Genomic DNA, 43,541 nt, shown 5'->3' on the forward strand with positions numbered 1-43,541 from the left:
TCTTGTTTGCAACCGGTAAAGCGTGGTTGCAAACAAGACCCAAGCGCGGTTGGGCTGCGCCCAGGCCGTACGGGGAACGAACCGAGGCCCTTCCTGTGGCTGATAGCCAATTGAAGAGCGCGCGCCTTCGGCGCGTGGAAGAGCTCGGCCCGCACCCCCTCCCCGAGGGTGCGGGCCGGGGCTGCTTGTCGGGTTACTGGCCGGCGGCGGCCAGTTCGGTGGCCACGGGGGCGGTGTCGGTTGTCGCGTCGAAGACGACCTCGCCGTCCACCCACACCTTGCGTGGCTTGAGGTCGTCGTCCCACCACACCAGGTCGGCTACCGCGCCCGGGGCCAGGCGGCCCAGGGTGGGTTCGCCGATGACGTCCGCCGGGACGATCGTGGCCGACGCCAGCGCGTCCGCCAGGTCCACGCCCACCGACACGATGTTGCGGACGGCCCGGTCCAGGGTCAGCGCGCTGCCGGCGATGGTGCCCTCCGGCGAGCGCGGCACGCCGTCTTCGGTCAGGACCACGTCCGCGCCGCCGAGCTGGTAGCGGCCCGGGGGCATGCCGGCCGCCGCGACCGCGTCGGTCACCAGGGCGACCCGCGGGCCGGCGGCGTTGAAGACCAGCCGGCACACGTCCGGGCCCACGTGGGCCAGGTCGGCGATCAGGCCCAGCGTGAAGCGGTCGTCCACCAGGGCCACGCCCGGCACGCCGGGTTCGCGGTGGCCGAGCGGGCGTTGGGCGTTGAACAGGTGCGTCACCATGCGCGCGCCCGCCGCGGCCGCCGCGCGGGTCTGCTCGCCGGTGGCGTCGCTGTGGCCGACGGCGACCAGGACGCCCGCCTCGGACAGCCGCCGCACGGCCTCCAGGCCGCCGGGCTGCTCCGGCGCGAGGGTCACCATGCGCAGGTGTCCGCGCAGGTCCTCGGCCAGCAGCAGGTCGATCTCGCCCGGTCCCGGCTCCACCATCAGCGCCGGGTCGTGCACGCCCGCGCGCTTGGGTGACAGGAACGGCCCCTCCAGGTGCACGCCGAGCGGCACCGCGCCGGCTCCCGGGGGCAGCGTGGCCGACGCCGCCACCACGGCGCGTGCCTGGCGCAACGCCTCGGCCACCGGGGCCGTGATCAGCGTGGGCACGAAGCGGGTCACGCCGGTCTGCGGGAAGGCCGCGGCGACGAGGCGCATGCCCTCGGCGTCGACCTCGGCGAAGTCGACGCCGACCGCCCCGTTGACCTGCACGTCCACCAGGCCCGGGGTGAGCAGCCCGTCGGCCAGCACCTCGGCGTCGGCGGGCGGTTCGCCCGTGACGACCTCGACCACCCGTCCCGCCCTGATGCGCACGCTGGCGGGACCGGTGATGGTGCGACCGAGCAGTGCTCGCGGAGCTGCGACAACCGTGTCCAAGGTCCCTCCTCAAATGGTCCAGACCATTATGGCCGGAAGCGGTGGGCGGCGTCACGTGTGGTTAGAAGATAACCGAATATACGTCCTAAAAGTTACTAAGTCTCGTGAAGCGGGTCCGCAAGCCGGTCCGTCACCCGTTGGCTCATACTTGGGGCCAGACATCCGAGGTCTACGGAGGTTCCGGCGTGGCGGTCACCGACGACGCGATCCTGCGCGTGAAGGAAATGATCACGTCCGGTGAGCTCAAGCCGGGCGACCGACTGCCGCGCGAGGCGGACCTCGCCGAGCGCCTGGGTCTGTCCCGGAACTCCCTGCGCGAGGCCGTGAAGGCGTTGTCCCTGGTCAGGGTCCTGGACGTGCGGCAGGGCGACGGGACGTACGTCTCCAGCCTGCGCGCGGACGACCTGCTCGGCGCGCTCTCGTTCGTCCTGGACCTGCACCGCGGCGAGGACTCGGTGCTGGAGGTGCTGCAAGTCCGGCGCATCCTCGAACCGGCCGCCGCCGCGATGGCCGCCCAACGGGTCGGACCGGAGGAGATCGCCTCCCTGCGCACGCTGTGCGACGCCGCCGAGCACGCGCGGTCGGTGGAGGAGCTGGTGGAGCACGACCTGGAGTTCCACCGGGCCATCGCCCAGTGCTCGGGCAACGCCTACCTGGCCCAACTGCTGGACACCCTGGCCGGGCCGACGGTGCGGGTGCGCATCTGGCGGGGCATCACGCAGGCCGGCGCGGTGGACCGCACAGTGGCGGAACACCGCGCCATCGTCGACGCCCTGGCGGCGCACCAGACCGAACTGGCCCGTTCGTGGTCCACGGTCCACGTGGCCGGTGTCGAGCAGTGGCTGTCCGACCTGGCCTGAGCGTCCCGGTCAGCCGAACGCGGCCCCGATGATCCGCAACGCGGTCGGGGACAGTTCGCCGCCCATGCGGAGGGTGTTGACCGAGTAGACCAGGGTGCGCGACCCGTCGAGGGTCCCGGCGACGCCGTTGTTGTAACCCGGTCGGTCACCGGTCTTGCCCCACACCACGCGGCCGTTGCCCAGGTCGATGCGGGTGATGCCGAGCGCGTGCGACGCGCCTTCGACCGGCACGGTCATCAGCTCGGCGCGGGCGCGGTCGGTCAGGAACGGGCCGCGCAGGAGGGCGTTGAGCACACGGTCCAGGTCGCGGGCGCTGGAGATGATCTCCGCCGCCGCCCACTGGAGGGTCGGGTTGACCTCGGTGACGTCCACGTACCCGTCCGCCGTCGCCTCGTAGCCGCGCGCGTGGACACCGCGGATCCGGGGGTCGGCGCCGGGCAGGTACGTGTCGTGCAGGCGCAACGGCCGCAGGACCAGCTCGCGGACCGCGTCCCCGTACGGGCGGCCGGTCGCCGCCTCGATCACGAGACCCGCCACCAGGTAGCCCATGTTCCCGTACTCCTGGCGCTCACCGGGCGCGAACCGCGGTCCCTCCGCCGCGCCCATGCGCACCAGCGCGACCGGGTCGAACGTGTCGTACCGGTGCTCGAAGAACCACGCCGGGTCCTTGTGCGGCAGCCCGTGGCCGGCGATGCCGTGCGTGTGGTTGAGCAGCTGCCGCACGGTGATCGGGTGCTTGAACGTGTCCGGCAACAGGCCCGGCAGGTAGTGCTGCACGGTCTGGTCCAGGTCGAGCGCCCCGCGCTCCTGGAGCTGGAGCGCCGCCGCCGCGGTGAACAGCTTGGTGATGCTGCCGACCCGGAACCGGCCGTCCGGGTGGACCGGCGCGGACGTGCCGATCCGCGCAACCCCGCCGCTGCCCCGCCACGACCCGGCCGAGCCCGACACCCGGACGAGCGCGCCGGAGGCGTCCGGACCGGGGCGCACGGCGGCGGCGAGCGCTTCGGGGTTGGGCGGCGGCACGGTCGCCGCCTGGGCCGGCACGGCGGTGAAAGCCAGTGCCGCCAGGGGGATCAGCAGGAGTTTTCGCATGGGGGAAGCCTGCCGCCGGGCCCGACCATGATCCATCCGGGAAGCCCCCGGTACCGCGGTGGGGATGTCCCTAGGCCAACCCGTAGACCGCGGTGGCGGTGGCGGTGAAGAGGTGGTCGCGTTCCGCCGGGCTCAGTTGCGCCGCCAGGTCCCGCGCCGCGTCCAGCACCTCGGCGTACGACGCCGCCAGCAGGCACACGGGCCAGTCGGAGCCGAACATCAGGCGCTCCGGACCGAAGGCGTCCAGGACGACCTCGAACCACGGCCGCAGGTCGGCGACCGTCCACGTCCGCCAGACCGCCTCGGTGACCAGCCCGGACACCTTGCACGTCACGTTCTCGTGGGCCGCGAGCGACCGGATGCCCTCCGCCCACCCGCCGAACGACCCGCCACCGGCGACGGGTGGCTTGGCGCAGTGGTCCAGCACGAACCCCAGGTCGGGCAGGGCCGCCGCCGTCCGCCGGGCCGCGGGGAGCTGGTGCGGCCGGATCAGCAGGTCGTGCACCAGGCCGCGCCGGCCCAGCTCGGTCAGGCCGCGACGCACGTCCGCCCGGCACAGCCACTCCGGGTCCGGCTCGTCCTGGACCTGGTGCCGGACACCGCGCAGCCACCCGCCGCCGACCCCGCCCGCCAGCGCGTCCAGCTCGTCCCCGACGGCCGGGGAGGTCAGGTCGGTCCACCCGACGACCGCGCCGACGACCTCGTGCTCCTCGGCCAACGCCAGGAGCTCGGGCGTCTCCTCCGCCACGGGCACCGTCTGCACCAGCACGGTCCGCGTCACCTCGGGAGCGACCGCCGCCAGGTCCGCCACCCCGAACGACCGCCGGATCGCGCCCATCGGCGGGTCGGTGATCCAGTCCTGGTCGCGCACGGACAGGTCCCACACGTGGTGGTGGGCGTCCACGATCACAGCAGGCCCTCCGAGCGCAGGTCGTCCCACAGGTCGTCCGGGACCGGCGCGTGCGCCGCGTTGGCCCGCACCTCCTCCGCCGACCGCGCCCCCACCAGCACCGACACGACCGCCGGGTGCCGGAACGGGAACGCCAGCGCCGCCCGCGGCAGGGTCACGCCGTGCCGCGCGCACACCCCGGCGATCCGCCGGGCCCGCCGGACCAGCTCGTCCGGCGCGGTCGCGTAGTCGTAGGTCGCGTCGTCGGGGACCTCCGGCCGGGCCAGCACCCCGGAGTTGAACACGCCCGCCGCGACCACCGCGACACCGCGCTCCACGCACAGGTCCAGGAAACCCGCCGACGACTGGTCCAGCAGCGTGTACCGCCCGGCCAGCAGCACCACGTCCACCCCGGTCTCCCGGACGAACCACTCGGCCGTCTCCCAGTGGTTCAGCCCGACCCCGACCGCGCGCACGACGCCCTGGTCGCGCAGCGCCGCCAGCGCCGGGAACGCCTCCCGCGCCGCCTGCTCGGTGAACTCGGGCCGCAGGTCCACGTCGTGCAGCAGCACGACATCGACCCGTTCCAGCCCCATCCGGTCCACAGAGGACTCCAGCGAGCGCCGCACGCCGTCGGCGCTGAAGTCCCACACCCGGCGGTGGGTCGCGGGCACGGCGAACCCGTTGGCCAGGTCGTCCCCGCCGCCCTCGACGGGTTCCAGCAGCCGCCCGACCTTGGTGGACACCACGTACTCGTCACGCGGCCGCACGGCCAGCGCCGCGCCCAGCCGCCGTTCCGACAGGCCCAACCCGTAGTGCGGGGCGGTGTCGAAGAAGCGGATGCCGGTCTCCCAGGCCGCGTCCACGGCCGCGAGGGCGTCCTCCGGGGACACCTCCGAGTACAGGTTGCCGATCGGCGCGGCGCCGAATCCGAAGCGGGACAACGAGATCACGGCAGCTCCGTCACTCCTGCACCTTGCCGGTGGCGAACCGGGTCACGACCAGCGCGAGGATGATCACCGCGCCGTAGGAGGCGTTGATGTAGAACCCGCTGACGCTGAGCAGCCGCAGGATGTTCTCCACCAACCCGAGCATCAGCACGCCGGACAACGCGCCGAACAGCGTGCCCCGGCCGCCCTGCAACGAGATCCCGCCGATCACGGCCGCCGCGAACACCTTGAAGATCATGCCGGACCCCTGCGTCACCGCCACCGTGCCCAGCCTCCCGGTCATCAGGATGCCCGCCACCGCCGCCAGCAAACCGCCGATGACCAGCACGGCCCACACCACCCGGTCCACCCGGATGCCCGCGGCCCGCGCGGCCTCCCTGTTGCCGCCCACCGCGTACAGCGACCGCCCCTGCCGCAGGTAGGTCAACGCGAAGATCCCGGCGGCGAACAGCAGGACGCACACCCACACCGCCGCCGGCAGCCCGAGCCACGTCGTCGCGCCCAGGTACAGGAACGACTCCGGCACGTCGAACAGGGTCTGCCCCTTGGTCAGCGCCTCCTGCAACCCGCGCAGCATGGTGAGCATCCCGAGCGTGACCATGAACCCGGACAGCCCCAGCTTGAGGACCAGGAACCCGTTGAGCCCGCCGACCGCCGCGCCCACCAGCAAGCACACCGGGATCGCCGTCCACGCGGGCAGCTCGACGCCCAGGCCGTTGGACGCCGCCGGGATGACCAGGGCGATCGCCAGCGCCGGCGCGATGCCGATGGTGGATTCCAGGGACAGGTCCATCTTGCCCGCGATGAGGATCAACGCCTGCCCGAGCACCAGCAACGACAGCTCGCTCTGCTGCTGGAGCACCGCCACCAGGTTGCCCGTGGTCGCGAAGACCGGGCTGACCAGCGCCCCGACCACGAACAGGACGACGATCGCGGGCACCAGCGCCAGGTCCTGGTAGCGGCCCAGGCGGAACTTCGGCGGGTCGGCCGCGGTGCTCGACGGCCGGGTGAGTGCTCCCGTCATGACATCCCTTCGATCGCCGCGATCAGCTCGCCGTCGCGCCAGCCCCGGTCGAACCCCGCCACCACGCGGCCGTGGAACAGCACCAGGACCCGGTCGCACACGCGGAGGTCGTCCAGCTCGTCGGACACCACCACCGCCGCCCGGCCCGCGCGGGCCTGCGCGTCCACCACGCCCAGCAAGGCCTCCTTGGACTTCACGTCCACGCCCGCGGTCGGGTTGATCAGCACCAGCACCGCCGGGTCGGCGGCCAGCGCCCGCGCCATGACGACCTTCTGCTGGTTGCCGCCGGACAGGTCGGACACCGGCTGGTCCGGCCCGGCCGCCTTGATGGCGTACTCCGCGATCGCCGCCCGGCCCGCCGAACGCAGCGCCGAGCGCCGCACGAACGACGACAGCACGGTCATCGACGCGTTCTCCGCGATGCCGAGGTCCGCCACCAGGCCCTGGTGGTGGCGGTCGCGGGGCACGCAGCCGATGCCCGCGCGCAGGGCCGCCGGCACGTCACCGCCGCGGACCCGCGCGCCCCCGACCGACACCGAACCGGCCGAGGGCGAGCGCAGCCCGTACACGGTCTCGGCCAGCTCGTGCTTGCCGCTGGACGCGCTGCCCGCCAGCCCGACGACCTCGCCCGCCGCCACGGTCAGCGAGACGTCGGTGAAGGCGTCGCCGGACAGCCCGGCGAGCTCCAGCACCGGTTCCGCCGACCGGGTCCGGTCCGCCCCGTCGGGGACGTCGAGCCCGCCCGCCTCGCCGGTCATGGCCTCGATCAGCTCCGCCTTGGCCAGCCCGGCCACCGGCGCGGTGAGGACGTGCCGGGCGTCGCGGTACACCGTGACCGTCCGGCACACCTCGTAGATCTCCTGGAGGTGGTGCGAGATGAACAGGAACGACACGCCGGCCGCGCGCAGCGCCCGCATCCGGTCGAACAGCCGCTCGATCGCCGGGCCGTCCAGCTGCGCGGTCGGTTCGTCGAGGACGATGAACCGCGCGCCGGTGGACAGCGCCCGCGCGATCTCCACCAGTTGCCGCTGCTCCACGGTCAGGTCGGCGACCCGGGCGTCCGGGTGCACCGCCACGTCGTACTGCTCCAGCAGGTCGGCGGCCCGGCGGCGCAGCGCCTTCCAGCGGACCAGCCGGCCCTGCCGGTTGAGGAACAGGTTCTCGGCCACGGACAGCTCGGGCACGGCGGTGGACTTCTGGTAGACGCACGCGACCCTCTCCCGCCACGCCGCGCGGTCGGCGACGCCCGGCGCGGCCACGCCGGAGAACCGCACCGACCCGGCGTCCGGGGCGCGCATCCCGGTCAGCACCGACACCAGCGTGGACTTGCCCGCGCCGTTGCGGCCGACCAGGGCGTGCGTGTCGCCCTCCGCGACGGAGATGTGCACGTCGTCCAAGGCCACCGTGCGGCCGAACCGCACGGTCACCCCGGTCGCCTCGACGGCGTTCACTTGCCGATCTGGTTGCCCCAGAAGGCCTTGTCGTCCACGTTGTCCTTGGTGATCAGCGGTGCGGGCAACTGGTCTTCGAGCCGGCCACCACCGACGTCCACGATCTCGCTGCCGTGGTCGGTCTTGCCGGGCTTGAACGTCTTGCCCTCGATCGCGGCCTTGGCGTAGAACAGCGCCCACTCCGCGTACAGGTCCGCCGGCTGCGACACGGTCGCGTCGATCTCGCCCTTGCGGATGGCTTCCAGCTCCTGCGGGATGCCGTCGTTGGACACGATGAACACGTGCTTCGGGTCGGTCGGCGGGACCAGCATGTTCTTCTGCCGCAGCACTTGCAGCGTCGGCGCGAGGAACACGCCGCCGGCCTGCATGTAGATGCCGTTGATGTCCGGGTGCTGGTTCAGGCGGGTCTGGAGGGCCGCGGACGCCTTGGTGCCCTCCCAGTCCGTCGGCTCCTCGAACACGGTGATGCCGGGGAAGTTCGCCTTCATGCACTGGGCGAACGCCTCGGACCGGTCGCGGCCGTTGACCGAGGACAGCGAGCCCTGGAACTCGACGACCTTGCCCTTGCCGCCCAGCTTCTCGCCGAGGAACCGGCACGCCTTCTCGCCGTAGGCCTTGTTGTCCGCCCGCACGACCATGTACGCCTTGCCCCGGTCGGGGCGGGTGTCCACGGTGACGACCGGGATCCCGGCCTTCTCCAGCCGGTCCAGGGTGGAGGCGATGGCCCCGGTGTCCTGCGGCGCCATCACGATCGCCTTGGCGCCCTGGCTCTGCAACGACTGCGCGTTGGCGACCAGGTTCTCCACCTTGTTCTGGGAGTTGGTCGGGGCCATCAGGTCGATGCCCAGCGCCTTCGCCTTCTCCGGCGTGTACTTGATGTAGGAGTTCCAGAAGTCGGAGTCGGCCCGCGGGTGGTCCACGCCGATCGGCCCGACGCCGGAGGCGGTGCCGCCGGTGGTGGCCGCGGTGCCGCAGGCCGCGGTGGTGAGCGCGAGGCACACCGCTGCGACGAGGATGCTGCGACGCTTCATCGTTCCCTCGATCTCAGGGGGGTGGTTTCCTAGGACTTCGGGCGCAACCGCAGCCCGTGCATGCCACCGTCGACGGCGAGGACGGTGCCCGCGGTCGAACCGGACAGCGGGCTCGCCAGGTAGGCGATCGCGCCCGCGACCTCGTCGGCCGAGACCAGGCGCCCGTGCGGCTGCCTGGCCTCCAGCGCGGCCCGCTCGGCGTCGGGGTCGGGCGCCGAGTCGAGCAGGCGGCCCACCCAGGGGGTGTCCGCCGTGCCGGGGGCCACCGCGTTGACGCGGACGGCCTCCCGCACGTGGTCCGCGGCCATCGCCAGGGTCAGCGCGTGCACCGCGCCCTTGGTGGCCGAGTAGAGCGCCCGCTGCGGCAGGCCGGCCCACGCGGCGATCGAGCCGGTGTTGACCACCGCCGCCGCGGGCGAGCGGCGCAGGTGCGGGAGGGCGGCGCGGGTGACCCGCACGATCCCGCCCACGTTGACCTCCCACACCCGCCGCCACTCGTCGTCGGGGTTGGCGGCGACGTCCCCCTGCGCGCCGATCCCCGCGTTGTTGACCACGACGTCCAGCCGCCCGAACCGGTCGACCACCGCCGCGACGGCCGCGCGCACGCTGTCGTCGTCGGACACGTCGGTCCGCAGGCCCACCAGCGGCTCGGGTACCCGCGGGTCCAGGTCCAGGCACGCCACCTGCGCGCCCCGGGAGGACAGCAGCCCGGCGGTGGCCAGGCCGATGCCCGACGCGCCGCCGGTGACGATCGCGACCAGCCCGGCGAAGTCGTTCACGACGCCTCCGTCCACACCGGACCGTCGGGGTAGCGGTAGGCGGCCAGGGTGTCGTCCTTGAGCCGCGCGGAGAACCCGGGCTCGGTGGGGGCGAGGTACCGGCCGCGGCGCACCACGGCGGGGTCGGTGAAGTGCTCGTGCAGGTGGTCCACCCACTCGACGACCCGGTCCTCCAGCGACCCGGACACCGCGACGTAGTCGAACAGGGACAGGTGCCGGACCAGCTCGCACAGCCCGACGCCGCCCGCGTGCGGGCACACCGGGACGCCGAACTTGCGCGCCAGCAACAGGATCGCGACGTTCTCGTTGACCCCGCCGACCCGGCACGCGTCGAGCTGCACCACGTCCACCGCGCGGGCTTGGAGCAGCTGCTTGAAGATCACCCGGTTCTGCACGTGCTCGCCGGTCGCCACCTTGATCGGCCCGAGCGCGGCGGCGATGGCCCGGTGCGCCAGGACGTCGTCCGGCGAGGTCGGCTCCTCGATCCAGTACGGGCCGAAGGGGGCCAGCTCGCGCATCCACCGCACGGCGGTGCCGACGTCCCAGCGCTGGTTGGCGTCCACGGCGATGCGCACGTCCGGCCCGACCACCTCGCGGGCGAGCTTCATCCGCCGCACGTCGTCGTCCAGGTCGCCGCCGACCTTGAGCTTGATCATGTCGAACCCGTCGGCGACGGCCTGGCGGGACAGGGCGGCGAGCTTGTCGTCGGAGTAGCCGAGCCAGCCCGGCGAGGTCGTGTAGGCCGGGTAGCCGGCGTCCTGGATGAACGCCGCCCGCCCGGCGCGGCCCGGTTCGGCGGCGCGCAGGATCTCCAGCGCCTCCGCCGGGGTGAGCGCGTCGGACAGGTACCGGAAGTCGACCAGGCCGACGACCTCCTCCGGCGTCAACGCCGACAGGAACCGCCACAGCGGCACGCCCGCGCGCCGCGCCGCCAGGTCCCACGCGGCGTTGACCACCGCGCCCAGCGCCATGTGCGCGACGCCCTTCTCCGGGCCGAGCCAGCGCAGCTGCGAGTCGCCGACCAGCTCGAAGTACAGCGCTCCGAGGTCCGCCGCGGTCTCGGGGACGGCCCGGCCGACCAGGTGGGGCGCCAGCGACCGGATCGCCGCGGCCTGCACGTCGTTGCCCCGCCCGATGGTGAACGCCAGGCCGTACCCGTCCGGGCCCTCGTCGGTGCGCAGCACCACGTAGGCGGCGGAGTAGTCGGGGTCGGGGTTCATCGCGTCGGAGCCGTCCAGCTCCCGCGAGGTGGGGAACCGGATGTCGTGGACGTCCAGGGCGACGACGCGGGCCATCACGCCTGCCCGAACGTCTGGCGCTGCGTGCCCAGCCCGTCGATGGACAGCTCGACCACGTCCCCGGCCCGCAGGTACGGCTTGGGCTCGGGCTGCCCGAGGGCGACGCCCGCGGGCGTGCCGGTGTTGACCAGGTCACCGGGTCGGAGGACGAGGAACCAGCTCAGGTAGCGGATCACCTCGGCCACCGGGAAGATCATGTGCTTGGTGGAGGAGTCCTGGCGCGTGGTGCCGTTGACCGACAGCCGCAGGGCCAGCGCCTGCGGGTCGGGGACGTCCGCGGCGGGGACCAGGAAGGGGCCCAGGGGGTTGAACGTCTCGCAGTTCTTGCCCTTGTCCCACTGCCCGCCGCGCTCGATCTGGAACTCCCGCTCGGACACGTCGTGCGACACGGTGTACCCGGCGACGCAGTCCAGCGCCTCCTCGGCGGTTTCCAGGTACCGGGCGGTGCGGCCGATGACGACGCCGAGCTCGACCTCCCAGTCCGTCTTGACCGAGTTGCGCGGCACCAGGACCTCGTCGTACGGGCCGACGATGGTGTCCGGGGTCTTGAGGAACACCACCGGTTCGGCCGGGATCGCCGCGCCGGTCTCCTCCGCGTGGTCGCGGTAGTTGAGGCCGATGCAGACGATCTTGCCGACGCCCGCGACGGGCGGTCCGACGCGCAGGCCGTCGGGGTCGAGCACGGGGAGCGTCCCGGCGGCCAGCGCGGCCCGTGCGCGGGCGATGCCGTCGGCGGCCAGGAACGGCCCGTCGACGTCGGCGGTCACCGGGCTCAGGTCGTACGTGGTCCCGTCCTCGGTCCGGACGGCGGGGCGTTCGGAGCCCGGCGCTCCGAGGCGCAGAAGCTGCACGGCTGGTCCTCCTCGACGGCACGAAATACATCGGATGTATATCCGGACAGAGACACTGCCGTCTAGAGCGTGACGCAGATTGCTCCGATGATTCGCCCGCTTGCCACCCTGCGCGACGATGTCCGCGCATTCCGTGTCCGACTGGAAGGTTCCGATGAGACACCACCTCGCGGTGTTGGCCTCGACCGCCGCACTGATCGCCTCGCTCGCCACCGCGGGCGTCGCCCACGCCGACGAGCCGCTCGCCGAACCGCTGTCGCCCGCGGCCGGGAAGACCGACCGGACCGGGTCCTCGGAACGCGTGGGCGCGGCCCTCGCGAAGGCGACCGGCACCGTCACGGCGTTCGTCGAGCTGACCGGGACGCCCGCCGCCGAGGCCTACGGCGCCGAGAAGCGGCGCGGCGGCGCGGACGCGCGGGCCGTCGACGCGGCCAAGCGGTCCCGGCAGCGCACCGACGACAAGGCCGCCCGCGTCGTGGACGCGTTGCGCGACAAGGACTCCGCCACCCGCGAGGTCGCCCGCACCGCCAACGCCGTGGCCGGCGTCGTGGTCAGCGCCGACGCCGCGAAGGTGCGCGAACTGGCCGCGTTGCCCGAGGTGCGGTCGCTGCGCCTGTCGGTGCCCAAGGTCGTGCAGAACGCCAGTTCCGTGCAGCTGACGAAGGCCGCGCAGGTGTGGCGGCAGACCGGCCGGTACGGCGAGGGCGTGCGGGTGGGCATCATCGACACCGGCATCGACTACACCCACGCCGACTTCGGCGGCCCCGGCACGCCCGAGGCGTACCGGGCCGTCGACCGGACCGCGCCGTGGACGCCGACCGCCAAGGTCGTCGGCGGCTACGACTTCGCGGGCGACGACTACGACGCCGGCGTGCCCGAGAAGGCCACGCCCACGCCCGACCCGAACCCGATGGACTGCCAGAGCCACGGCACGCACGTCGCGGGCACGGCCGGCGGGTTCGGCGAGAACGCCGACGGCTCGACGTTCACCGGCGACTACAGGACGTTGACCGACGAGCAGCTCGACGCCATGCGGATCGGCCCCGGCACCGCGCCCAAAGCGCTGCTGTACGCGCTCAAGGTGTTCGGCTGCGAGGGGTCCACCAGCCTCACCGCGCAGGCGCTGGACTGGGCGCTGGACCCCGACGGCGACGGCGACCCCGGCGACCACCTCGACGTGGTCAACATGTCCCTGGGCTCGGACTTCGGTGGCCAGGACGACCCGGACTCGCTGTTCGTGCGCAAGCTCGTCGAGCACGGCGTGCTGGTCGTGGCGTCGGCGGGCAACGGCGGCGACTTCTACGACGTCGGCGGCTCGCCCGCCAACACGCCGGAGGCGCTGGCCGTGGCCAACACGCGGGACGCGTTCGCGCTGCTGGACGGCGTGACCGCGGGCGGGACCGACCAGCCGGGCCAGTACAGCCAGAGCTACACCGGCTACGACGGCCTGGACCTGACCCGTCCGGTGGTCGCGGTCACGGCCGAGGGCAACGAGGACGGCTGCGACCCCATCGCCGAGGACCTCAAGGGCAAGTTCGTCTGGCTGGAGTGGGACGACAACGACACCACCCGCCGCTGCGGCTCGGCCGGGCGCACCACCAACGCCCAGGACGCCGGCGCGGACGGCGTGCTGCTGACGTCCACGCGGGACAACTTCCTGGCCGCCATCGCGGGCAACGCGGGCATCCCGGCGTTCCAGCTCACCGGCACGGCGACCGCGGCCGTCCGGCCCGCGCTGACCGCCGGCACGCTGGAGGTCCGGATGCGCGGCGCGTTGCGCAACTCGGTGCCGACCACGACGCCGAAGCTCGCCGACACCATCACGCCGTCGTCCTCGCGCGGGTCGCGCGGCGCGGTGGCCGCGAAGCCGGACGTGGCCGCGCCCGGCGACACGATCGTGTCCGCGAACGTCGGCACCGGGAACGGCGCGGTGAGCAAGGGCGGCACGTCGATGGCCGCGCCGCACGTCGCCGGGATCGGCGCGCTGGTGCGGGAGGCGCACCCGGACTGGACCGTCGAAGAGGTCAAGGCCGCCGTCGTGAACACCGCCGGCAACGACGTGAAGTCCGGTGACGACAACACCACCGGCCTGACCGAGGCCCCGATGCGGGTCGGCGCGGGCCGGGTGGACGCGGCGTCGGCGGTGGGCGTGGACCTGCTCGCGATGGTCGCCGACAACCCCGGTTCGGTGGGTGTCTCGTTCGGCCCGGTCGAGGTCGCGCGGTCGGTGTGGCGGACCAAGACGGTGAACATCGTCAACAAGGGCACCGAGCGGCGCACGGTCACCGCGACCTACCAGGAGGCCACGGCCGTCCCGGGCGTGGAGTACGAGGTCTGGCCGCGCTCGGTGTCGGTGGCGCCGGGCAAGACGGCCCAAGTGCGGGTGTCGCTGCGGGCGGAGCCCGAGCAGCTCCGCAAGGTCGCGGACCCGACGGTGGCCAAGCAGCAGGTCGGCGTGGCCCGGCAGTTCCTGGCCGAGGCGTCCGGGCGGCTGGTGCTGGCCTCCGGCGCGACGACGCTGCGGGTGCCGGTGTACGCCGCGCCCAAGCCGGCGGCGGACATCTCGGCGGGCGGGGTGAGCTTCCGCGGCGACGTGGCGTCCGTGCGGCTGCGGGGGCGGGAGCTGGCGCAGGGCGAGGGCGACCAGGCGTACCGGTCGCTGATCAGCGCGTTCGAGTTGCAGGGTTCGTCCGAGCGGCTGCCCGACTGCACCGACGAGGTGAAGACGGGGTGCGCGGTCAACGAGTCGGCCAAGGGCGGCGACCTGCGCTACGTCGGCGCGGCCTCCACCGCGCCGGTGGACAGGTCCGAAGGCGCGTTGCTGGCGTTCGGCATCGTGACGTGGGAGAACTGGGTCACGTTGGGGGCGGGCAACTCCCCCGAGATCCGGATCGACACCGACGGCGACGGGGCGCACGACTTCCGCGTGCACGCGGCGAAGCCGACCGACGCCAACGGCAACGTGACGGCGGACGTGTGGCTGGCGCGGACCGTGCGGGTGGCCGACGACGAGGTGGTCGACGAGCAGCCGCTGAACGCGCTGCACGGCGAGGTGGACACGAACCTGATGGACAGCAACGTGGTCGTGCTGCCGGTGGCGTTGAAGGCGCTGGGCATCGACCCGGCGGGGGCGTCGTTCCGGCTGTCGTACACGGCGGGCACGACCGGCCAGTACGTGGCGGCGGGCAGCGAGGAGGGTTTCGTGGACCGCATCGGCACGCCGATGTCGTTCGACCCGCTCAAGCCGGGCCTGTCCGTGCGGCAGGGGACGACGCCGGCGCTGTCGTTCGTGGCCCGATCCGGCGCGCGGCTGGAGGTGCACCGTGACGCCGCGGCTCTGGCGGCGGACGGCGCCGAGAACCTCTTGCTCCTGCACCACCACAACACCACGGAGGAACGGGCCCAGGTCGTGAAGATGCGCGGCTGATCACTTGCCGCTACGGCCCGGCACAACCCGTCTGGGTGGTGCCGGGCCGTCGGTGCGTTCGACCATACTCGGGCGAATGGGCTTCGTGGTCGGCTTGGACGCGGGCGGCACCTCGACGAGAGCGCTGGTGCTGGACCTGGACGGCACCCGCCTGGGCGCGGGTGTGGCGGGTGGCGCCAACCCCAATTCCCACCCGCCGGAGCTGGCGGCGGCGCACATCGCGCAGGCCTTGGTCGCGGCGCTGGACGGGTTGGACGCGGCGAAGGTCCAGTCCGGGGTGCTCGGGATGGCGGGGTCGAGCAAGGTGCTCAGCGACCCGTCGGTGACGGCCCTGTTCGAGGCCGCGTGGACCGGTGCGGGGCTGCGCTGCCCGATGCGCGTGATCACCGACTGCGAGGCGGCCTTCGCCACCGGTTCGTCGGCGCCGAACGGCACGGTCCTGGTGGCCGGGACGGGTTCGATCGCGGCGCGCATCACCGACCACCGCCTGGCCGGGACCGTCGGCGGCTACGGCTGGCTGCTGGGCGACGAGGGTTCGGCGTTCTGGCTGGGCCGGGAGGCGGTCCGGGCGACGTTGCGCGCCCTGGAGTCCGACGCTCCGCTGGACCCGCTGGCCGAGGCCGTGCTGACCATGGCGGACTTGCGCGTGACCGACTCAAGACGAGACGTGTGGCGGCGCTTGATCACCAGGTCGAACCAGAACCCGCCCATCCACCTGTCCCACTACGCCCCTCTGGTGACGGCGCACTTCGAGGCGCCGTCGGCGAACCGGATCATCTCCGACGCGGTGGACGCGCTGGCGACCCTGGCGATGTCGTGCCGCGAGGAGGGCGAGGACACGCCGATCGTCCTGGTGGGCAGCCTGATCCACGCCCACCCGCTGGGCGCCCGCCTGCGGGCCGAACTGACGGCCCGCACGCGCGCGACGGTCCGCATCGCGACCGAGGGCGCGGCCGGCGCGGCCTGGCTGGCGGCGGTGGAGGTCCTGGGCGCCGCCGCCCCGCGCCCCTGCTGACGCCGGTCAGGCGGCTTCCCCGGGAACCCGCGGGTGCCGCAGCCCGGGGTGGTCCTTCGGGAGGGTGCGGCGCAGGAGCCACCAGCTCACCGCGATGCACACCGCCTGCAACGGCCAGGTCAGCGCCGCCCGCATGAACCCCAGCACGACGACCTGCCCGGCCAACCACAACGCCCCGAACACGACCACCCGCAGCACGTACTGGCCCACCCACGGCCACGACGCCACCCGGTACGCCCGCACCAGGTCCGGGTCGCGCCGCCACCGGAACCTCTGCCCCGTCACCAGCCCGACCACGACCCCCAGCAACGGCCACCGCACCACGATGCTCGCCGCCCACACCAGCGCGCTGGCCGCGTTCAAGAAGATCTGGAGCAGGAAGAAGTCCTCCGCTCGCCCCGTCTGCAAGGCGATGTACGCCGCCAGCACCACGAGCGCCACCGACACGACCACCGCCCGCGGTCGGTCGCCGCGCGCCACGCGGACCACCGCGATGAGCACCCCGCACAGCACGGCCGCCAGCGCCCCGACCTCGACGGACCGCCCCGCCAGCACCCACCCCAGGGCGAACGCCAGCGGCGGCAGGGAGGCGTCCACGGCGCCGCCCCGGCCGCCCAGCAACTGGCCCAGGGTCTCCTGACGGGTGTCGGTCATGCCTCCAGGGTGCCTTAGGGCAGCCTTACCCAGGTAACGGACCCGCATCGGAGCATTGACCCCGCATGACGCGCGTCACTACCGTGGCCCGAAATCGTCTGGAAAGTTAACAGACAGGAGAGCCGATGCGAGCCGGTAGCCCCCGACTGCTGCGCGAGATCAACGACCGCGCCGCGATCGAGGCCTTGCTGCGCAACGGGCCCCTCACGCGCTCGGAGCTGGAGGGCATCATCGGGCTCTCCAAGCCCGCCACCGCCCAGTTGCTGACCCGCCTGGAGACCGAGGGCACGGTCCTGCGCAACGGCCTGCGCGGCGGCGGTCGCGGACCCCGCGCCCAGCTCTGGACGGTCAACGGCGCGCTGGCCCACGTCGCCGCCATCGACCTCACCCCGGACACCGTGGACGTGGCGATCGCCGACATCTCCGGCACGCTGCTCACCGAGCACTCCGCGCCCATGCCCCGCACGGACGTGCTGGAGGCGTTCCACGGCGCGGTGACCAAGGCCGCGAACCAGGCCGGGCTCTCGCCCGAAGCGCTGCACCACGTCGTCGTCGGGTCACCCGGTGCGGTCGATCCGACCACCGGTCGGCTGAACTACGCGCCGCACATGCCCGGGTGGGAGGGCTTCGACATCCCGGGCACGCTCCAGGAGCTGCTCGGCACCAACGTCACCGTCGAGAACGACGTCAACCTGGTGGCGCTGGAGGAGATGATCGCCGGCCGCGCGAGCGGCGTGAAGGACTTCGTGCTGCTCTGGCCCGCCGACGCGGTCGGCGCGGCGGTCGTGGTCAACGGCGTGCTGCTGCGCGGCGCCACCGGCGGCGCGGGCGAGATCGACGCCATGCAGGTCCCCGACCACGCCACCGCCGAGACCGGCACGGACCGGACCGGCGGCCGCTACGGCGACCTGCTCGACAGCGCCGCCATCGTCAAGCTCGCCCGCGCGCACGGCGTGTCCGCGCGCACCGGGCACGCCGCCGTCCGCAAGGCCCTGAGCGAGGGCACGGCCGGCCGTGAGTTCCTGGTGGACCTCGCCCGCCGGATCGCGACCGGCGTGGCCAACGTGATCGCCGTGCTCGACCCCGAACTGGTGCTGCTCTCCGGCGACATCGCGCACGCGGGCGGCACGACGCTCGCCGACCTCGTCGCCGCCGAGCTGCGCACCCTGGTGGTGCCCCGCACCCCCGTCCAACTCGCCCTGGTGACCGGGAAACCGGTGCGTTCCGGCGCACTGCATTCCGCGCTGTCGGTCGTCAGGGAACAGGTGTTCGGCCTACCCGCCGCCACGACCGAACCCTTCCGCGGCCCGCGCCCGTAGCGGGCGGACCGCACAACGTCCCCGACCGCACGTTGAAGAAGGAGAGCACATGCGCAAGGTCCCCCGCGCAGCGTTGCTTTGCGTGGCCGCCGCGGTGTCCCTGACCGCCTGCGCCGCCGGTGCCGGCAAGTCCGACCAGGCCGGTGGCCCCGCCGCCGCGCCCGGCACGGACGACAAGTTCACCCTGACCGTCTGGAGCAACTACTCCGGGCGCGAGCAGGACGAGGTCACCAAGGCGTTGGAGAGCTTCAAGAAGAAGTACCCCAACGCCGAGATCAAGCACGAGGGCAGCCAGGACGACGACAAGATCACCGCGGGCATCCGCAGCGGCAACCCGCCGGACGTCGCGCTGTCGTTCACCACCGACAACATCGGGCAGTTCTGCTCGTCGGGCTCGTTCCAGGAGCTCAAGCCCTACGTCGAGCGCGACAAGGTGGACCTCTCGCAGATCCCCGACGCCGTGCGGTCCTACACCGAGTACAAGGGCAACCGGTGCGCGATGCCGATGCTCTCCGACGTCTACGGGCTGTACTACAACAAGGACATGCTCGCCGCGGCCGGCATCACCACGCCGCCCAAGACCACGGCCGAGCTGCTCGACTTCGCCAAGCGCACGACCAGGAAGGCCCCGGACGGCTCGATCGAGGTCGCGGGCTTCCTGCCCACGATGATGTTCTACAACAACCGCCCGCCGATCTGGGCGCCGAACTTCGGCGCGAAGTGGGCCGGCCCGGACGGCAAGTCCGCGCTGGCCACGCCCGAGTGGGCGGAGATGCTGAAGTTCCAGAAGGAACTGGTCGACTTCTACGGCTACGAGAACCTGGAGCGGTTCCGCGCGGGCCTGGGCCAGGAGTTCTCCGCGGACCACGCGTTCCACCAGCAGAAGATCGCCATGATGATCGACGGCGAGTACCGCACGGCGTTCCTCAAGGACCAGGCGCCGCAGGTCAAGTTCGGCACCGCGCCGTTCCCGACGATCAAGCCCGAGCTGTACGGGGCCGGCTTCACCGCGGGCACCATCATGGGCATCCCCAAGGGCGCGAAGAACCCCGGCGCCGCGTGGGAGCTGATCAAGCACATGTCGTTCGACACCGAGACGATCGTCACCCTGGCCAACGGGATCAAGAACATCCCGAGCACCAAGGCCGCGCTGGCCGACCCGCGGCTGGAGGTGGACGAGAACTTCAAGACGTTCATCGACCTGGCCACCAGCGGCAAGCTCCAGGGCAACCCGGTGACGCCGATCGGCGACGCGCACATCAAGGCCATCGGCGACTTCGCCACCTCCTGGCAGGCGGGCAAGGTGCCGGACCTGATGGCGGGGTTGGAGGAAGTCGACAAGCAGATCGACGACCAGATCGCCAAGAGCGGCAAGTAGCCATGACCGCCACGCTCGAACGCGTGGAGGAGGTCCGGACCGCCCCCGCGAAGGGGCGGTCCCGGGCCCGCGCGCGTCACCGGTGGACCGTCCTGGCCTTCCTGGCCCCCGCGATCCTGGGTTTCCTGCTGTTCTTCGGCTACCCGCTGGTCGCGACGGTCGGCTTCTCGTTCACCAAGTACGACCTGATCAACCCGCCCGAGTGGACCGGGCTGGAGAACTACTCGTACATGTTCGGGGACAAGCTGTTCCGGACCGCGGTCTACAACACGATGTGGTTCGTCGTGGTGCTGACCGTCGCGCGGGTGGTGTTCGCGCTGGGGGTCGCGTCGGTGATCGCCCGGCTGAAGTCGGGCGTGGGCCTGGTGCGGACGCTGTGCTACCTGCCCTCGCTCGCGCCGCCGGTCGCCGCGACCCTGGTGTTCTTCCTGGTCATGCGGCCCAACGACGGTCCGCTGGACACGCTGCTGGGCTGGTTCGGCGTCGAGGGGCCGCTGTGGTTCGCCGACCCGGCGTGGGCCAAGCCGGGCATCACGGCCGTGATGCTGTGGGTCTCCGGCGACCTGATGATCATCATCCTGGCCGCGATCCTGGACGTGCCGCAGGAGCAGTACGAGGCGGCCGAGCTGGACGGCGCGGGGCCGTTGCGGCGGTGGTGGCACATCACGCTGCCGTCCATCTCGCCGGTGCTGGTGTTCGGCGTCGTGAACTCGATCATCCTGGCGCTGCAGCTGTTCACGCAGGCGGTGGTGGCGGGGTCGGCGGCCAGCGGGTCGGCCGACGTCACCGGCAACACGAAGATCCTGGGCTTCCCGGAGAACTCGACGCTGACGTTCCCGGTGTGGCTCTACACGCAGGGCTTCCGGTACTTCGACATGGGTTACGCGGCGGCGATGGCGACCGTGCTGTTCGTCGTGTCGTTCGCGGCGACGGCGGCGCTGGTGCAGCGCATGCGCAAGGCCACCCACCAGGAAGAGGGAGGGGGAGGCGCATGACCGCCGTGCTCGACGCCCCGCCGCGGCGGCCGGCGAACTGGAAGGGCGCGTTGGACTGGGTCGCGGTGCACAGCCTCGGCCTGGCGCTGGGCCTGATGTTCGCGCTGCCCATCGTGTTCGTCTTCCTGACCGCCGTGATGTCGGACAACCAGGCGTTCACCAAGGACCTGTGGCCGCGCGAGTGGCACTGGGGCAACTTCCTGGAGGTCTTCGACAAGGCCCCGCTGCTGAAGTACCTGGGCAACAGCCTGCTGTACTCGCTGCTGGCGACCGCGGGGATGCTGCTGTCGTCGATCCCGGCGGCCTACGCGCTGGCCAAGCTGCGCTGGCGGGGCCGCGACGCGGTGTTCCTGCTGGTGGTGGGCGCGATGATGCTCCCGCCGCAGGTGGTCGCCGTGCCGCTGTACGACACGTGGTCGAGCCTGGGCCTGACCGGCACGCTGTGGCCGTTGATCGTGCCGTACTTCTTGTTCGACGCGTTCAGCATCTTCCTGCTGCGCCAGTTCATCCTGACGATCCCGCAGTCCTACGTGGACGCGGCGCGGGTGGACGGGTGCACGGAGTTCCAGGCGCTGCTGCGGATCATCGTGCCGATGGCGCGGCCGGGCATCGCCGCCACCGCCCTGTTCTGCTTCCTGTTCACGTGGAACGACTACTTCGGCCCGCTGCTCTACACCGGCGAGCGGCCGGACGAGTGGACCCTGTCGCTGGCGCTGTCGTCGTTCAAGGGCCTGCACCACGTGCAGTGGAACCTGGCGATGGCGGTGACGCTGCTGATCATGGTGCCCGCGGTGGTGCTGTTCGCCTTCGCCCAGCGCTCGTTCGTCAAGGGCATCACATTCACTGGAGTCAAAGGATGAAGCTCACCGTTGTGGGCGGCGGGTCGACGTACACGCCGGAACTGGTCGACGGCATCGCGGGACGCCGGACCAGCCTGGCCGTGGACGAGATCGTGCTCGTGGACCCGGACGCCGAGCGGTTGGCCGTCGTCGGCGCGTTCTCGCGGCGGCTGCTCGCGCACGCCGGGCACCCGGCGCGGGTCACCACCACGACCGACCTGGACCGGGGGGTCGAGGGCGCGTCGGCGGTGCTGCTGCAGCTGCGCGTCGGCGGGCAGGCGGCGCGGGCGCAGGACGAGACGTTCCCGCTGGTGTGCGACTGCGTGGGGCAGGAGACGACCGGCGCGGGCGGGCTGGCCAAGGCGCTGCGGACCGTGCCGGTGGTGCTGGACATCGCCGAGCGGGTGCGGGCGCTGGCCGGTGAGGACACGTGGATCGTCAACTTCACCAACCCGGTCGGGATCGTGACGCGGGCGTTGTTGCGGGCCGGCCACCGCGCGGTGGGCCTGTGCAACGTCGCCATCACGTTCCAGCGGTGGACGTCGGCGCTGCTGGGCGTGCGACCCGACGCGGTCACCCTCGGCCACGTCGGACTGAACCACCTGACCTGGGAACGGCAAGTCCTCGTAGACGGCGTCGATCGCCTACCGGAACTGCTGGAGCACCACGGGGAAGCGCTTGCCTCACACATCGGACTGCCCGCGTCGCTCATGCGCCGCATGGGCGTCGTCCCGTCCTACTACCTGAAGTACTTCTACGAGCACGACGACGTTGTCAGGAAGCAGAAGACCGACCCGCCGCGCGCGGAAGTAGTTGCCGGGGTGGAAAAGGAACTGCTCGGCCTCTACGGCGATGTCAACGTCGTCACCAAGCCGGATCAGCTTTCGCAGCGCGGCGGCGCGTACTACTCCGAGGCCGCGGTGGAGTTGGTGCACGCGCTGACCGGTGGAGCGGGTGCCGAGCGGCACGTGGTGAACGTGCGCAACGGCGGCACGCTGCCGTTCCTGCCGGACGACGCGGTGATCGAGGTGCCGGCCACGGTGACCGCGGACGGCGCGACGCCGCTGCCGGTGGACCCGGTCGAACCCGCGATCGCCGGCCTGGTCGCGCACGTCACCGCGTACGAGCAGCTGGCGCTGGAGGCCGCGGTGCACGGCGGGCGGGACCGGGTGGCCGACGCGCTGCTCGCGCACCCGCTGGTCGGGCAGCACGCGGTCGCGGACCGGTTGGCCGACGAGCTGGTGGCGCGCAACAGCGACTTCCTGCCGTGGGCGAAGGGGGCTTGATGGTCGACCGGGTGCTCGCCATCGACGGCGGCAACAGCAAGACCGCCGTGGCGCTGGTCGACGTGGAGGGGCGGGTCCTCGCGCAGGTGCGCGGGCCGGGGGCCTCGCCGCAGAACGTCGGCCTGCCGCGCAGCCTGGAGGTGTTCGGGGAGCTGGTCGCCGAGGCGGCCCGGCGCGCCGGGCTGCCCCCGACCGAGCGGGTCGCCACGCACACCGCCGCCTACCTCGCGGGCGCCGACCTGCCCCGGGAGGAGGAGGACCTGCGGACCGCCATCGAGGGGCTCGGGTGGTCGGACACGACCGTCGTCGGCAACGACACGTTCGCGCTGCTGCGGGCGGGCACGTCCGACGGCATCGGCGTGGCCGTGGTGTGCGGGGCGGGGATCAACTGCGTCGCCGTGGCGCGGGACGGCCGGACCCACCGGTTCCCCGCGCTGGGCCGGATCTCCGGGGACTGGGGCGGCGGCGGGCACATCGGCGGCGAGGCGCTGTGGCTGGCCGTGCGGGCGGAGGACGGGCGCGGCGAGCCGACCGCGCTGCTGCCCGCCGTGATCGCCCACTACGGGACGCGGACGGTGGCGGAGGCGGTCGCGCGGCTGCACTTCGGGGAGGTCGAGTTCGACCCGCACGCCCTGTGCCCGCTGTTGTTCGAGGTCGCGGCGGCGGGTGACGCGGTGGCCCGCGCGGTCGTGGACCGGCTGGTCGAGGAGGTCGCGCTGCTGGCGTCGGTGTCGCTGCGCCGGTTGGGGCTGCTGGCCGAGCCGGTGGACGTGGTGCTCGGCGGCGGCGTGCTGACCGGGACGAACGGCGTGGTCGTGGACGCGGTCCGCGACCGGCTGCGCGCCGTGGCCCCGTTGGCCGGGGTGCGGGTCGTGGACGTGCCCCCGGTGGTCGGCGCGGCCCTGCTCGGCCTGGACGCGCTGGGCGCCCCGCCGGGCGCGGAACTGCGGCTGCGCACGGCGTACGAGTCGCAGGTGCCCGTCGAGGTGACGGGCTAGCGGACCCCGGTGCGCGCGGGAGGTGTCAGGCGGCGGCCCTCCCCGCGCACCGGACCCACCCCCGCTGCCAGGGGGTTGATCGGCGGCGGCTCCTCCTGGCGGCGGGCCCCCACGGCGGTGTCATGCGCCCGACACCGTCGTGGGGATCTCGAACGACGACGTGCTCACCGGCACGCTGACCGTCAGTTCGGGAACGGTCACGGACGGCTCCGGCGCGGCCGTCGAGGCGGACGTGATCTCCGTTGCAGTCGGCTGTGTTCCGACCGTAGTCGTCGTGGTGGTCGCCTTCCGGCGCGCGGTGGTGGTGACCGACACCTCGACCCCTTCGAAGTCCATCGGCGGCCCGTCCCCGCCCGCCCGTTGCGTGGGCACGGGAGAGGTGCCGACGCGCTGCTCGCGCGGCGGTTCGGGCTCGGCCCGGGTGAGGGCGACAGCGGTCACGACGCCGGCCAGCACGGCCAGCGCGCCGAACGAGAGGACCGGGAAGGGCGGACGCGGCACGGACGGCAGGGTAGGCCCACCGACGTGACGAACCGCCCAATGCAGACACCGAGTCCCACCATCGAGTGACCCGGGGAGCGCGACCCGCCCAACCGACGCTGGCGTAGGTCGGACGCGCGGAGGCATCCTGTTCAGCGCGCGCGGATCACGGGGGTGCCCGCGTCGCAGCACCGAGGGAGGGGCGCTGGTGGACGGGATGGACAGCTTCGTCGCGTTGGGGGACAGCTTCACGGAGGGCATGGACGACCCGGGCCCGAACGGCACGTACATGGGGTGGGCGGACCGCCTGGCGGGTCTGCTGTCCCTGCAGCGGCCGGGGTTGCGGTACGCGAACTTCGCCGTGCGCGGCAAGATGCTGCAGGAGATCGTGGACGAGCAGATCCCGCTGGCGGTGTCGTTGAAGCCGAAGCTCGCGACGTTCTGCGGCGGCGGCAACGACATCCTGGTGCCGGGGTCCGACCCGGACGCGTTGGCGGAGGTCTACGAGATCGCGGTGGCGGACCTGCGGGCGGCCGGGGCGGAGGTCCTGATCTTCACGGGCTTCGACCCGAAGCACACGCCGTTCCTGCGCTCGCTGCGCGGCAAGATCGCGATCTACAACAGCCACCTGTGGTCGGTGGCCGAGCGCTACCACTGCCGAGTGGTGGACCTGTGGTCGATGACCGTCCTGCACGACCGGAGGGCGTGGAGCGAGGACCGCCTCCACCTGTCCACGGAGGGCCACCGCAGGGTCGCCCTGCGCGCGGCGGAAGTGCTCGGCTTCAAGCAGCCGGAGGACTGGAGCACGCCGTGGCCCCCGCTGGAGGACGAGGACTGGATGACCCAACGCCGCCACGACCTCAAGTGGGCCCGCGAACACGTGGTGCCGTGGATCGGCCGCCAACTGCGCGGGGAATCGATGGGCGACGGCGTGGCGCCCAAGCGCCCGGAACTGCTCCCGGTCTGCTCGGACTGACACGCACTCCGGAGGGCCTGGCGGAGTCGCTCCTGTTTTCGCTTTGCGCTTCCGAATCCACAACGCGCAGTTCAGGCAGCCGACGCGGCGAGGGAAGCCGGCGAGAAAAGGGCTGACCAGGCCGGCACTCTCCCCCGAATGCCGGCCCGGTCAGCGGTTCGGGTGGCTTCCCCCCTGGCATCCCCCTCCAAGAGCCACCCGTGCACGCTCATCCGCTTGTGCGTTGATCAGCGCGCGCGTCCAAGTTCCCACGACTTCGCATTGGCGAGCTAAACATCCGCTAAACCTCGGTGGTCAAGCCCCGGCCAACCCTTCAAGGGCCGTTCGGACCAACATGGCCCGCGGCGAGCCCAGCCGTTCGAACAACCGGAGGGACTCGGCCAGCTCCGCTTGGGCCGCGACCCGTTCCCCCCGCTTCGCCAGCACCTCGCCGAGCACCTGCCGCCCGAAGGCCTCCTCGAACTGCATGGAGCCGCCCCGCGCCAGCTCGACGCCCTGCCGCGCGTGCTCCTCCGCCTCGGCCGGCAGGCCCAGCTCGGCGTACATCTCGGCCAGGTTGTTCACGGCCAGCACGTACGCCCGCTCGTCGCCGTTGCGGTGGTGCACCTCCATGGCCTGGAACTGGTGCTGCGCCGCCGTCTCCAGCTGCCCGAGGCGTTGTTCCACCTGGGCCAGGTTGTTCAGCACGGTGGCCTCGCCCAGGGCGTCGCCGTCGCGGCGCGCCAGTTCCACGGCCTCCCGGTAGTAGGCCAGCGCCTCCTCCAACCGGCCCTCCGCGGACAGCGCGCCGGCCAGCTGGTCCAGCGTCATGACCAGGTACCTGGGCTCGCCGATCTCCTTCGCGATCCGGTACGCGCGCTCGGCGTCCGGCAGGGTCCCCCGCACCGCGCCCGCCCGCCAGTTGATCTTGAACATCGCGTTCAGGACCAGCATCTCGCCGCGCCGGTCGCCGCTGACCCGGGCCGCCGCCAACCCGAACTCCGCGATCCCGTGCCAGTCCCGGCTGACCACCCGGGCCACGCAGTACGTGTGCACGAGCCGGACGAGCTGCCAGACCTGTTGGTGCAGACCGGCTTCCGCGCCGGCGTGCACCAGGGCGATCAGGTTGGGCCACTCCTTGTCGTACCAGGACAGGGCTTGCGCCGCGGTCGCCGGGCGGGGCGCGGTCGGGTCGACCGACGCCAGGTCCAGCCCGTCACCGGACGGGCGGATCAGCCGACGGGCGTGGTCGCACGCCGCGAGGTAGTGGTCCATCAGCCGGCGCAACGCGGCCGTGCGCCGGCCGGCGTCCTGGTCGCCCAGCACCTCCCGGGCGTACAGGCGCACCAGGTCGTGCAGGACGAACCCGCCGCGCCACTGCTCGACCAGCAGGTGCGCGTCCGCGAGATCGGCTAATCGCGCCGCGGCCGTCCCGAGGTCCGTCCGGCAGAGGGCGGCGATGGCGTGCGGGCTGACCCACCGGCCGGGGACGAGTCCCGCGGCCCGAAACGTCTCCGCCAGTTCCGGCGGCAGGTTGCGGTAGGACACGGCGAGCGCCCGCGCCACGCCCACGCCGGTGTCCGCCAGGTCCAGCGCCCGCAGCCGCACGTCGTCGTCGGACAGTTGCGCCACCAGCGACTCGACCGTCCACTCGGGACTGAACACGAGCTTGGCGGCGGCGATCCGCAGCGCCAGCGGCAGGTTCCCGCACAGCTCCGCGAGCATCCGCATGGCCACGGGTTCCTGTTCGGACAACGGCTTGCCGACGACCTCGTCGACCAGCCGCACCGACTCGTCCTCCGACAGGGTGTCCAGCGTGAGCATCCGCGCCCCGTTGGACACCACCAGCGACTCCAGCCGCCGCCGGGACGTCACCAGCACCACCGACCCCGCGCCGGGCGGCAGCAGCAGCCGCACCTGCTCCGGGTCCCACGCGTCGTCCAGGACCACCAGCACCCGCCGCTTGGCCAGCACCGACCGGTACAGCCCCACCCGGTCGTCCAGGTCCCGCGGCACGCCGTCCGCGGGCACCCCCAGCGCCAGCAGGAACCGCCCCAGCACCTCGGCGGGCGCGACGGGCTCCCGGTCCGGCGCGAAGCCGTTCAGCGCGGCGAACAGCAGCCCGTCGGGGAACTGCTCGGCGCGCCGGTGGCCCCACGTGACGGCCAGCTCGCTCTTGCCGATGCCGGGCGCGCCGTTGACCACGGCGATGGTCGTCGCGCCGGTGTCGCGGCCGTCGCACAGCCGGTCCAGCCAGGCCAGCTCCTCGTCCCGCCCGATGAACCCGCTGGCCGCCGCCGGCAGCTGCGCCGGCACCACCACCCCCGGCCGGGGCGGCAGCGTCGCCGGCTCGGCCGGCCCGCCGGCCCGCAGCGCCGGGTCGTCCCGCAGCACCTGCTCGTGCAGCACGCGCAGCTCGGGGCCGGGGTCGATGCCCAGCTCGTCCACGACCCGGCGGTGGAAGCGCTGGTAGGCCTCCAACGCGTCGGCCCGCTGCCCCGACCGGTACAGGGCGCGCATGATCTGCCCGACGAACCGCTCCCGGAACGGGAACTCCCCCACCAACTGCCGCAGCTCGCCCACCAGCTCCAGGTGCCGCCCCAGTTCCAGCTCGGCCTCGATGCGCTCTTCCAGTGCGGCAAGCCGAAGCTCGTCGAGGTCGGTGGTGATCGGCTCGCCCGGCACGTCGGCCAGCACCGGCCCCCGCCACAGCCCCAGCGACTCGCGCAGCAGCTGCGCCCGGATCGCCGCCGGCTTGCCCCGCGCCCCGGCCACGAGCCGGCGCGCCCGGTGGAAGTCCAGCCGCCACGGGTCCACGGCGAGCTGGTAGCCCGGCGGGGTGGTCAGGATGCGCGCGGACCCGGCCGGGTCGGCCTGCTCCAGCATGCGCCGCAGCCGGGACACGTACCCGTGCACGATGGTCCGGGCCGTGGCGGGCGGCTCGTCCTCCCACAGGCAGTCCACGATCTCGTCGATGGGGACGACCCGGTTGGCCTCCAGCACCAGCATCGCGAGCAGCCCCCGCATGCCCTTGCGGCCGATGACGAGCTGCCGGCCGTCCGCGAGCACCTGCAAGGGCCCGAGGACACCGAACTCCAGCCCGCTCCTGCTCCGGTCAGCCATGCCCCTCCCCCGCCTCCAGCTACTGCCCAGTCACTCACATCAGGTGCGCCGGGCGGCGTGTTGGATACCTGTCAGTAGATGTTGTTTGCTCAACTAGTCGCCGCTCCCATGACCGGACGACCCCGCGACGGCTAGGGTTTTGACCCCGGACGACGCAGGTGCAGGAGGGCAAGTTGCCGCGCGAGCCGATGAGCGTGGTCGACCGTGGCGCCGCCTGCTTGCTGGGCGGCGCCCTGGGTGATGCGCTGGGCGCGCCCGTCCAGTACCTCGGGTGGACGGACATCCAACGAGACCACGGGCCCGAGGGTGTTCTGGAACCGCCGCGTCCCGCTCTGGTGACCGACGACACGCAGCTCACGCTGTTCACCGCGGACGGCTACCTGCGGGCGTGGGTGCGCGGGCACACCACCGGCGAGTGGGAGCCGGTGGAGGTGGTGTGGCAGAGCTACCGGCGCTGGCTGACCACCCAGCAGGTGGCCGCGCCGGAGCCGGGCGCGACCGGGTTGGTGGGCGACGAGCGGCTGTACTCCAGCCGGTCGCCGGGCCTGACGTGCCTGCGCGCGCTGGCCGCCGACAGCCCGCCGACGCCCGAGGAGCCGCACAACGAGTCCTCCGGGTGCAACGGCGTGACCCGGACCGCGCCGGCGGGCTTCGCGCCGACCGCCGAGATCGCCTACGACCTGGGCTGCCGGTTCGCGGCGCTGACCCACGGCGGCACCGGCGGCTGGGTGGCGGGTGGCGCGTTCGCGTTGCTGATCCACCTGTTGGCGGTGAAGGCGCGGCCGTTGCGGGAGGCGGTGGACCAGGTCATCGGGCGGGTGCTGCGCGACGACCCGTACACGGCGAACACGTTGAACCGGGCCGTGCTGTTCGCCGACGAGCACCGGGCGCTGGGCTTCGAGTCGGTGCGGGTGGACCGGTTGGGCAGCGGGTGGACCGGGCCGGAGGCGCTGGCCATCGCCGTGCACACGGTGCTGGTGTACCCGCGGCGGTCGGAGTTCGTGGACGCGCTGCGGGCGGCGGCGAACCACTCGGGCGGCAGCGACGCGACGGCGGCGTTGACCGGCAACATCCTGGGCGCGCTGCACGGGACGGCGGCGTTGCCGAGGGATTGGCTGGCGGGCTTGGAGCTGGTGGACCTGCTGACGCGCCTGGGCTCCGACCTGGGCCACTCGGTGGTGGGCGCGGACTTCGACCACTCGCGCTACGTGTGAGTTACCGCCGGCTCCGGCCACCCGCTCCCGAATGCGGGTGACCGAAGCCGACCCTCCGCGCGATCGAACGCCGGGGCACGCCCCGAGCGCGAAACCCGGCTGACCTGCGCGGAGAAGGGAAAACCCGTGCCGGAGACCGTAGCAGAGCGCGTGCGCGCCATCACGCCCGGCCCACCTCCTTAACGTCGTGAAGGAGTAGGGCACCATCGTTCGCCGTGGGTCTGGGACGGGACGCGATCGTGCGCGCGGCACTGGCACTGCTCAACGAGGTCGGCTTGGAAGGCCTGACCCTGCGCCGCCTGGCCGACGAGCTGGACGTCCAGGCCCCGGCGCTCTACTGGCACGTGAAGAACAAGGCCGAGCTGCTGGACGGCATGGCGGCGACGATCATCGAGGACGCGCTGCGCGACGTGGAGGCGCCCAGGCGCGGCGAGTCGTGGGTGGACTGGACCGCCGACTGCGCCCACCGCCTGCGCGACACGGTGCTGGCGTACCGGGACGGCCCCCGGGTCCTGTCCGGCACCTACCTGACCCACACCACCGGCCGCCCGCTGGAACTGACCCTGCGGACGCTGTGCGACGCGGGTTTCCCACCGCGCGACGCGGCCCGCGGCATCAGCACGGTGTGGGCGTACGTGCAGGGCTTCACCATCGAGGAACAGTCCCTCCCTCCCCGCGACCCGGACGCCACCCGCCACCCGTTGGCCGCACACGCCGTGGCGGAACTGACCAAAGAAGCCGACGACCGCTTCGAACACGGCCTGCGCCTACTCCTGTCGGGCCTACGCCTATCCCGCTTCGGCAACTGAGCATGCCCCCTCGCACACCCGAGGCCACCCCACCGCGCAGACCGTCTCCCGCCAACGGCGCCGGTCGCAGCCCGCACCCGCGAACAGCCAGCGACCATGCCCGCGCCCACGCGCACTCAGCCCACCTCACCGCCCAACGACAGCCGACCGGACACCCCGACCCCAGACACCCCGACCCCGGACACCCCGACCCCGGACACCCCGACCCCGAACACCCCGACCACAGCCACCCCGACCGCCCGCGCAAACCCTCCCCGCTCACACCCCAGCCCGGTTCCCGACTCCCCCGACCCGGCATCTGACCATGCCCGCAGGCGTACGCGCCCTCACCGCGCTGCTCATCACCCTCGACGGCCGCCCCGACACCACCAACCTGGGCGACCTCGCCATCCAAGCCGTCCGAACCGCCCCGCGCGACGACCCCGCCGCACTCGCCGAACTGGCCGAGGTCGCGGGCTGGATCCTGTTCGAGGAAGAACGCCAAGCCGAAGCCCACGCCCACAACACGCTCGCCCTGACTCTTTCACGCCACTCAAACATCCACGAGACTGAAATACTTACTTTGCTGAACAGTACTTTTCAGCGGTTGCGGGTGGGAGAGCTGAAAGAAGCGCTGGGACTGGCGGAGCTGGGGCTGGAGCGGACCCGATCGCCGAAAGTGAGAGCGATGTTCGCGTTGCGCCAAGCGCGAGTCTTCTCGCGCATGAAAGACGAGCGTGCCGCGTTCCAAGCACTCGCCCGAGCCCAGCAAGTACTCGAAGACGACCCCACCGCCCCGCCCTGGGCCTGGTGGATCGACGAGACCGAGCTCAACGGGCACCGCGCCGCCGTCCTGGCCAACCTCGGGCACCTCGAAGAAGCCGCCCTCCTCTTCCCGCCCGACGACGGCCTGCGCTTCCGCGAAGTCCTGCAAGCCATGCGCTACCGGACCCTGGACGCCCTGGGCGAGTGGCACCGGGAACCGCCCACCTTCACCAGTCCGCGAGCCCGTCACACGGCTACCGGCATCCCCGGAGTCCGGCACACGCGTTCCGACGCATCCACCGCATAAACCTCACACCCCTCCTGCGCGGCCGCCCACGGAATGCCGTCCAACCCCATCGCAAAGGCGGCAGTAGCAGTCGCATCGGCGACGGTCAGCGTCGGCGCGTAAATGGTCACGCTCAACAAATCCGTCACCGGCCGACCGGTGCGCCCATCGACAATGTGATCGCCGCGCTCATACCGGCCCGACGTCGCCACGGCACCCGACTCGACCTCCAGGACCGTGCACAACCGATCGGCAGCCAACGGGTGGCGCACACCGACGCGCCAAGGCGCACCAGGACGACCACCGACCACGACGTCACCCCCGGCGTTCACCACGAACCGGTCCGCCTCCAGCAGGTCGGCGGCCCCCTGCACGGCCCAGCCCTTCACCACCGCGCACGGGTCCAGCCCGCGGCCGGGAAGCCGCACGTCGAACGCGCCCCCGGTCGCCACCCGGTAGTGCTCGCACAAAGCGAGCACGTGCGCCAGGTCCGCACTCACCTCGGCTTCCGCCACCTCGGCGCGCCCCAGCCGGGACACCTCGCTCCCGGGCTTGAACGGGCTGAACCGCTCGTCCACCTCCCGCAACCACGCGAACGCCCGGTCCACCCCGTCCGCCGCGCCCTCCACCCGCACGGACACCGGCAGGCCCATCACGTGCTCGACGCGTCGCACGGCCTCAGTCCTTCGCGTCGATCGCGGCCTGCAACGACCGCACGTACGCCTCGCTGGTCGTCGTCGCCCCCGACACGGTGTCCACCTCGGCGCTCTGCGCGGACAGGGTCTCCTCGATCAGCACGGGCACCGCCTGCCGGGTCGGCGCGCTGCTCGGCTGCTTGAGCATCTTCACGGCGGTGATCCGGTCGCCTTCGAAGGTGACCTGCACCTGCACGTCACCGTGGCTCGTCCGCACCAGCGACCCGGACACGGTCTGACCGCGCGGCGGGGCGGCCTCCTCGACGGCGACGGTCTCCGGGGCCGCCTCGTAACGCCACAGCGGGACCAGACCGGCGGCGGTCAGCACCAGGACCGGAACGGCTCTCTTCACGACTCGACTCCCCTCAACTCGCCAGGCTGAAGCGCTCGGCGTGGACCTGCGGTTTCGGCACGCCCAGGTCGCGCAGGCCCCGCAGCACCGCCCCGGTCATGCCGGGCGGGCCGCAGACGAACACGTCCCGGTCGCGGATGTCGGGCACCGCGTGCGCGAGGGCGTGCGGGCCCAGGGGCGCGCGGTCGGACGGGCCGGTCACGACGTGCAGCACCGCGCCCCGCGCCTGCGCCAGGCCGCGCACCTCGTGCAGCAGCACGGCGTCCTGCGGCCGGCTGACCCGGTAGATCACGACGACGTGCCCGCGCAGCTCCTCCAGCAGCGCCCGGATCGGCGTGATCCCGACCCCGCCCGCGACCAGCAGGGTGTTCGGGCGCGTCCGGTGCAGCGTGGTGAACGCCCCGTACGGTCCTTCGGCGAACACCCGCGTCCCGGGTCGGACAGCTCGCAGGGAAGCGCTGCCCGGCCCCAAGGCCTTGGCGGTCAGCCGCAGGTACTTGCCGTCCGGCGCGGCGGACAGCGAGAACGGGTTGGCCTGCCACCAGCGGTCGCGGGTGAGGAAGCGCCACAGGAAGAACTGGCCCGCCCGGGCGGGCAGCCGGTCCAGGTGGCGGCCGGTGATGTAGATCGACACCACGTCGTGCGACTCGGGGACCACGGCCGCGACGCGCAGCCGGTGCCGGACGTTGCGCCACAGCGGCAGCACGAGCCGTCCGACGACGACCGAGCCGAGCGCGCAGCCCCACAGGCCCCACCAGTAGGCGGTGGCGGCGGGCGAGGCGGTGAAGGTCGTTCCGGTGCCGATCTGGTGCGAGAACGCCAGCACGACCGCGATGTAGGTGTAGAGGTGGATGAAGTGCCAGGTCTCGTACGCCATGCGCCGCCGCGCCCAGCGCGCCGACACCCCGCCCACCGCCATGATCACCAGCAGCGCCACGACGGCCCGCAGCACGCCGTCCACGGTGGTGGCCAGCGACACGAACTCGTCCACCGGCGGCAGGGACGCGAGTTGCGCGTACCCGAGGGTGATGAACACGGCGTGCGCGACGAGCAGCCACAGCAGCGTGAACCCGACCCAGCGGTGCCACGAGGTGAGCCGGTCCATGCCCAGGCGGCGGTCCAGCCACGGCAGGCGGGCCACCAGCACGAGCTGGAACGCCATGAGCAGCGCGCCGTAGAGGCCGGTCAGGCGGCCGAGGAGGACCAGCGCGTTGGCCGACGCGCCGGAGGAGGCGAACAACGCGGCGACCACGGCCACGTTGGCGGCCAGCACGGCGTACAGGCCGGTGCGGGCCACGGCCTTCGGGCGCACCGCTTTGGGGCGCACGGCCGGCGCCGGGAGCTGGACGGTCGTCACGATCGGCACTCCTGTTCGACGGGCTGACCTCATCGAGCCTGCGGGCGGGAGCTGTGCCGGTCCTGTCGCCGACCTGTCGGCTCCCTGTCGATCCGCGCGGGGGTTCGCCCGCCGCGCGGGGGTGGCGCACCATGAGCACGTGGACAAGGGCAACGCGGTTCGACTGCTCGTCGTGGACGACGAGCCGCACATCGCCGACCTGGTCGCGACCGTCGCGCGCTACGAGGGGTGGCAGGCGGCCACGGCGGGCAGCGGCGAGGCCGCGCTGACGACGGCCGCCGACTTCCACCCCGACATCGTGGTGCTCGACCTGATGCTGCCCGACCTGGACGGGTTCACCGTGCTGGACCGGCTGCGGGCGTCCGGCGCGATGGTCCCGGTGGTGTTCCTGACCGCGCGGGACGGCACGGCGGACCGCGTCGCGGGCCTGACCCGGGGCGGCGACGACTACCTGGTGAAGCCGTTCTCGGTGGAGGAGCTGATGGCGCGGCTGCGGGCCGTGCTGCGGCGCAGCACCGGGCCGCAGTGGAAGCGGTCGGTGCTGAAGGTGGCGGACCTGGCGCTGGACGAGGACACCCGCGAGGTGCGGCGGGGCGCGAAGCTGGTGACGCTCACCCCGACCGAGTACGAGCTCCTGCGGTACCTGATGCGCCGGTCGCCGGCCGTGCTGACCAAGGCGCAGATCCTCGACCACGTGTGGGAGTACGACTTCGGCGGCCGGTCCAACGTGGTCGAGCTGGTCATCTCGCACCTGCGGCGCAAGCTGGACGCAGGCCGCGAGCCGCTGATCCACACCGTGCGCGGCGTCGGGTACGTGCTGCGCAAGGCGCCCGACTGATGCGGTTCACGGGGTACCGGCGGCTGGCGCTGGGCACGCGGCTGGCGCTCGGGCTGGGCGTGCTGGCCCTGGTCGTGTTCGCCGTGGTCGGCACGGTGATGGCGGGCCGCATGGAGGCCTACCTGGCGGCGAAGCTGGACGAGCAGGTGGGGCGGTCGCAGCAGGACCTGGAGAAGGAGATCCATCGGACGGGCAAGCTGACCAAGAACGTCTACGGCTGGTTCGCGGCGGTGTACCGGGTCGAGGGCGGTCGGGCGACGCTGGAGCCGCCGTCGGTGCAGCCCAGCCCGGAGCTGCCGGCCGACCCGACCGAGCTGGCGGAGGTCGCGGCGGCGACGACGGGGTCCGAGCCGGTGTTCCGCACCGAGTACCTCAAGGGCCACGGCACGTACCGCCTGCGCGGCTGCCCGCTGGGCAACGGCCAGGTGCTGGTCAGCGCCGCGCCGATGAACGACATCACCACGACCGTCCGGCAGTTGGTGCTGGTCGAGGTGGCGACGTTCCTGTTGGCGCTGGTCGCGCTGGTGGTGGCCGGGCGGGCGGTCCTGCGCCGGGGACTGCAGCCGTTGAGCGACATGGCGAAGACCGCGCGCGCCATCACGTCCCACGACCTGACCGACTCGGCCCGGCTGCCGGTGCGGGCGGCGGGCGGCAACGGGGGCGTCGAGGTCGAGGAGCTGCGGACGGCGTTCAACACGATGCTGGAGCACATCGACACGTCCCTGGCCGCCCGGACGGCCGCCGAGCAGCGCCTGCGCCGGTTCGTGGCGGACGCGTCGCACGAGCTGCGGACGCCGCTGACGTCGATCCGGGGGTACGCGGACCTGTTCCGCTACGCGGCGGCGAACGCGCCGGAGGAGCGCGAGGCCCACCTGGAGAAGCTGCGCTCGGAGGCGGCGCGGATGAGCGTCCTCCTCGACGACCTGCTCCTGCTGGCCCGCCTGGACTCGGCGGAGGCCGAAACCCCGGTCCGCCCGGAGGACGACGACCTGGCGCGGTTGGTCCGCGACTCCGCCGACGCCTTCGAAGCCGCCCGCCCGGACCACCCGCTGACCGTGACCGCGCCGGAGTCCCTGCCGCTGCGCTTCGACCCGATGCGCCTGCGCCAGGTCGTGGACAACCTGCTGACCAACGCGGCCACCCACACGCCGGCGGGCACGGCGGTGTCGGTGTCGGTGGGCGTGGAGGGCCGGTTCGCGGTGATCCGGGTGGCGGACTCGGGTCCGGGCATCCCGGCGGAGGACCAGGCCCGGATCTTCGACCGGTTCTACCGCGTGGACGACTCGCGGACGCGGGGCAGCGGCGGCAGCGGCCTGGGCTTGGCGGTCGTGCACTCCCTGGTCGCGGCGCACGGCGGGACGATCACCGTGGACAGCCACCCGGGCTCGACCACGTTCACCATCCGGATCCCGAGGTGAGGGCCGCCGCCCCGACCCGCGAGGCCGCGTCGGCTTGTCGCGTCGCCTTTCGCTCCGATCACGCTTTCCGATCGGAGCGAAACGCGGCGCGACGAGCCGACTTCCCGGCGGCCGAGCCCGCCGCGACGAAGTCGCGGCCATCGAACACTGAGCCGGTGAGGGGACTTGAACCCCTAACCTTTCGCTTACAAGGCGAGTGCTCTGCCAATTGAGCTACACCGGCGCGGCGGATGCGCCGGGGACATCGTAAGCGCCCGCACCAGGTGCTACCTGCGGCGAACGGTCTGCTCAGGGTGTCCCGGCGTTGGTCCGTCCGGAGGTCCGCAGCCCGTCCGAGTGGCCCAGGGAACACCCAAAACCGCTGGCCAGCGGCATCAACAGAGCTGGACGCTGCGTGATCGACTCACCCGCACCGGGGACCCCGCCCGGGGGTGGCGCATCACACAGCGGCGGATGTGACACCGTCGGGCGTGGCTAAACCGTGATCCGCGAGGAGGACCACCCCCAGTGAGGCTGCGGCGCAAGCGGTACCGCGACCCCAGGACCGTGCCCGACCTGTGGCAACCCGTCGAGGGGCCGGCGTTGCCGGACGACTCGACCGTCCACCTGGTGCTCGACCTCGCCCTGAGAGTCGGCGAGGTGCAGTTGGCCAGCGGTGCGGGGGCCGCCGACGCCACCGCGACCGTCATGGCCGTCGCCGACGCCTACGGGCTGCCGCGCACCGAGGTGGACGTGACGTTCACCTCGATCACCGTCTCCTGCCACCGCGGCACCGAGGCCGCCCCGGTCACGTCGCTGCGCGTCGTCCGCAGCCGGGGCCTGGACTACACCCGCCTGGCTGCCCTGGAGAACCTCATCCGGCGGATCACGGACGGGGGCATCAGGGCCGCCGACGCCTACGCCGAGCTGGACCGGATCACCAAGCAGCCGCACCCCTACCCGCGCTGGGTCGCGACGCTGGCCTGGGCGGGCATGGCGGGCGCGGTCGCGTTCCTGGTGGGTGGCGGGCCGCTGCTCGCCCTCGCCGCCGCGCTGGTCACGGCCGTGATCGACCGGGTCGGGCGGCTGCTCAACCGGCGCGCGCTGCCGTTTTTCTTCCAACAGGTCGTCGGCGGGGCGCTGGCCACCGCGGCGGCCGCGGTCATGTACGCGACGGACGCGTTGCCGGAGGTTCGGCCGTCGCTGCTGGTCGCCACCGGCATCGTGGTGCTGTTGTCCGGGTTGTCGCTGGTCGGCGCGGTGCAGGACGCGATCACCGGGTACAACGTCACCGCCGCGGGCCGCCTGATGGAGATCGCGCTGCTCACCGCGGGCCTGATCACCGGCATCGCCCTCACGCTGCGCGCCGCCGTGCAGTTCGGGGTCCGGACGTCCATCGCCGACCCGTTGCCACCGTTGATCTCCGACGTGCCGGTCCAGTTCGCCGCGGGCGCGGTCACCTCGGCGTTCTTCGCGCTCGCCGCCTACGCGCCGCTGCAGGCGCTGCCGATCGCCGCGGCGGCCGGCGCCGTCGGCACCGGCACGTACGGGCTGCTCGTGCTCACCGGCACGAACGTGATCACCTGCTCGGCGGTCGCCGCGACGGTGGTCGGGTTCGGCGGCGCGGTGGTCTCGCGCCGGCTGCGGACGCCGCCACTGGTCGTGGCGGTGGCGGGCATGGTGCCGCTGCTGCCGGGCTGGACCACCTACCGCGGTCTTTACCAGCTGACCGTCGAGGCCGACGCGGACGGCCTGTCCACCCTCGTGCTGGCCGCCGGCACGGCGTTGGCGCTGGCCAGCGGGGTGGTGCTGGGCGAGTTCCTGGGCCGGCCGGTGCGCACGGGCCTGAGCCGGCTGGAGCGGAAGCTCGCCGGGCCCCGGTTGTCCGGCCCACTGCGTCCCGCCAAGCGCCGGGTCGAGTGACCACCCACTCGGGGGTGACGTTGCTCCTACCTCCGTGAACACCGTGTGACGGAGACCGCTGCCGGGCATTCCGGAACCACCCCAGCCACTACCCTCGGTGGCGGGCGCACCAACCGTGGATGTCGCGACAACACGCGGCGGTTCGACACAGGAGGCGTTACCAAGGTGGGCATTGGCGAGAACGGCGCGGATTTCCTGGTCGTGGCTAACCGCTTGCCGGTGGACCTGGAGCGCCTGGAGGACGGCACCCAGCGCTGGAAGCACAGCCCCGGTGGCCTGGTCAGCGCCCTGGAGCCGTTCCTGCGCTCGCACAGCGGCGCGTGGGTCGGCTGGCCCGGCGTCGCGGACGCCGAGGTCGAGGCGTTCGAGGAGGACGGCCTCCAACTGCACCCGGTCGCGCTCAGCTCCGCCGAGGTCCGCGACTACTACGAAGGCTTCTCCAACGGCACCCTCTGGCCGCTCTACCACGACGTCGTGGCGCCGCCGGCGTTCCACCGGCGGTGGTGGAACGCCTACGTCCGGGTGAACCAGCGGTTCGCCGACGTGACGGCGAAGGTGGCCGCGCAGGGCGCCACCGTGTGGGTGCAGGACTACCAGCTCCAGCTCGTCCCGGCGATGCTGCGCGAGCTGCGCCCGGACCTGCGGATCGGGTTCTTCCTGCACATCCCGTTCCCGCCGGTGGAGCTGTTCATGCAGCTCCCGTGGCGCACCGAGATCATCCGCGGCCTGCTCGGCGCGGACCTGGTCGGCTTCCACCGGCCCGGCGGCGCGCAGAACTTCCTGTGGCTGGCCCGCCGCCTGGTCGGCCTGGAGCCCAGCCGCGGCGCGGTCGGCGTGCGCACCCGGCCGGGTGTCGTGCAGGTCGGCGACCGCACGGTGCGGGTCGGCGCGTTCCCCATCTCCATCGACTCGGCGGGACTGGACGCGCTGGCGCGCAGCAAGGAGGTCCAGGCGCACGCGAAGCAGATCCGCGAGGACCTGGGCCGGCCGAAGAAGATCCTGCTCGGCGTGGACCGGCTGGACTACACCAAGGGCATCGACGTGCGGCTGCGCGCGCTGCACGAGCTGCTCGCCGACGGCCGGGTGGACCCGCGCGACGTCACCATGATCCAGCTCGCCACCCCCAGCCGGGAGCGGGTCGAGCACTACAAGCAGATGCGCAGCGAGATCGAGCAGGCGGTGGGCCGGATCAACGGCGAGTTCTCCACCGTGGGCCACACGGTCGTCCACTATTTGCACCAATCCGTAGATCGGCGGGAATTGACCGCTTTCATGACCGCCGCGGACGTCATGGTCGTGACGCCCGTCCGAGACGGCATGAATCTGGTCTGCAAGGAGTACGTGGCCTGCCGCTACGACCTGGGCGGCGCGCTCGTGCTGTCCGAGTTCGCCGGGGCCGCCGCCGAGCTGACCAGCGCTTTCCTGGTGAACCCGCACGACCTCGACGGTGTGAAGAACGCTCTGGAAGCGGCCCTAACGCTGGATCCGGCGGAGGGTCGCCGTAGGATGCGCGCGCTGCGCCGCCAAGTCCTCACGCACGACGTCGACCGCTGGGCTCGCTCGTTCCTTGACGCCTTGGGTACGCAGAGCGCAATCTGAATCAGTTCAGCCTATCTGAATCAGTTCAGACCCTGCAACCGACCTGTCCCACCGAGTCTTGAGGAGGGGCGTTGACCGCCGAAGCCCTCCCCGCCGATCTTCGCCGTGCGATCGTGCAGCTGGCCCGCACACCGCGCCTGCTGGTCGCCTGCGACTACGACGGGACACTGGCTCCGATCGTGGCCAACCCCGAGGACGCCCGCCCGCTGACCGAATCGGTGGGCGCGCTGCGCTCCCTGGCCGGTCTGCACGAGACCACGACGGCGGTGATCTCCGGACGGGCGCTGCGCGACCTCGCCACGCTGTCGCGCCTCCCGTCCGAGGTGCACCTCGTGGGCTCGCACGGGTCGGAGTTCGACGTGGGCTTCGTCCACGCCCTGGACGCCGACGCGAAAGCCCTGCACCGGCGCCTGGAAACCGCGCTTGAAACGATTGTGGACGGCCACGAGGGCGTCAGCCTGGAGGTCAAGCCCGCGAGCATCGCGGTGCACGTCCGGCGCGCCGAGCAGGCCGTCGGGGACCGGGTGCTCGACGCCGTGCGCGGCGGCCCGAGCACGTGGGACGGCGTGCAGGTCACGGAGGGCAAGGCCGTGATCGAGCTGGCCGTCGTGCAGACCGACAAGGGCCACGCCCTGGACGTGCTGCGGCACCGGGTGTCCGCGACCGCGTCGATCTTCGTGGGCGACGACGTCACCGACGAGAAGGCGTTCGCCCGGCTGTCCGGGCCCGACGTCGGCATCAAGGTCGGCGACGGCGAGTCGCTGGCCGAGTACCGCATCGACGACACCGTTGACGTCGCCACGGTGCTGGCGTTCCTGTTCGAGGAGCGCAAGAACTGGCTGCACGGCGACCAGGCCGTGCCGATCGAGCGGTTGACCATGCTCGCCAACGAGCGGTCGGTCGCCCTGCTCACCCCCGACGCCCGGCTGAACTGGCTGTGCCACCCGGAGCCGGACTCGGCGGCGGTGTTCGCCGACCTGCTCGGCGGCCCGGCGGCGGGCCACTTCTCGATCAAGCCGGAGCACGGGTCGCTGCCCCTGGGCCAGCGGTACGTGCCGGGCACGATGATCGTGGAGACCCGCTGGTCGCGGCTGCTGGTCACCGACTACCTCGACCACGACCTGGCCTCGCACCGCACCGACCTGGTGCGGCGCATCTCCGGCTCGACCAACGCGGTGATCACCTTCGCGCCGCGCCCGGAGTTCGGGCAGGTGCCGGTGCGGCTGCTGCGCGAGCGCGACGGCCTGCGCGTGGTCGGCACGTCCGACCCGATGGTGCTGCGCTCGCCGGGCGTGGACTGGCAGATCACCTCCGACGGCATCCAGGAGACGGCCACGGCCGTCGTGCGGCCCCGCGAGGGCGCGCCGGTGCTGCTGGAGCTGCGGTGCGGCACGGACGACCTGTCCGAGGCCACGCTGGGCGAGGCGGAGCGGCGGGCGCGGGCCGGGTCGTTCTGGTCGGACTGGGCGGCCACGCTCAAGCTGCCGCCGGTCGAGACGGACCTGGTGCTGCGCTCCGCGCTGACCCTCAAGGGCCTGGTGCACCACGACACCGGCGCGATCATGGCCGCCGCGACCACGTCGCTGCCCGAGGAGCTGGGCGGCATCCGCAACTGGGACTACCGGTACTGCTGGCTGCGCGACGCCGCGCTGACCGCGCAGGCCCTGGTGTCGCTGGGGTCGCTGGGCGAGGCGGAGGCGTTCCTGGGCTGGGTGCACGGCGTGCTGGCCACGCTGCCCGGCCCCGAGCGCCTGCACCCGCTCTACACGCTGCAGGGCACCATGCTGGGCGCCGAGGCGGTCATCGACACCCTGCCCGGCTACGCGGGCTCCCGGCCCGTGCGCGTGGGCAACCTGGCCAACCAGCAGGTCCAGCTCGACGTGTTCGGCCCGGTCGTGGACCTGGTCGTGCAGCTGGCCGCCGCGCGCGGCTCGCTGACCGACCAGGACTGGAAGATGGTGCAGGCGATGGCCGAGGCCGTCGCCCGCCGCTGGCACGAGCCCGACCACGGCATCTGGGAAGAGCGCCACGCGCCCCGCCACCACGTGTACTCCAAGGTCATGTGCTGGGTGACCCTGGACCGCGCGGTGTCGCTGGGCGAGACCTACGGGCGCGAGATCGACCCGTCCTGGCCGGTGCTGCGCGACACCATCGCCAACGACGTGCTCAAGCACGGGTGGAGCGACGAGGCCCAGTCGTTCACCACGGCCTACGACGGCGACGACCTCGACGCGGCGTCCCTGCACGTCGGCCTGACCGGCCTGATCGACCCGACCGACGACCGCTTCCAGGCCACCGTCACCGCCATCGAGGCGGAGCTGCGGTCCGGTTCCACGGTCTACCGGTACCGGCGCGACGACGGCCTGCCCGGCGACGAGGGCGGCTTCCACCTGTGCGCGGCGTGGATGATCGAGGCCTACCTGCTCACCGGGCGGCGCACGGAGGCCGAGGAGCTGTTCGCGCAGATGGTCGACGCGGCCGGCCCCACCGGCCTGCTGCCCGAGGAGTACGACCCGATCGCGGAGCGCTCCCTGGGCAACCACCCGCAGGCCTACAGCCACCTGGGCCTGATCCGCTGCGCCCAGCTGCTGGCGGCCCTGCCGTAGGCGCCTTCCGCCGAACGCCCCCGGCCGCTCGGTCCGGGGGCGTTCGTCATTTCTTGAGCTTGAGCAGTTGGAGGGCTTCGAACAGGTCGTGGGCGACCAGCGCCCGGGTCTCGCCGGGCAGGGGGCCCGCGTCCGGCGGGACCAGGGCCTTGGTGTAGCCGAGGCGGGCGGCCTCGGTGAGGCGGCGGCCGACGCCGTTGACCCGGCGCAGCTCGCCGGACAGGCCGACCTCGCCGACCACGACCAGGTCGTGCGGCAGGGGCTGGTCGGTGGCCGCGGAGGCGACGGCCAGCGCCACCGCGAGGTCCACGGCGGGTTCGACCAGCTTCATGCCGCCGACGGTCGCGGTGAAGACGTCCTTGTTGTGCAGGGCCATCCGGCCGCGCTTCTCCAGCACGGCGAGGGCCATGGCGACGCGGGCCGAGTCCAGCCCGCTGACCGCGCGGCGCGGGGACGGCAGGTTCGTCGGCGTGACCAGGGCCTGGACCTCGCCCAGCATCGGGCGCTTGCCCTCCACGACGACGGTGACGGCGGTGCCGGTGACGTCCTGGTCGCGGCGGTTGAGGAACAGGCCGGACGGGTCGGGGACGCCCACGATGCCGTCGTCGCGCAGCTCGAAGCAGCCCACCTCGTCGGCCGCGCCGAACCGGTTCTTGATGCCGCGGACCAGGCGCAGGCTGGAGTGCCGGTCGCCCTCGAACTGCAGGACCACGTCCACCAGGTGCTCCAGGACGCGGGGGCCCGCGACCGAGCCGTCCTTGGTGACGTGCCCGACCAGCACGATCGGCAGGCCGCGTTCCTTGGCCAGCGCCACCAGGCCCGCCGTGACGGCGCGGACCTGGGTGACGCCGCCGGGCGTGCCGTCCACCTCGGGGGAGGACATGGTCTGGACGGAGTCGACGATCAGCACGCCGGGGTTGACCGCCTCGACCTGCCCGAGCACGGCGCTCAGGTCGCTCTCGGCGGCGAGGTACATCTGGGGGTGGATGTTGCCGGTGCGCTCGGCCCGCAACCGGACCTGCCCGGCCGACTCCTCACCGGTGATGTAGAGCGAGGGCACCGCGCCCTTCACGGCCCACTGGTAGGCGACCTCCAGCAGCAGCGTGGACTTGCCCACCCCGGGCTCCCCCGCCAGCAGCACGACCGCGCCGGGCACCAGCCCGCCGCCGAGCACGCGGTCCAGCTCGGCCACCCCGGTCTTGCGGGCGCGGGCGGACTCGATGTCCACCTCCCCGATCGGCCGCGCGGGCGCGCTGGGCGCGCCGGCCACGACGCGGGCGAGCGCGGACCGGCTCACGCCACGCTCCTCGACGGTCCCCCAGGCCTGGCACTCGGGACACCGCCCCACCCACTTCGCCACCTCGTGCCCGCACTCGGCACACCGGTAGGAAGCTTTCACCGCACGCCCGTTCTTGACCACGCCCGCAGGCTAACGACCACCCCCGACACTCCCGCGAGCACGCCACGCCAAGCCACGCCGCGACGGGGTGGGCAGGGCGGCGGACAGCGCGCCGACGACGGCAGGGCGGGGCCGGGAGGGCCGAGCCGGGCCGCCGAACCGGGCCGCCGAACCGGGCCGCCGAACCGGGCCGCCGAACCGGGCCGCCGAACCGGGCCGCCGAACCGGGCCGCCAAAC

Annotated in this window: 36 protein-coding genes and 1 tRNA gene; 18 read left to right on the forward strand and 19 right to left on the reverse strand. The window is 72.8% G+C overall.

Features of this window, described 5'->3' with window-relative positions; genetic code table 11:
- Positions 1-193: 193 nt before the first annotated feature.
- Complete coding sequence (gene nagA, locus AB0A74_RS30700) at positions 194-1,390, reverse strand: N-acetylglucosamine-6-phosphate deacetylase (protein WP_358254894.1); 1,197 nt, start codon at positions 1,388-1,390, stop codon at positions 194-196.
- A gap of 185 nt (positions 1,391-1,575) precedes the next feature.
- Between nagA and AB0A74_RS30705 the strand changes: the two genes are divergently transcribed.
- The gene (locus AB0A74_RS30705) at positions 1,576-2,250 is read left to right on the forward strand and encodes a FadR/GntR family transcriptional regulator (protein ID WP_358254896.1); all 675 of its coding nucleotides are present in this window, start codon (positions 1,576-1,578) and stop codon (positions 2,248-2,250) included.
- A gap of 9 nt (positions 2,251-2,259) precedes the next feature.
- On the opposite strand, the gene AB0A74_RS30710 is transcribed toward AB0A74_RS30705, so the two are convergent.
- From AB0A74_RS30710 to AB0A74_RS30750, 9 genes are all read right to left on the reverse strand, one after another.
- Positions 2,260-3,342, reverse strand: coding sequence for a serine hydrolase domain-containing protein (locus tag AB0A74_RS30710; protein WP_358254898.1), 1,083 nt, complete (start codon positions 3,340-3,342; stop codon positions 2,260-2,262).
- A 70-nt stretch (positions 3,343-3,412) separates the two neighbouring features.
- Positions 3,413-4,252, reverse strand: coding sequence for an amidohydrolase family protein (locus AB0A74_RS30715; protein WP_358254900.1), 840 nt, complete (start codon positions 4,250-4,252; stop codon positions 3,413-3,415).
- Entirely contained in the window at positions 4,249-5,184 is a 936-nt protein-coding gene (locus AB0A74_RS30720; RefSeq protein ID WP_358254902.1) for an aldo/keto reductase, read from the reverse strand. Before AB0A74_RS30720 ends, AB0A74_RS30715 begins: the two co-directional genes overlap by 4 nt.
- A 10-nt stretch (positions 5,185-5,194) precedes the next feature.
- The gene (locus tag AB0A74_RS30725) at positions 5,195-6,205 is read right to left on the reverse strand and encodes an ABC transporter permease (protein WP_358254904.1); all 1,011 of its coding nucleotides are present in this window, start codon (positions 6,203-6,205) and stop codon (positions 5,195-5,197) included.
- Complete coding sequence (locus AB0A74_RS30730; RefSeq protein ID WP_358254906.1) at positions 6,202-7,656, reverse strand: sugar ABC transporter ATP-binding protein; 1,455 nt, start codon at positions 7,654-7,656, stop codon at positions 6,202-6,204. The genes AB0A74_RS30725 and AB0A74_RS30730 overlap by 4 nt, the downstream gene beginning before the upstream one ends.
- Positions 7,653-8,687: a sugar ABC transporter substrate-binding protein gene (locus AB0A74_RS30735; protein ID WP_358254908.1), complete on the reverse strand. Its 1,035-nt coding sequence runs from the start codon at positions 8,685-8,687 to the stop codon at positions 7,653-7,655. Before AB0A74_RS30735 ends, AB0A74_RS30730 begins: the two co-directional genes overlap by 4 nt.
- A 29-nt stretch (positions 8,688-8,716) precedes the next feature.
- Positions 8,717-9,466 carry an SDR family oxidoreductase gene (locus AB0A74_RS30740; RefSeq protein ID WP_358254910.1) on the reverse strand — a complete coding sequence of 250 codons (750 nt, stop codon included), beginning with the start codon at positions 9,464-9,466 and terminating at the stop codon, positions 8,717-8,719.
- Positions 9,463-10,761: an enolase C-terminal domain-like protein gene (locus AB0A74_RS30745; protein ID WP_358254912.1), complete on the reverse strand. Its 1,299-nt coding sequence runs from the start codon at positions 10,759-10,761 to the stop codon at positions 9,463-9,465. The genes AB0A74_RS30740 and AB0A74_RS30745 overlap by 4 nt, the downstream gene beginning before the upstream one ends.
- A complete protein-coding gene (locus AB0A74_RS30750; RefSeq protein WP_358254914.1) occupies positions 10,761-11,615 on the reverse strand; it encodes a fumarylacetoacetate hydrolase family protein in 855 nt (284 codons plus the stop codon). The genes AB0A74_RS30745 and AB0A74_RS30750 overlap by 1 nt, the downstream gene beginning before the upstream one ends.
- A 154-nt stretch (positions 11,616-11,769) precedes the next feature.
- Between AB0A74_RS30750 and AB0A74_RS30755 the strand changes: the two genes are divergently transcribed.
- Positions 11,770-15,042 (forward strand): S8 family serine peptidase, encoded by a 3,273-nt coding sequence (locus AB0A74_RS30755; RefSeq protein WP_358254916.1) that lies wholly within the window; start codon positions 11,770-11,772, stop codon positions 15,040-15,042.
- Between the two features lie 76 nt (positions 15,043-15,118).
- A complete protein-coding gene (locus tag AB0A74_RS30760; protein WP_358254918.1) occupies positions 15,119-16,057 on the forward strand; it encodes a BadF/BadG/BcrA/BcrD ATPase family protein in 939 nt (312 codons plus the stop codon).
- Between the two features lie 6 nt (positions 16,058-16,063).
- On the opposite strand, the gene AB0A74_RS30765 is transcribed toward AB0A74_RS30760, so the two are convergent.
- Positions 16,064-16,711: a DUF3159 domain-containing protein gene (locus AB0A74_RS30765; RefSeq protein WP_358254920.1), complete on the reverse strand. Its 648-nt coding sequence runs from the start codon at positions 16,709-16,711 to the stop codon at positions 16,064-16,066.
- Positions 16,712-16,836: 125 nt separating this feature from the next.
- Here AB0A74_RS30765 and AB0A74_RS30770 point away from each other — a divergent pair, with 125 nt between their 5' ends.
- The 6 genes from AB0A74_RS30770 to AB0A74_RS30795 are packed head-to-tail and all read left to right on the forward strand — an operon-like array spanning position 16,837 to position 23,526.
- Complete coding sequence (locus AB0A74_RS30770; protein ID WP_358254922.1) at positions 16,837-18,030, forward strand: ROK family transcriptional regulator; 1,194 nt, start codon at positions 16,837-16,839, stop codon at positions 18,028-18,030.
- A 49-nt stretch (positions 18,031-18,079) separates the two neighbouring features.
- Positions 18,080-19,408: an ABC transporter substrate-binding protein gene (locus tag AB0A74_RS30775; protein WP_358254924.1), complete on the forward strand. Its 1,329-nt coding sequence runs from the start codon at positions 18,080-18,082 to the stop codon at positions 19,406-19,408.
- A gap of 2 nt (positions 19,409-19,410) precedes the next feature.
- Positions 19,411-20,403, forward strand: a complete 993-nt coding sequence (locus AB0A74_RS30780) for a sugar ABC transporter permease (protein WP_358254926.1) — start codon at positions 19,411-19,413, stop codon at positions 20,401-20,403.
- Positions 20,400-21,263 (forward strand): carbohydrate ABC transporter permease, encoded by an 864-nt coding sequence (locus AB0A74_RS30785; RefSeq protein ID WP_358254928.1) that lies wholly within the window; start codon positions 20,400-20,402, stop codon positions 21,261-21,263. The genes AB0A74_RS30780 and AB0A74_RS30785 overlap by 4 nt, the downstream gene beginning before the upstream one ends.
- Entirely contained in the window at positions 21,260-22,528 is a 1,269-nt protein-coding gene (locus AB0A74_RS30790; RefSeq protein ID WP_358254930.1) for a 6-phospho-beta-glucosidase, read from the forward strand. Before AB0A74_RS30785 ends, AB0A74_RS30790 begins: the two co-directional genes overlap by 4 nt.
- Positions 22,528-23,526, forward strand: coding sequence for a BadF/BadG/BcrA/BcrD ATPase family protein (locus AB0A74_RS30795; RefSeq protein ID WP_358254932.1), 999 nt, complete (start codon positions 22,528-22,530; stop codon positions 23,524-23,526). The genes AB0A74_RS30790 and AB0A74_RS30795 overlap by 1 nt, the downstream gene beginning before the upstream one ends.
- A 120-nt stretch (positions 23,527-23,646) precedes the next feature.
- On the opposite strand, the gene AB0A74_RS30800 is transcribed toward AB0A74_RS30795, so the two are convergent.
- On the reverse strand, positions 23,647-24,027 hold the full coding sequence (locus AB0A74_RS30800) for a hypothetical protein (protein WP_358254934.1): 381 nt from the start codon (positions 24,025-24,027) through the stop codon (positions 23,647-23,649).
- A 196-nt stretch (positions 24,028-24,223) separates the two neighbouring features.
- Here AB0A74_RS30800 and AB0A74_RS30805 point away from each other — a divergent pair, with 196 nt between their 5' ends.
- The gene (locus AB0A74_RS30805) at positions 24,224-24,982 is read left to right on the forward strand and encodes an SGNH/GDSL hydrolase family protein (protein WP_358254964.1); all 759 of its coding nucleotides are present in this window, start codon (positions 24,224-24,226) and stop codon (positions 24,980-24,982) included.
- Positions 24,983-25,276: 294 nt separating this feature from the next.
- Here the strand turns inward: AB0A74_RS30805 and AB0A74_RS30810 are convergent, their stop codons facing one another.
- Complete coding sequence (locus AB0A74_RS30810; protein WP_358254936.1) at positions 25,277-28,084, reverse strand: BTAD domain-containing putative transcriptional regulator; 2,808 nt, start codon at positions 28,082-28,084, stop codon at positions 25,277-25,279.
- A gap of 188 nt (positions 28,085-28,272) precedes the next feature.
- Here AB0A74_RS30810 and AB0A74_RS30815 point away from each other — a divergent pair, with 188 nt between their 5' ends.
- The 3 genes from AB0A74_RS30815 (at position 28,273) to AB0A74_RS30825 (ending at position 31,158) form a co-directional block, all read left to right on the forward strand.
- A complete protein-coding gene (locus AB0A74_RS30815; protein WP_358254938.1) occupies positions 28,273-29,298 on the forward strand; it encodes an ADP-ribosylglycohydrolase family protein in 1,026 nt (341 codons plus the stop codon).
- A gap of 215 nt (positions 29,299-29,513) precedes the next feature.
- On the forward strand, positions 29,514-30,107 hold the full coding sequence (locus AB0A74_RS30820) for a TetR/AcrR family transcriptional regulator C-terminal domain-containing protein (RefSeq protein ID WP_358254940.1): 594 nt from the start codon (positions 29,514-29,516) through the stop codon (positions 30,105-30,107).
- A gap of 304 nt (positions 30,108-30,411) precedes the next feature.
- The gene (locus AB0A74_RS30825; protein ID WP_358254942.1) at positions 30,412-31,158 is read left to right on the forward strand and encodes a hypothetical protein; all 747 of its coding nucleotides are present in this window, start codon (positions 30,412-30,414) and stop codon (positions 31,156-31,158) included.
- Here the strand turns inward: AB0A74_RS30825 and AB0A74_RS30830 are convergent.
- The 3 genes from AB0A74_RS30830 to AB0A74_RS30840 are packed head-to-tail and all read right to left on the reverse strand — an operon-like array spanning position 31,098 to position 33,541.
- Positions 31,098-31,811 (reverse strand): FAD:protein FMN transferase, encoded by a 714-nt coding sequence (locus tag AB0A74_RS30830; RefSeq protein WP_358254944.1) that lies wholly within the window; start codon positions 31,809-31,811, stop codon positions 31,098-31,100. The two genes, AB0A74_RS30825 and AB0A74_RS30830, sit on opposite strands and share 61 nt — an antisense overlap.
- Before the next feature lie 4 nt (positions 31,812-31,815).
- Entirely contained in the window at positions 31,816-32,184 is a 369-nt protein-coding gene (locus AB0A74_RS30835) for an FMN-binding protein (protein WP_358254946.1), read from the reverse strand.
- A 13-nt stretch (positions 32,185-32,197) separates the two neighbouring features.
- Positions 32,198-33,541, reverse strand: coding sequence for a ferredoxin reductase family protein (locus AB0A74_RS30840; RefSeq protein ID WP_358254948.1), 1,344 nt, complete (start codon positions 33,539-33,541; stop codon positions 32,198-32,200).
- A gap of 139 nt (positions 33,542-33,680) precedes the next feature.
- Here AB0A74_RS30840 and AB0A74_RS30845 point away from each other — a divergent pair, with 139 nt between their 5' ends.
- Positions 33,681-34,379: a response regulator transcription factor gene (locus AB0A74_RS30845; RefSeq protein WP_358254950.1), complete on the forward strand. Its 699-nt coding sequence runs from the start codon at positions 33,681-33,683 to the stop codon at positions 34,377-34,379.
- Entirely contained in the window at positions 34,379-35,797 is a 1,419-nt protein-coding gene (locus AB0A74_RS30850; protein ID WP_358254952.1) for a HAMP domain-containing sensor histidine kinase, read from the forward strand. Before AB0A74_RS30845 ends, AB0A74_RS30850 begins: the two co-directional genes overlap by 1 nt.
- Before the next feature lie 150 nt (positions 35,798-35,947).
- Here the strand turns inward: AB0A74_RS30850 and AB0A74_RS30855 are convergent.
- A tRNA-Thr gene (locus AB0A74_RS30855) sits at positions 35,948-36,020 on the reverse strand.
- Positions 36,021-36,304: 284 nt separating this feature from the next.
- Here AB0A74_RS30855 and AB0A74_RS30860 point away from each other — a divergent pair.
- From AB0A74_RS30860 to otsB, 3 genes are all read left to right on the forward strand, one after another.
- Positions 36,305-37,699, forward strand: a complete 1,395-nt coding sequence (locus tag AB0A74_RS30860; RefSeq protein WP_358254954.1) for a threonine/serine exporter family protein — start codon at positions 36,305-36,307, stop codon at positions 37,697-37,699.
- A 165-nt stretch (positions 37,700-37,864) separates the two neighbouring features.
- Complete coding sequence (locus AB0A74_RS30865) at positions 37,865-39,298, forward strand: trehalose-6-phosphate synthase (RefSeq protein ID WP_358254956.1); 1,434 nt, start codon at positions 37,865-37,867, stop codon at positions 39,296-39,298.
- A 71-nt stretch (positions 39,299-39,369) separates the two neighbouring features.
- Entirely contained in the window at positions 39,370-41,904 is a 2,535-nt protein-coding gene (gene otsB, locus AB0A74_RS30870) for a trehalose-phosphatase (RefSeq protein ID WP_358254958.1), read from the forward strand.
- 46 nt (positions 41,905-41,950) lie between these two features.
- Here the strand turns inward: otsB and radA are convergent, their stop codons facing one another.
- Together radA and AB0A74_RS30880 are read right to left on the reverse strand one after the other, a co-directional pair.
- Positions 41,951-43,324 carry a DNA repair protein RadA gene (gene radA / locus AB0A74_RS30875; protein ID WP_358254960.1) on the reverse strand — a complete coding sequence of 458 codons (1,374 nt, stop codon included), beginning with the start codon at positions 43,322-43,324 and terminating at the stop codon, positions 41,951-41,953.
- Positions 43,325-43,333: 9 nt separating this feature from the next.
- Positions 43,334-43,541, reverse strand: a 208-nt coding sequence (locus AB0A74_RS30880; RefSeq protein ID WP_358254962.1) for a hypothetical protein, incomplete at its 5' end; no start/stop codon positions are given.

The sequence above is a fragment of the Saccharothrix sp. NPDC042600 genome (assembly GCF_040647305.1).
In the GTDB taxonomy this organism is placed as follows: domain Bacteria; phylum Actinomycetota; class Actinomycetes; order Mycobacteriales; family Pseudonocardiaceae; genus Actinosynnema; species Actinosynnema mutabilis.

Bases quoted from the DNA above. Each gene is read 5' to 3' on its own strand.
- AB0A74_RS30710 (WP_358254898.1), bottom strand. From the start codon at position 3,342: ATGCGAAAACTCCTGCTGATCCCCCTGGCGGCACTGGCTTTCACCGCC.
- AB0A74_RS30725 (WP_358254904.1), bottom strand. From the start codon at position 6,205: ATGACGGGAGCACTCACCCGGCCGTCGAGCACCGCGGCCGACCCGCCG.
- AB0A74_RS30735 (WP_358254908.1), bottom strand. From the start codon at position 8,687: ATGAAGCGTCGCAGCATCCTCGTCGCAGCGGTGTGCCTCGCGCTCACC.
- AB0A74_RS30745 (WP_358254912.1), bottom strand. From the start codon at position 10,761: ATGGCCCGCGTCGTCGCCCTGGACGTCCACGACATCCGGTTCCCCACC.
- AB0A74_RS30755 (WP_358254916.1), top strand. From the start codon at position 11,770: ATGAGACACCACCTCGCGGTGTTGGCCTCGACCGCCGCACTGATCGCC.
- AB0A74_RS30760 (WP_358254918.1), top strand. From the start codon at position 15,119: ATGGGCTTCGTGGTCGGCTTGGACGCGGGCGGCACCTCGACGAGAGCG.
- AB0A74_RS30765 (WP_358254920.1), bottom strand. From the start codon at position 16,711: ATGACCGACACCCGTCAGGAGACCCTGGGCCAGTTGCTGGGCGGCCGG.
- AB0A74_RS30770 (WP_358254922.1), top strand. From the start codon at position 16,837: ATGCGAGCCGGTAGCCCCCGACTGCTGCGCGAGATCAACGACCGCGCC.
- AB0A74_RS30775 (WP_358254924.1), top strand. From the start codon at position 18,080: ATGCGCAAGGTCCCCCGCGCAGCGTTGCTTTGCGTGGCCGCCGCGGTG.
- AB0A74_RS30780 (WP_358254926.1), top strand. From the start codon at position 19,411: ATGACCGCCACGCTCGAACGCGTGGAGGAGGTCCGGACCGCCCCCGCG.
- AB0A74_RS30785 (WP_358254928.1), top strand. From the start codon at position 20,400: ATGACCGCCGTGCTCGACGCCCCGCCGCGGCGGCCGGCGAACTGGAAG.
- AB0A74_RS30790 (WP_358254930.1), top strand. From the start codon at position 21,260: ATGAAGCTCACCGTTGTGGGCGGCGGGTCGACGTACACGCCGGAACTG.
- AB0A74_RS30795 (WP_358254932.1), top strand. From the start codon at position 22,528: ATGGTCGACCGGGTGCTCGCCATCGACGGCGGCAACAGCAAGACCGCC.
- AB0A74_RS30805 (WP_358254964.1), top strand. From the start codon at position 24,224: ATGGACAGCTTCGTCGCGTTGGGGGACAGCTTCACGGAGGGCATGGAC.
- AB0A74_RS30810 (WP_358254936.1), bottom strand. From the start codon at position 28,084: ATGGCTGACCGGAGCAGGAGCGGGCTGGAGTTCGGTGTCCTCGGGCCC.
- AB0A74_RS30815 (WP_358254938.1), top strand. From the start codon at position 28,273: ATGAGCGTGGTCGACCGTGGCGCCGCCTGCTTGCTGGGCGGCGCCCTG.
- AB0A74_RS30825 (WP_358254942.1), top strand. From the start codon at position 30,412: ATGCCCGCAGGCGTACGCGCCCTCACCGCGCTGCTCATCACCCTCGAC.
- AB0A74_RS30850 (WP_358254952.1), top strand. From the start codon at position 34,379: ATGCGGTTCACGGGGTACCGGCGGCTGGCGCTGGGCACGCGGCTGGCG.